Annotated in this window: 54 protein-coding genes (1 of these 54 running past the window's edge); 17 read left to right on the forward strand and 37 right to left on the reverse strand. The window is 66.7% G+C overall.

Annotated features, from left to right (window positions below; translation table 11 throughout):
* Positions 1-115 (forward strand): aldehyde dehydrogenase family protein (locus D3F03_RS13270; protein ID WP_119109919.1); only part of this gene is annotated, 115 nt, incomplete at its 5' end.
* Between the two features lie 105 nt (positions 116-220).
* Here D3F03_RS13270 and glcF read toward each other — a convergent pair.
* The 11 genes from glcF to D3F03_RS13325 form a co-directional block, all read right to left on the reverse strand.
* Complete coding sequence (glcF, locus tag D3F03_RS13275; RefSeq protein ID WP_119109920.1) at positions 221-1447, reverse strand: glycolate oxidase subunit GlcF; 1227 nt, start codon at positions 1445-1447, stop codon at positions 221-223.
* A 19-nt stretch (positions 1448-1466) separates the two neighbouring features.
* Positions 1467-2261 (reverse strand): YoaK family protein, encoded by a 795-nt coding sequence (locus D3F03_RS13280; RefSeq protein WP_245960624.1) that lies wholly within the window; start codon positions 2259-2261, stop codon positions 1467-1469.
* A gap of 4 nt (positions 2262-2265) precedes the next feature.
* Positions 2266-3375, reverse strand: coding sequence for a glycolate oxidase subunit GlcE (glcE, locus tag D3F03_RS13285; RefSeq protein ID WP_119109922.1), 1110 nt, complete (start codon positions 3373-3375; stop codon positions 2266-2268).
* 137 nt (positions 3376-3512) lie between these two features.
* Positions 3513-4238, reverse strand: a complete 726-nt coding sequence (locus D3F03_RS13290; protein WP_119109923.1) for a substrate-binding periplasmic protein — start codon at positions 4236-4238, stop codon at positions 3513-3515.
* 19 nt (positions 4239-4257) lie between these two features.
* Entirely contained in the window at positions 4258-5631 is a 1374-nt protein-coding gene (locus D3F03_RS13295; RefSeq protein WP_119109924.1) for a sensor domain-containing diguanylate cyclase, read from the reverse strand.
* Positions 5628-6410, reverse strand: a complete 783-nt coding sequence (locus D3F03_RS13300) for a substrate-binding periplasmic protein (RefSeq protein WP_119109925.1) — start codon at positions 6408-6410, stop codon at positions 5628-5630. Before D3F03_RS13300 ends, D3F03_RS13295 begins: the two co-directional genes overlap by 4 nt.
* A 147-nt stretch (positions 6411-6557) precedes the next feature.
* Entirely contained in the window at positions 6558-6788 is a 231-nt protein-coding gene (locus D3F03_RS13305; protein ID WP_119109926.1) for a hypothetical protein, read from the reverse strand.
* A gap of 144 nt (positions 6789-6932) precedes the next feature.
* Positions 6933-7901, reverse strand: a complete 969-nt coding sequence (locus D3F03_RS13310) for an SMP-30/gluconolactonase/LRE family protein (RefSeq protein ID WP_119109981.1) — start codon at positions 7899-7901, stop codon at positions 6933-6935.
* A gap of 110 nt (positions 7902-8011) precedes the next feature.
* Positions 8012-9454 (reverse strand): ammonium transporter, encoded by a 1443-nt coding sequence (locus tag D3F03_RS13315; RefSeq protein ID WP_119109927.1) that lies wholly within the window; start codon positions 9452-9454, stop codon positions 8012-8014.
* Positions 9455-9488: 34 nt separating this feature from the next.
* Entirely contained in the window at positions 9489-9827 is a 339-nt protein-coding gene (glnK, locus tag D3F03_RS13320; protein WP_119109928.1) for a P-II family nitrogen regulator, read from the reverse strand.
* A 29-nt stretch (positions 9828-9856) separates the two neighbouring features.
* On the reverse strand, positions 9857-10600 hold the full coding sequence (locus D3F03_RS13325) for a TorF family putative porin (protein ID WP_119109929.1): 744 nt from the start codon (positions 10598-10600) through the stop codon (positions 9857-9859).
* Positions 10601-10769: 169 nt separating this feature from the next.
* Between D3F03_RS13325 and D3F03_RS13330 the strand changes: the two genes are divergently transcribed.
* The 5 genes from D3F03_RS13330 (at position 10770) to D3F03_RS13350 (ending at position 15720) form a co-directional block, all read left to right on the forward strand.
* A complete protein-coding gene (locus tag D3F03_RS13330) occupies positions 10770-12320 on the forward strand; it encodes a YifB family Mg chelatase-like AAA ATPase (RefSeq protein ID WP_119109930.1) in 1551 nt (516 codons plus the stop codon).
* A gap of 59 nt (positions 12321-12379) precedes the next feature.
* Positions 12380-13252: a ProQ/FINO family protein gene (locus tag D3F03_RS13335; protein ID WP_119109931.1), complete on the forward strand. Its 873-nt coding sequence runs from the start codon at positions 12380-12382 to the stop codon at positions 13250-13252.
* 76 nt (positions 13253-13328) lie between these two features.
* The gene (locus D3F03_RS13340; protein ID WP_119109932.1) at positions 13329-14231 is read left to right on the forward strand and encodes a glutamate ABC transporter substrate-binding protein; all 903 of its coding nucleotides are present in this window, start codon (positions 13329-13331) and stop codon (positions 14229-14231) included.
* 29 nt (positions 14232-14260) lie between these two features.
* Entirely contained in the window at positions 14261-14923 is a 663-nt protein-coding gene (locus D3F03_RS13345) for an amino acid ABC transporter permease (RefSeq protein WP_119109933.1), read from the forward strand.
* Positions 14920-15720: an amino acid ABC transporter permease gene (locus tag D3F03_RS13350; protein WP_119109934.1), complete on the forward strand. Its 801-nt coding sequence runs from the start codon at positions 14920-14922 to the stop codon at positions 15718-15720. The genes D3F03_RS13345 and D3F03_RS13350 overlap by 4 nt, the downstream gene beginning before the upstream one ends.
* Positions 15721-15837: 117 nt before the next feature.
* Here D3F03_RS13350 and D3F03_RS17310 read toward each other — a convergent pair whose 3' ends face one another.
* From D3F03_RS17310 to D3F03_RS13435, 17 genes are all read right to left on the reverse strand, one after another.
* Positions 15838-16461 carry a hypothetical protein gene (locus tag D3F03_RS17310; RefSeq protein ID WP_199665471.1) on the reverse strand — a complete coding sequence of 208 codons (624 nt, stop codon included), beginning with the start codon at positions 16459-16461 and terminating at the stop codon, positions 15838-15840.
* 97 nt (positions 16462-16558) lie between these two features.
* Positions 16559-17746 (reverse strand): MFS transporter, encoded by a 1188-nt coding sequence (locus D3F03_RS13360; RefSeq protein ID WP_119109935.1) that lies wholly within the window; start codon positions 17744-17746, stop codon positions 16559-16561.
* Positions 17747-17820: 74 nt separating this feature from the next.
* On the reverse strand, positions 17821-18336 hold the full coding sequence (locus D3F03_RS13365; RefSeq protein WP_119109936.1) for a MarR family winged helix-turn-helix transcriptional regulator: 516 nt from the start codon (positions 18334-18336) through the stop codon (positions 17821-17823).
* Positions 18337-18461: 125 nt separating this feature from the next.
* Complete coding sequence (locus D3F03_RS13370; RefSeq protein ID WP_119109937.1) at positions 18462-19598, reverse strand: NAD(P)/FAD-dependent oxidoreductase; 1137 nt, start codon at positions 19596-19598, stop codon at positions 18462-18464.
* A 186-nt stretch (positions 19599-19784) separates the two neighbouring features.
* Positions 19785-21056, reverse strand: coding sequence for an NAD(P)/FAD-dependent oxidoreductase (locus tag D3F03_RS13375; protein WP_119109982.1), 1272 nt, complete (start codon positions 21054-21056; stop codon positions 19785-19787).
* Positions 21057-21118: 62 nt separating this feature from the next.
* Positions 21119-22534, reverse strand: a complete 1416-nt coding sequence (locus D3F03_RS13380; protein WP_119109938.1) for a TolC family protein — start codon at positions 22532-22534, stop codon at positions 21119-21121.
* Positions 22535-22552: 18 nt separating this feature from the next.
* Positions 22553-22915: a carboxymuconolactone decarboxylase family protein gene (locus D3F03_RS13385; protein ID WP_119109939.1), complete on the reverse strand. Its 363-nt coding sequence runs from the start codon at positions 22913-22915 to the stop codon at positions 22553-22555.
* A 50-nt stretch (positions 22916-22965) separates the two neighbouring features.
* On the reverse strand, positions 22966-26223 hold the full coding sequence (locus D3F03_RS13390) for an efflux RND transporter permease subunit (RefSeq protein WP_119109940.1): 3258 nt from the start codon (positions 26221-26223) through the stop codon (positions 22966-22968).
* A 15-nt stretch (positions 26224-26238) separates the two neighbouring features.
* Complete coding sequence (locus tag D3F03_RS13395; protein WP_119109983.1) at positions 26239-27336, reverse strand: efflux RND transporter periplasmic adaptor subunit; 1098 nt, start codon at positions 27334-27336, stop codon at positions 26239-26241.
* A gap of 141 nt (positions 27337-27477) precedes the next feature.
* The gene (locus tag D3F03_RS13400) at positions 27478-28938 is read right to left on the reverse strand and encodes an efflux transporter outer membrane subunit (RefSeq protein WP_119109941.1); all 1461 of its coding nucleotides are present in this window, start codon (positions 28936-28938) and stop codon (positions 27478-27480) included.
* On the reverse strand, positions 28935-29357 hold the full coding sequence (locus tag D3F03_RS13405; protein ID WP_119109942.1) for a hypothetical protein: 423 nt from the start codon (positions 29355-29357) through the stop codon (positions 28935-28937). Before D3F03_RS13405 ends, D3F03_RS13400 begins: the two co-directional genes overlap by 4 nt.
* Complete coding sequence (locus D3F03_RS13410; protein ID WP_119109984.1) at positions 29354-30094, reverse strand: ABC transporter ATP-binding protein; 741 nt, start codon at positions 30092-30094, stop codon at positions 29354-29356. The genes D3F03_RS13405 and D3F03_RS13410 overlap by 4 nt, the downstream gene beginning before the upstream one ends.
* Before the next feature lie 169 nt (positions 30095-30263).
* Positions 30264-31502 (reverse strand): ABC transporter permease, encoded by a 1239-nt coding sequence (locus D3F03_RS13415; protein ID WP_119109943.1) that lies wholly within the window; start codon positions 31500-31502, stop codon positions 30264-30266.
* On the reverse strand, positions 31499-32650 hold the full coding sequence (locus D3F03_RS13420) for an efflux RND transporter periplasmic adaptor subunit (protein ID WP_119109944.1): 1152 nt from the start codon (positions 32648-32650) through the stop codon (positions 31499-31501). The genes D3F03_RS13415 and D3F03_RS13420 overlap by 4 nt, the downstream gene beginning before the upstream one ends.
* A complete protein-coding gene (locus tag D3F03_RS13425) occupies positions 32647-33255 on the reverse strand; it encodes a TetR/AcrR family transcriptional regulator (RefSeq protein ID WP_119109945.1) in 609 nt (202 codons plus the stop codon). The genes D3F03_RS13420 and D3F03_RS13425 overlap by 4 nt, the downstream gene beginning before the upstream one ends.
* A gap of 289 nt (positions 33256-33544) precedes the next feature.
* Entirely contained in the window at positions 33545-34837 is a 1293-nt protein-coding gene (locus D3F03_RS13430; protein WP_119109946.1) for an acyl-CoA dehydrogenase family protein, read from the reverse strand.
* A 31-nt stretch (positions 34838-34868) separates the two neighbouring features.
* Positions 34869-35828, reverse strand: coding sequence for a COX15/CtaA family protein (locus tag D3F03_RS13435; RefSeq protein ID WP_158606165.1), 960 nt, complete (start codon positions 35826-35828; stop codon positions 34869-34871).
* A 175-nt stretch (positions 35829-36003) separates the two neighbouring features.
* Here D3F03_RS13435 and D3F03_RS17315 point away from each other — a divergent pair, with 175 nt between their 5' ends.
* The 9 genes from D3F03_RS17315 to D3F03_RS13475 are packed head-to-tail and all read left to right on the forward strand — an operon-like array spanning position 36004 to position 45810.
* A complete protein-coding gene (locus D3F03_RS17315) occupies positions 36004-36159 on the forward strand; it encodes a hypothetical protein (protein ID WP_199665472.1) in 156 nt (51 codons plus the stop codon).
* Positions 36160-36172: 13 nt separating this feature from the next.
* Positions 36173-36712 carry a cupredoxin domain-containing protein gene (locus D3F03_RS13440; protein ID WP_119109948.1) on the forward strand — a complete coding sequence of 180 codons (540 nt, stop codon included), beginning with the start codon at positions 36173-36175 and terminating at the stop codon, positions 36710-36712.
* Positions 36713-36727: 15 nt separating this feature from the next.
* Positions 36728-38452 carry a cbb3-type cytochrome c oxidase subunit I gene (locus tag D3F03_RS13445; protein WP_119109949.1) on the forward strand — a complete coding sequence of 575 codons (1725 nt, stop codon included), beginning with the start codon at positions 36728-36730 and terminating at the stop codon, positions 38450-38452.
* Positions 38453-38466: 14 nt separating this feature from the next.
* Positions 38467-39366, forward strand: coding sequence for a heme o synthase (gene cyoE, locus D3F03_RS13450; RefSeq protein WP_119109950.1), 900 nt, complete (start codon positions 38467-38469; stop codon positions 39364-39366).
* Between the two features lie 13 nt (positions 39367-39379).
* Complete coding sequence (locus tag D3F03_RS13455) at positions 39380-40252, forward strand: SCO family protein (RefSeq protein ID WP_245960625.1); 873 nt, start codon at positions 39380-39382, stop codon at positions 40250-40252.
* Positions 40253-40263: 11 nt separating this feature from the next.
* Positions 40264-41913, forward strand: coding sequence for a cytochrome b N-terminal domain-containing protein (locus D3F03_RS13460; RefSeq protein WP_119109952.1), 1650 nt, complete (start codon positions 40264-40266; stop codon positions 41911-41913).
* Positions 41910-42413: a hypothetical protein gene (locus tag D3F03_RS13465; protein WP_119109953.1), complete on the forward strand. Its 504-nt coding sequence runs from the start codon at positions 41910-41912 to the stop codon at positions 42411-42413. Before D3F03_RS13460 ends, D3F03_RS13465 begins: the two co-directional genes overlap by 4 nt.
* Positions 42410-43867 (forward strand): cbb3-type cytochrome c oxidase subunit I, encoded by a 1458-nt coding sequence (locus tag D3F03_RS13470; protein ID WP_119109954.1) that lies wholly within the window; start codon positions 42410-42412, stop codon positions 43865-43867. Before D3F03_RS13465 ends, D3F03_RS13470 begins: the two co-directional genes overlap by 4 nt.
* Positions 43864-45810 (forward strand): FAD-binding oxidoreductase, encoded by a 1947-nt coding sequence (locus tag D3F03_RS13475; protein WP_119109955.1) that lies wholly within the window; start codon positions 43864-43866, stop codon positions 45808-45810. Before D3F03_RS13470 ends, D3F03_RS13475 begins: the two co-directional genes overlap by 4 nt.
* On the opposite strand, the gene ubiD is transcribed toward D3F03_RS13475, so the two are convergent.
* The 6 genes from ubiD to ubiU form a co-directional block, all read right to left on the reverse strand.
* Positions 45792-47276 carry a 4-hydroxy-3-polyprenylbenzoate decarboxylase gene (ubiD, locus tag D3F03_RS13480; RefSeq protein ID WP_119109956.1) on the reverse strand — a complete coding sequence of 495 codons (1485 nt, stop codon included), beginning with the start codon at positions 47274-47276 and terminating at the stop codon, positions 45792-45794. The genes D3F03_RS13475 and ubiD overlap by 19 nt on opposite strands.
* A gap of 133 nt (positions 47277-47409) precedes the next feature.
* A complete protein-coding gene (locus tag D3F03_RS13485; RefSeq protein ID WP_199665473.1) occupies positions 47410-48027 on the reverse strand; it encodes a UbiX family flavin prenyltransferase in 618 nt (205 codons plus the stop codon).
* Between the two features lie 10 nt (positions 48028-48037).
* A complete protein-coding gene (locus D3F03_RS13490; protein ID WP_119109957.1) occupies positions 48038-48481 on the reverse strand; it encodes a putative zinc-binding protein in 444 nt (147 codons plus the stop codon).
* Positions 48478-49008, reverse strand: a complete 531-nt coding sequence (gene ubiT, locus D3F03_RS13495) for a ubiquinone anaerobic biosynthesis accessory factor UbiT (RefSeq protein WP_119109958.1) — start codon at positions 49006-49008, stop codon at positions 48478-48480. The genes D3F03_RS13490 and ubiT overlap by 4 nt, the downstream gene beginning before the upstream one ends.
* A gap of 114 nt (positions 49009-49122) precedes the next feature.
* Positions 49123-50031: a U32 family peptidase gene (locus D3F03_RS13500; RefSeq protein WP_119109986.1), complete on the reverse strand. Its 909-nt coding sequence runs from the start codon at positions 50029-50031 to the stop codon at positions 49123-49125.
* A gap of 14 nt (positions 50032-50045) precedes the next feature.
* Complete coding sequence (gene ubiU / locus D3F03_RS13505) at positions 50046-51107, reverse strand: ubiquinone anaerobic biosynthesis protein UbiU (protein WP_245960626.1); 1062 nt, start codon at positions 51105-51107, stop codon at positions 50046-50048.
* Positions 51108-51441: 334 nt separating this feature from the next.
* On the opposite strand from ubiU, the gene D3F03_RS13510 reads away from it, so the two are divergent.
* Both D3F03_RS13510 and D3F03_RS13515 read left to right on the forward strand, forming a co-directional pair.
* Complete coding sequence (locus D3F03_RS13510; protein WP_119109988.1) at positions 51442-52626, forward strand: MFS transporter; 1185 nt, start codon at positions 51442-51444, stop codon at positions 52624-52626.
* Between the two features lie 70 nt (positions 52627-52696).
* Positions 52697-53170 carry a YidB family protein gene (locus D3F03_RS13515; protein WP_119109959.1) on the forward strand — a complete coding sequence of 158 codons (474 nt, stop codon included), beginning with the start codon at positions 52697-52699 and terminating at the stop codon, positions 53168-53170.
* Between the two features lie 78 nt (positions 53171-53248).
* On the opposite strand, the gene D3F03_RS13520 is transcribed toward D3F03_RS13515, so the two are convergent.
* From D3F03_RS13520 to D3F03_RS13530, 3 genes are all read right to left on the reverse strand, one after another.
* Positions 53249-54100, reverse strand: coding sequence for an alpha/beta hydrolase (locus tag D3F03_RS13520; protein ID WP_119109960.1), 852 nt, complete (start codon positions 54098-54100; stop codon positions 53249-53251).
* A gap of 88 nt (positions 54101-54188) precedes the next feature.
* On the reverse strand, positions 54189-55649 hold the full coding sequence (locus D3F03_RS13525) for a M20 family metallopeptidase (protein ID WP_119109961.1): 1461 nt from the start codon (positions 55647-55649) through the stop codon (positions 54189-54191).
* A gap of 81 nt (positions 55650-55730) precedes the next feature.
* On the reverse strand, positions 55731-56432 hold the 3' portion of the coding sequence (locus D3F03_RS13530; RefSeq protein WP_119109962.1) for a GGDEF domain-containing protein. 501 nt of this gene lie beyond the right edge of the window; the window shows 702 of its 1203 coding nt (coding positions 502-1203); its start codon lies off the right edge, out of view; it ends in the stop codon at positions 55731-55733.

Raw genomic sequence — 56432 nt, forward strand, 5'->3', positions numbered from 1 at the left:
GCATGTGCCCTTTGGCGGCATCAAGCAGTCGGGCCTGGGGCGCGAGGGCTCGCACCACGGCATGGACGACTATGTGGAGATCAAGTACCTGTGTTTGGGGGATATTCAGCAGTGAGGGGCGCCGCGCCGCGCCGCCAGTACTCTTGAATTGATAGCTGCTAGCGCTTGATTGGTAAGCGCTAGAGGGCTATTTTGCTTGAAATTTTGCGCTGTGGGCCCTCTACGCCAGCGCCTCATCCAGCACCTGCACCCAGTGCTTCACCGGCGTGGCCGTGCCGCTTTGCAAATGGGTGATGCAGCCGATGTTGGCCGAGGTGATGACAGTGGGCTCCAGCGCAGCAAGGTGGCCGATCTTGCGCTCCAGCAACTGGTGCGACAGCTCTGCCTGCAGCACCGAGTAGGTGCCGGCGGAGCCGCAGCACAGGTGCGATTCGTTCAGCGTCAGGCGCACGTCAAACCCCAGCGCGCGCAGGTGCTGCTCGACGCCGCCGCGCAGCTGCTGGCCGTGCTGCAGCGTGCAGGGTGGGTGGAAGGCGATCACGCCCTGGGGCACGCGCCGCAGCTTGCCTTGCAGCGCCGGCGCAATCTCGGGCAGCAGTTCCGAGAGGTCGCGTGTCAGCGCGCTGATGCGGGCGGCCTTGTCGGCGTATTGCAGGTCGTGCTGCAGGTGGTGGCCGTATTCCTTCACCGTCACGCCGCAGCCCGAGGCATTCATGACGATGGCCTCCACCGCGCCGCTCTCTACCTGCGGCCACCAGGCGTCGATGTTGGCGCGCATTTCGGCGCGGCCGCCGTCTTGGTCGTTGAGGTGGAACTTGACGGCGCCGCAGCAGCCGGCGTCGGGAGCGATCACGGTCTGGATGCCGATGGCGTCAAGCACGCGCGCCGTGGCGCTGTTGATGCCGGGCATCATGGCCGGCTGCACGCAGCCGGCCAGCAGCAGCACCTTGCGGGCGTGTTCGCGCGTGGGCCACGCGCCGGGGTTTTCGCGCGGCGGCACCTTGGCCCGTAAGGTTTCCGGCAGCAGACCGCGCACCGCCTGGCCCATCTTCATGGCCGGGCCAAACAGCGGTGAGGGCAGGCCTTCCTTGAGTGCCCAGCGCACACCGCGCTCAATCACGGGGCGGCCCACTTTGTCTTCCACGATCTTGCGGCCGATATCCACCAGCTTGCCGTATTCCACGCCGCTGGGGCAGGTGGACTCGCAGTTGCGGCAGGTGAGGCACCGGTCCAGGTGCAACTGCGTGGCGCGCGTGGGCGTGGTGCCTTCCAGCACCTGTTTCATCAGGTAGATGCGGCCGCGTGGGCTGTCGAGCTCGTCGCCCAGCAGCTGGTAGGTCGGGCAGGTGGCAAGGCAAAAGCCGCAGTGCACGCATTTGCGCAGAATGGCTTCGGCCTCAGCGCCTTCGGGCGTGCCTTGGAATTCGGGAGCGAGCTGGGTTTGCATGGCGGTAGGGGTACGGGGGTCAGGAGCTGTGACCGGGCTGCGTGGCACTCGATTTGTCTGTGCGCCTCAGCATGACGCGCAGGTGGGCGCGGTCAATCCACAGCGGCGGCAGGGCGAGCGTGAAAAGCACCAATGCCAGCGGCACCACAAACACAAAGCCCACGTGCTTGAAGCCCGCCGCGCCGGCCACGCCGCCCAGCAAGAATATGCTCACCAGACTGGCGTACAAGCCGAGGCGCCGGCGATTGGCGCGCACCTGTTGCTCGGGCGGCTTGCCGCTGCGGTTCCAGTACAGGAGCTTGCCCAGTTCAATGCCCAGGTCGGTTGCATTGCCCGTCATGTGCGTGGTGCGGATCTCGGACGACGACATCTTGCTGATCGTGGCGTTCTGCAGCCCCATCATGAAGGACAGCAGCAGCACCGTGGCGGGCACGGCAAACGGGGTGTGCCAGTTGAGCGTCATGGCGCCCAGCAGGCCAAATACCAGCATCAGCAGCGCGACCAGCAGCAGCGGCAGGGCGTAGGTCCCGTGCAACCGGTGCTGGCGCGCCCAGTTCACCAGAATGGCCGTAGTGGCCGCTCCGCTGATGAAGGCCAGCAAGGCGCCCAAGGCGCCCAGCACCAGCACCATGTTGCCCAGCACCAGGTTGTCGGCCAGCATGGAGACAAAGCCCGTCATGTGCGAGGTGTACAGGTGCACGACCAGAAAGCCCCCGGCATTGATGGCACCGGCGTTGAAGGCCAGCAGCAGGCCCAGGCGCCGGTTGTGGGTGCCTGTGCGGTGCTGGTCGGTCAGGTGGCGAAACCGGCGCACGGCGCTAGCACCCGCCCATGCGGCCAGGGTTGAAGATGCCCGCCGGGTCAAACGCCTGGCGCAGTTGGGCGTGAATCTTCTGCAAGGCTGGAGAAGCAGCATCAAAACCGGCTTTAGCGCTTGATTCATCTACGCTTGCAGCTACAAATAACGAAGCGCTTCCGCCCACGCTGCGGGCCAACTGCCGAAGTGCCGGGCCGTGCTCGTGGCCGGCCTGCACCCAGCGCAGGCCGCCGTGCCATTCGACCAGCGGGGGGGCGACGCCGGCGGGCAAGGCCAGCACCGGGGCGGTTTGCGGCACCGACAGGCGCCACAGGCCTTGCTGCGGCACGCGCTGTGCAAACCAGGGCAGGTGCTGCTCGCGGCAGGCCTGCCAGTCGCCAGCGACCTCGGCATGAGTCTTGCGCTCGCCGCCCATGCTGCGGCAGGCCGCCTCGATGGCAGCGACGGCGCCGCGCAGGCGCACGTACAGGCGCCCCGAGCCTTCGTCCTCGACCCAGCAGCTGGCATTGAGCGGTAGCGGCTGGCCGCCCCAGGCATTCAGGCGGTCAAGCGCTTCGGCCTGGCTGCCTTCAAAGACCAGCGTTGCCTCAGCAGGCGCCAGCGGCAATACCTTCAGGCTGACGTCGGTGATGACGCCCAGCGTCCCCCAGCTCCCCGCCATCAGGCGCGAGACGTCGTAGCCGGCGACATTCTTCATGACCTGGCCGCCAAAGGTCAGCGGCTCGCCCCGGCCGTTAATGATCGACACGCCCAGCATGTAGTCGCGCACCGCGCCCACGCTGGCGCGCGCCGGGCCCGAGAGGCCTGCCGCCACCATGCCGCCCACGGTGGCGCCGGGGCCAAAGTGCGGCGGTTCAAACGGCAAGCATTGGTTCTGTTCGGCCAGAGCCGCTTCCAGCTCAGCCAGCGGCGTGCCGGCGCGTGCGGTGACGACCAGTTCGCTCGGCTCGTAGCTGGTGACGCCGGCCCATCCCCGGGTGTCGAGTGGCTCGCCTGGCGATGCCGGGCTGGCCAGATGCCCCTTGCTGCGGCCGCCGTGAATCTGCAACGGCGTGGCCTGTGCGGCAGCAGCGCGCACGCGGTCGATAAGGTCTGAGAAAGCGCTTTCCATGGGAGGCTATGGTACGCCCAGGCCCCTCTGCAGCCGCGTGAATTTTCTGCACGCAACGTGTGAGGGCCGCCTGCTCCGGGGTATTTCGGGGTCTGACCCCCATTATCGTTTTTCCGGGGGTGGCGCCAACGACGCGATTACGGTGTGCGCTCCATGGTGCGCTGCACCTGTCCTTGGGACTTGAGCTGGTCAAAAGCGGCCTGTGTGCGGTGGACCACATCCAGGGGCGTCTGCAGGCTGTAGGCCATGTAGAGGCCGGTGGAGGCTTCGTCCAGTGTGAGCACGCGCACCAGGTTGGCGCAGTCGAAGCCCGTCTGCTGGCACAAGGAGGCGGCGTCGTCCGTGGTCAGGGGAACCAGGTCGACCTGGCCGCGCAGCAGCTTGCGGAAATTGTCCAGCGACTGTGCCGACACCACCAGGCGCTCGAACCCCTTGGCGCGCAGGTACTGTTGGCGCACATCGTCACGCATCACGCCGATGGTATAGGCCTTGGCGGCTTCCAGAGTGCCGATGTCCAGCGGGTGCGACTTGAGCCGGTAGAGGTGGTACTGGATCTTCATGATTTCGCCGGCCCATTGGAACTGGCGTTCGCGTGCCGGCGTGCGGGCTATCAAAAAGATGAGCACGTTGGCTTCCTTGAGCGCCATGTCGTAGGCCCGCGCCCAGGGGTACAGGTGCACGCTGTATTCGGTCAGGCCCGCGCGTTGCAGGGTCTGCTCCACCACCTCGGTCGCGGTGCCCACCACCTTGCCATTGGCCACGTAGGTGTAGGGGGTGGTCTCGGTCACGGCCTCGATGGTCTGGGCCTGCACGGCTGCCGTGCCGACGATGAGCATCCAGAACAACAAAACGCAGTGGGGCATGGTGCTTCTCCTGTGGCCTTCAGGCGGCTGACCCGAGCGGCCCGGCGACCTGGTTGCGCCCGGCAGTCTTGGCTCTGTACAAGGCTTCGTCGGCGCGCTGGAACAAGGCGTCGAAGTTGTCGTGGGCGTCTGGTGACAGTACCGCCAGGCCAACGCTGATCGTCACCACCCGCGCCGCAGGGGAATACAGGTGTTCGATGCCGCACTCGGCTACCGCCTCCACCAGGCGCTGGGCCAGCAGGTAGGCGCCGGTTGCGTCGGTGCCTGGCAGGATGACGCCAAACTCTTCGCCGCCGATGCGCGCGGCGACGTCTCCGGCGCGCGCCAGGCGGGCCTGCAGCGTGTGTGCCACCGCGCTGAGGCACCGATCGCCCATGGCATGGCCGTAGTGGTCGTTGTAGTCTTTGAAGCAGTCGATGTCGCAGATGAGCAAAGCCAGGCCCTGGCCGGTGCGCAGGGCGCGGCGCATCTCCACGGTTTTGGCTTCGTCGAACTGCCGGCGGTTGGGCAGGCCCGTCAGGGGGTCGGTGCGGGCCAGGCTTTGCAAACGTGCATTGGCGGTTTGTAGTTCTGCCGTGCGCTCGGCCACCAGGCGTGCCAGATGGTCGCGGTGATCGGCAAGCTCCTGTTCATAGCGTTGCTGGCGTTCCAGATGGTTGGCCAGGTTGGCCTGCAAGTGGTTGACGCCGGATTCAAGCTGCGTGAGCTCATCTTGCGCATGGCCTGCGCGGTCCAGATGCAACTGCGCCCCCAGGTTCGCTGGGCCCACGCCAGCCAAGTGCGCTGCAATGCGCTGCACGTGTACCGTCACCATGCGGTTGAACATGAGCATGATGAGCCCGGCGAGCACCAGCGACTGCATCAGCTGTGCCAGCACGATGGTGGCGAGCTGCCTGCGCAGTTGCTGCCACAGCAACTGCTCGTTGCCCTGCAGCACCAGCGTGCCGACCGTTTCGTGCGCGCCCGGGTAGGGTTCATAGGTCAAGGCCAGGCGGCGTGTGGGTGCGCGCCCCGGCCCGGCCCAGCCGTCACGGGTACTTTCGAAGACTTCTGCCGGCCGGTTGGCCAGGGCCACCTGCACCACAATGCGGCCCACCGCCGGGACGTCCCGCACGCTGTGTACATGGGCTAGCAGTGCTTCGCGATCGAGTTCCCAGATGGCCTTGGACAAGGTGCCGCTGTAAATCTGCTCAATCTGCGCCAACTCGGCGTCCATGCGGGCGAGGCCCGTGTTCCAAGCCAGCCAGGTCAGTGTTGCTACCGACGCGAGAATGAACAGGCTGCAAAAAGCCAGTGTGGTCCACACCAGGCGCCAGCCGAGCGAGCGCTGGCGTCCAGAGCGTTCGAGCACTGCCGGCTGCGCACCTGAGCCAGCACCTGACGGTGCGCTCATTGCCACTTGCGCTGGAGCTGCTCGTAGCCGCCGCTGCGCTTGAGGTGTTGGAGGGCCTGGCGGAAGCGCTCCACGGTGGCGTCGGGCGTCTGCTTGCCAAAGGCCATGTAGTAGCCCTCGCCGCTCAGTTCGGGAATGCGGTACACCCGAGCCAGCGTCCTGGCCGGGTTGTCGCCCGCCTGGCGTGCCAGATAACTGGCGGTCAGTTCGTTCATGATCCAGAGGTCCACACGGCCAAGTTTGAGCTTTTCGTAGTTGAGCTCGTACTTCACGCTGGGCTGGAGGTTCTGGCCTTTGACGAACCCATGGGCCACCAGAAACTGCTCGCCCACATCCTCATTCACCGTGGCGATGCGGTACTTCTTTGCGGCCTCCAGCGAGTCGATGCCGTAGGCCCTGCCGGGTTGGCCAAACAGGTAGTAGTTGGTGGGGGCGATGACGCCTACCCATTTGAACAACTTGTCTCTCTCGGGCGTACGTCCAATGCTGTAGATCAGAACGCCGGGTGTGCCGTGCGCCGTTTCATAGGCACGTGCCCAGGGCATGGACTGGAATTCGCCATGCAGTTTGAGTTCTTTGAGCACGGCCTCGACCACTTGCGTGCTCAGACCCGTGAGCTTGCCGCCATCGGTGTAGTTGTAGGGCGGATATTCCTCGGTGAGGACGCGCACCGCACCATCGGCGGCCACCGCGCAGCCCGCGCCCCAGCACCACAGCGCCGCCAGGCATGCAAAGCGGCGCCAGATGCCCGTGGCACTGAAGGAAGTCGGTACGGCCATGCGGTCGAAGAATGGATTGAAGGGCGGTGTGTGGGCTTGTTGCCAGCCCTTGTTCAGTATCCGATGCCCCGCCCGCGAGGTCAATGCGGGCCTGCTCGCGTGTGATTCTGGTGGGCTTTGGGGTCTGCCACCAATTAATTGCCCCAATTAACCTTCGAGCAGGCCCTCGGTGATGCTGGCCTCGTCCAGGGTGGCGAAGCAGCGGTTGTGCTGGTGGGTGAGCGGCCCACCGCCTGGCACCAGGCTGCCGTCCTCGTAGCCCATGGCCTTGAACTTCCACACGCCGCCAATGCGTTTGAGGTGGCCGACAGGTTCGCCGCTGGCCAGGTGGACGGCCACCACGCCCTCGTTCACGGCGTGTAGCGTCAGGCGTGGCATGGTCTGCCCTGTGGCGACGTGCAGGCGCCAAGAGGCGATGCGGAGCGCATCGGGAACGGGGAGCGCAATCTGAGGGGAAATTTCAAAAAAAATAGCCTCTAGCGCTTATGGGGTGTGCGTATACAGCTATTATTTTAGATGGTTTCAATCGCCCTCCCGCGGCAGGAGCGCAGCCTCCTGAAATGCATTCACCGGCAGCCCGGCAACCGCGACCGGCTCTTGCAACGCCAGTACCTGGCCCGCCAGCGGCGTGCGTTCCAGTTCCTGCGCCGGTCGGCCGTGGCGCGCGCTGGTGACGAACAGCGTGCGCAGCTCTGGCCCGCCCAGACAGACCATGGTCGGGCAGGCGAACGGCGTGGCGATCTCGCGCAGCACCGCGCCAGTGGGCGAAAGCTGCAATACGCGGCCGCCTTCGTACATCGCGCACCAGTAGTTGCCGCCAGCGTCCATCGCCGCGCCGTCGGGGCGGCCGCCGTAGCCTGCGGTGCCGGGGGTCCATCCGGGTGGCTTGGGTGAGAACTGGCGCAGTGCGCGCGCCGGGCCCAGGGTATTGGCAGCCGCTTCCCAGCCGCGCACCTCGATGCGGTGTGTCGGCGTGTCGGCAACGTACAGCGTGCGCTGGTCGGGCGACCAGGCCAGGCCGTTGAGCGTGCCCGCGCCGCCCCACATTTCTTGCACCTGCGCCGTGCCAGAGCGCGCGTCAATGCAGTACATGGCCGCCTGGCCGTGCCCCGCGCTGGCGCCGGGCCGCTCGTCGCGCGTGCCGACCCAGAAGCGCCCCAGCGGGTCGCACTTGCCGTCGTTGGCGCGCTCGTGCGCCGGGTCGTAAGGGAGCCGTGCAATGCGCACCAGCTCGCCGCCCCAGTGCCGTGCGCGGTAGATGCCGCTGCGCAAGGCCAGCACCCAGCCGCTGGCCGCGCCCGCCGTGCGCGCGGGGGCCATGCAGCCGGGTTCCTCCGGCAGGGGCCAGCGCTCGGTGGCGCCGGTCGCGGGGTCGGCGCGCAGGGCTGCGCGGCCGGCGATGTCCACCCAATACAGACGACCGTCGCCCGCCTGCCAGAACGGCGATTCGCCCAGTTCGCAGCTGGGGCTGCCCAATGCGCGCCATGCCATGGCTTGACTCTCGAAGCTTGTGGAGTCGGTCATTATTCCTGCAGCGAAGGGCCCATAAAAAAACCCCGCCTCGAAAGGCGGGCTCTTGCACAGCGGCGATGCGCCTGCGTTCAGCGGCTGTAGGCCGTCTCGCCGTGCGAGGTGATGTCCAGGCCCTCGCGCTCGGCTTCTTCCGGTACGCGCAGCCCCACCAGGAGATCGGCAATCTTGTAGCTGATGAAGGCGGCCACACCCGACCACACCAGCGTCATCAAAACACTCTTGCACTGGATCCACACTTGCGCGCCCATGGCGAAGGTGTCGGGGGTGAGCCCGCCGGTGCCGCCCAGGCTTTGCGAGGCAAACACGCCCGTCAGAATGGCACCCAGAATGCCGCCCACGCCGTGCACGCCAAACACGTCAAACGCGTCGTCGGCGCCCAGCATCTTCTTCAGGCCGCCCACGCCCCACAAGCAGACCAGACCGGCCAGCAGACCCAGTACGATGGAGCCCATGGGGCCGACGAAGCCCGCGGCTGGGGTGACGGCCACCAGGCCGGCCACTGCGCCCGAGGCCGCGCCCAGCATCGACGCCTTGCCTTTGTGCAGCGCCTCGCCGGCCAGCCACGACAATGTGGCGGCGCCGGTCGCCAACGTGGTGTTGATGAAGGCCAGACCGGCCGAACCATTGGCCGCGCCAGCAGAACCCGCGTTGAAACCAAACCAGCCCACCCACAGCAGCGAGGCGCCCACCATGGTCAGCGTCAGGCTGTGCGGCGTGAACGCCTCCTTGCCGAAGCCAACGCGCTTGCCGACCATGTAGGCGCCCACCAGGCCGGCCATACCGGCGTTGATGTGCACCACGGTGCCGCCCGCAAAATCCAGCGCGCCATCCTTGCCCAACAGGCCGCCACCCCAGACCATATGCGCGATCGGGATGTAGCTCAGGGTGAACCACAGCACGGCGAAGACCAGCACCGCCGTGAATTTCATGCGCTCGGCGAACGAGCCGACGATCAGCGCCACCGTGATGGCGGCAAAGGTGGACTGGAAGGCGACGAACACGTATTCGGGGATGGTCGGCAACATGCCCGAGAGCGTGTCCGGCGCAATGCCCTTGAGGAACAGCTTGTCGAATCCGCCGAAGAACCGCCCATCGCCGCCAAACGCCAGGCTGTAGCCGTAGATGGCCCAGAGCACGGTGATGAGCGCGAAGATCACGAACACCTGCACCAGCACTGAGAGCATGTTCTTCGAGCGCCCCAGGCCCCCGTAGAACAGCGCCAGGCCCGGAATCACCATCAGGATGACGAGCAGGGTCGAGGTCAGCATCCAGGCGGTGTCGCCCGAGTCGAGCTTGGGCGCGGGCGCAGCGGCGGGCGCGGCGGTGGGTGCAGCTTCGGTCGCCATCGCCGCGGCAGGGGCCGCAGGAGCAGTCGCAGCCGGCGTGGCGTCAGGGGCGGCGACAGGCGCGCTGGACACCGCTTCGGTGGCCGCAGTAGCCTGGGCCAGGGCCAGCGGACCCAGCGTCAGCGCGCCAAGCCCCAGCAAGAGAGAAGCAAGCAATTTTTTCATGGTGGTGTTCTCGGTTGGATGGAAGGGCGGCGCTCTACAGCGCTTCCTGGCCGGTCTCGCCGGTGCGGATGCGCACCACCTGTTCCAGCGCGGCGACAAAGACCTTGCCGTCGCCGATCTTTCCGGTGCGGGCCGCGCCTTCGATGGCTTCGATGACGCGCTCCACCAGATCGTCGGCGACAGCCGCCTCGATCTTGACCTTGGGCAGGAAATCGACCACGTACTCGGCACCCCGGTACAGCTCGGTGTGCCCCTTCTGGCGGCCAAAGCCCTTGACTTCGGTGACCGTGATGCCCTGCACGCCGATGTCCGAGAGGGCTTCGCGCACCTCGTCGAGCTTGAAGGGTTTGATGATGGCGGTGACCATTTTCATAGCATGTTTCCTTTCAGATACGGGCGCGTTCAGAGCGTCTTGGTCAGGGTCAGCAGCAGGCGAGGTTTGTTCACGTCGCCGAAGTAGGACTTCTTGTTGGCCCCCGCAATGGCCGCCGCCAGGCTCAGGCCGCTGCCAAAGTCGTAGGCGCCACCGACGCTGTAATCCATGTAGTCGGGCACACCGCTGTTCTTGATATCGCCGGCAAAGCGCGTGAAGCCCACCGAGGCCTTGAGCGTGGTGCTGGGCGCCACTTCCTGGGCGAAGGCAAAGTTCAAATAGCCGGTGTTGCGCCCGCGCAGGCCCGAGCCAGCCTTGGCGCCAGCCCAGCCGAAATAGTCATCCGACACCGTGTGCGAATACTTGGCCGTCAGCGGGCCCCAGGTGGCTGCGCCATACAGTTCCGTGGTGTTGCCGCTGGTGGCGCCGGGGTAGGCGTAGAGCAGGCCGCCCAGGTCAATGTCGAACGCGCCGGCCTTGAATTTGTAACCACCGTAGACATCCATCTCGATGGAGTTGTGGGGCAGCCAGTTCACGCTGGAGTTCCAGTTGCCAACGTACCAGCCCGACTCGCCGAAGGCGTAGTCGAAACCGCCCTGGATGGCGGGTTTGACGGCGGTGCTCTTGTGCGTGTCCTGGTCTTGCCCGCGGAACTTGTAGTTCGTGGTGAGCGCGATATTGCCGCTCAGTTGCGCGCTGGCCAGCACGGGCAAGGCGGCCGCCAAGGCCACAACAAGTGGGAGTGCAAAGGTCTTGAGGGATGCGTGGGTCATGGGTCCTCCGGGAGCGGAACGTTGGGGATAGTCCCTTTAAGCAGGGAGCGTGCCAGCGTGGCTTCTTCCTGTGGCATGCTCCGCTGCAACACGCCGTCACGCTCGGACAGCGGCCCGCAGGCCGCCGCCGTAGCGCAGAGCGTGCACCGCAATGGGGAGATCACCGCTCATGAGTCTTGCTTTGGTGCAAAGCCGCGCCCTGCTGGGGCTGCGCGCGCCGCCGGTCACGGTTGAGGTGCATCTGGCCAATGGCCTGCCCAGCTTCACGCTGGTGGGCTTGGCCGAGGTCGAAGTGAAAGAGGCCCGCGAGCGCGTGCGCTCGGCGCTGCAGAACGCGGGGCTGGAGTTTCCGCACAACAAGCGCATCACGGTGAACCTGGCGCCAGCCGATTTGCCCAAGGATTCCGGCCGTTTCGATTTGCCCATTGCGCTCGGCATCCTGGCTGCCAGCGGGCAGATCGACGCCGCGCGGCTGGCGGGCTGGGAATTTGCCGGCGAGCTTTCGCTCTCGGGCGAGTTGCGCGCGGTGCGCGGCGCCCTGGCCACCAGCCTGGCGCTGCACACCGCCGGCGCGCAAGGCGAGAGCGAAAGCAGCATGCGCCTGGTGCTGCCGCCGGGCAGCGCCGAAGAGGCCGCGCTGGTGCCCGGCAGTGCCGTGTGGCGCGCCCGCCATCTGCTGGATGTGGTGCGCGCCTTTCTGCCCACCCCGCCGGACGCCGAGCCGTCAGCCGATGCCGGCTGGGAGCGCATGGCGCACCAGGCGCCACAGGCGCATGCGCACTACCCCGACCTGGCCGACGTGAAAGGCCAGGCCACGGCCCGGCGCGCGCTGGAGATCGCGGCGGCCGGCGGCCACAGCCTGCTGCTGATGGGGCCGCCGGGCTCGGGCAAATCCATGCTGGCGCAGCGCTTTGCCGGCATCCTGCCAGACATGACGGTACAGGAAGCGCTGGAGAGCGCCGCCGTGGCCAGCCTGGCCGGGCGCTTTGCCATTGAGCGCTGGGCCGAGCGGCCTACATCGAGCCCGCACCATACGGCCAGCGCCGTGGCGCTGGTGGGCGGTGGCTCGCCGCCAAGGCCAGGCGAAATTTCGCTCGCGCACCACGGCGTTTTGTTTCTTGACGAGCTTCCTGAATTTCCCCGTGCTGCCTTGGAGGCCCTGCGCGAGCCCCTGGAGACCGGCCACATCACCATCGCCCGCGCGGCGCAGCGCGCCGAGTTCCCGGCGAGCTTTCAGCTCATCGCGGCCATGAACCCTTGTCCCTGCGGGTTTCTGGGCTCGGCGCAGCGCGCCTGCCGCTGCTCACCCGACCAGGTTTCGCGCTACCAGGCGCGCCTCTCCGGCCCGCTGCTCGACCGCATCGATCTGCACATTGAAGTGCCGGCCCTGCCCGCTACCGATTTGCTTGGCGCAGCGCCTGGCGAAGCCAGCAGCTTGGTTCGCGAGCGGGTGGTGCTGGCCCGCGAGCGCGCCCTGGCGCGCCAGGGCTGCGCCAACCAGGCGCTGCAGGGGCAGAAGATCGACACGCAGGTCGTGCTCGACGCTGCGGCCGCGCAATTCCTGCAAACCGCCGCCGCGCGCCTGGGCTGGTCCGCCCGGGCCACGCACCGCGCCCTGAAAGTGGCGCGCACCATTGCCGACCTGGCCGGCGCACAGGCCACGCAGATGGCCCATGTGGCCGAAGCCATGCAGTACCGGCGCGCCCTGCGCGGGGCTTGAAAACGCAAAGGCCATGCGCACACTGGCATGATCGGGGGTTTTTCCCAACGCCGACTGCCATGACCGAGAACGCTGCTCCCGCTGAGTCCCAAGACCTGACGCCCGTTGCCGAGCCAGTGCCGCAGGCGCAGAACGCCGGGGACGGCGCTCCTGCCACGCAACCCCCAGCCCGCAAAGCACGCGGCGGCCGGGGCCGTGGCAACCGCGCTGGCGGCAATGCACCGGCCCCTGGCGCCGACGCGCCCCAGCGCCGCGCGCCGCGCCCGGTGCCGCCCGCGCTGGAGCAGCTTGCCGCGCTCTACCCGCAGCTTTTTGGCGCGGTGTTCCGCCCGCTCAAGCGCGGCATCTTCCAGGACCTGATGGCCGCGCACCCCGAGGCGTTTGAGAAAGACGCGCTCAAGCAGGCGCTGGCCATCCACACCCGCTCCACGCGCTACCTGCAGGCCGTGGCCGCAGGCCAGCAGCGCCACGATTTGCAGGGCCAGCCCGTGGAAGCCATGGCGCCCGAGCATGTGCACCATGCGCTGGTCGAGGTGTACAAGCGCCGCCAGGGCCGTGGCCAGGACGACCTGCTGCCGCGCCTGCGCGCGCGCATCGTGGACAACATTGAGGCCAGCGGCCTCACCCGCGAGGCGTATGCCGAGCGCGTGCGCACGCGCGATGAAGCTGCGAATGCGGTGCTGGATGAAGCCTTCGCCGAACTGGCTGAGCGCGCCGCCAAGGACGAAGCACTGCTGCGCACTTACGAGGCCAGCGGCCAGAGCGTGGAAGCCTTTGCCGACATGTACGGCATGGACGTGCGGGCGGTGACGCGTTCGGTGGTCAGTGCGCGTTCGCGGCTGGCGGCGGCGAAAGCTGCCGCTGAAGCGCCGGAAGCGCCCGCCGTGACGTCGGCACCAGAGGCGCCGGAAGCGGCGGGTGACGCTGGCTAGAGCAGCGTCAGGCTGGCACCGCGCATTTCACAACTGCTATATATTGGTTCGGTCACACACCCTCCGAGAGGCATGCATGTCCATCCAATCTCTTCTGAAGTCCACCGTGGTGGCACTGGCGATCGTGAGCGCTGGGCCGCTTTTCGCACAGGGCACGCCCATTGATGCCGCGGCGTTTGACGCGCTGATCGCCCAGGGCCCCGTCGCCGATGCGCAGGCCATTGCATCAAGCACCTGGGCCAGCAAGATCAAGCAGGCCGGCACGCTGCGCCTGGGCGCCACGCAAACCTCGAATCTTTTCTCGCTGCTCAACGAGAAAGACGGGAAGATCCGCGGCTTCGACGCAGGTCTGGCCCAACTCATCACGCGCTACATCCTGGGCGATGGGAGCAAATACAAGTTCACGCAGGTGACCTCATCCACGCGCGAGCCGGTGCTCCTCAATGACCAGGTGGACATGGTGTTCGCCACCTATTCCATCACCCCCGCCCGCGCCGAGAAGATCTCGTTCGCCGGCCCTTACTACACCTCGCAGGCCGGGGTGCTGGTCAAGGCGGGCAACAAGGCGATCCAGTCGTACAACGACCTGGCCGGCAAGAAGGTCGCCACGCAGGCAGGCTCTACGGGGCCCGCGATCCTGGCGCAGGTCGCGCCCAAGGCGGTCGTGCAGGAGTTCCAGACGCACCAGGAGGCCCTCGACGCCCTGCGCCAGGGACGCGTGGACGCCTACGTGACCGATTACACGCTGCTGCTCAACGCCTTGAGCCTCGGGACCGGTGACACGAAGCTGGCGGGCGCGCCCTTCGGTGCGCAAGACCCCTACGGCGTCGGACTGCCCAAGGGCTCGGACGGCGTGGCCTTCGTCAATGCCTTTCTGAAGAAGGTGGAAGCCGACGGCACCTGGGCCAAGCTCTGGACGATATCTATCGGACAGCGCACCGGCAGTACCGCCGTTCCAACACCGCCCGCCCTGCCATAACCCGTTTCAATAGCGGGTTTCAATAGCGGATGGGCGAGGTTTCCAAGCTTCTGGCCGACTATGGGCCTGCCTTCGGGCAGGCCCTTTTGCTGACATGGAAGCTCACAGCGCTGTCGTTCGTGCCCGGCTTCCTGCTGGGCATGGTCGTCACGGTGCTTCGGCTCCTGCCGCTGCCGCCGCTGCGCTTCGTCCTGACTGTCTACGTCGAGATCTTTCGCAACATTCCCAGCGTTGCGCTCTTGATCTTCATCGTGTTCGCGCTGCCCGATCTCAACGTCCTGATCGACTACGAGCCCAGCGTGATCCTGACCTTGATGCTGGTCTGCTCCGCGTTCACGGCGGACTACCTGCGCGTGGGCATCAACACCATCCCGGGCGGCCAGATGGAGGCGGCGCTCAGCCTGGGCATGCGCCCGATACGCGTCATCTATTCGATAGTGTTGCCGCAAGCGCTGCGCGCCGTGGTGCAGCCGCTGACCTCGCTCCTGATCGCACTGATGCTATCGACCTCGCTAGCGTCGCAGGTGCCGTTTCCGGGCCGGGAGCTGACCGCGCTCGTGTCCAAGATCGCCAACGACTCCGCCGCCGGCATTCCCGCCTTCGCGGTGGCCGCTGCGATGTACGTGGCGACGGGCTTGCTCATCGCCTGGGCGGGCGCCACCCTGGAAAAGAAGGTGCGGATACTGCGATGAGCCGCCCTCTGGAAGAGATTCTGTTCGGCAATCCGCGCCCCCAGGCCCAGGCCGCCATGCAGGCGGTGAGTGTGGCTGTAGCGGCCTTGCTGCTCCTGCTGGCTGCGGGTGTCGCGTTCCGGTTCCATACCGCAGGGCAGCTCGACGCCCGGTTCTGGGAATTCTTCGCCTGGCCGACGACCTGGGCCTTTCTGGCCACAGGCCTGCTCGGCACGCTGGCATCGGCGGCGATGGCCGCCGCCATCGCGCTGGCCCTCGGGCTGGTGCTGCTATTGGGGCGCCTGGCGCCGTTGCGGCTGGTGCGCTGGCCGAGCATCGCGGTCATCGAGTTCCTGCGTGGCACGCCGACGCTGCTGCTCATCTATGTGTGTTTTCTGGTGCTGCCGCAGGCCGGGATCAAGCTGAGCACCTACTGGATGCTGACCTTGCCCGTCGGCCTCTCCACCGCCGCCGTGGTGGCCGAGGTCTACCGCGCGGGCGTGCTCGCCGTTCCCCGCGGCCAGACCGATGCCGCGCGCAGCCTGGGGATGACCGAGGCCCAGGTGTTCTTCCTCATCGTCTTCCCCCAGGCCCTGCGCTACATCGTCCCGGCTCTGGTCGCGCAACTGGTCATCGTGGTCAAGGACACCACCTTCGGCTACGTCGTCACCTACGGTGAGCTCATGCAGAACGCCAAGGTGCTCATCGCCAACTACCACGCGCTGGTGCCTGTGTACCTCGTGGTGGCGCTGCTGTACTGCCTGGTGAATTACGCGATATCAAGGGCGAGCAAACAGCTTGGCGGGCCGATGCATTGACCCTCACCAGACGGCTTACGGGTCTTTGCCGACACGTACGGCATGTGCAAGGCAGAGCAGCGGGTAGTGCGTAGCGTGTCACCAAAACCCCGGCCGCTTCGCACACGAGACGCATGGTCAATGAAGCCCATCGCAGTCGTTTTGATTCGATGACAGCGAATCGCGGCGCTTCGTATGCAATTCCATGTTGCCACCGTTTTCGCGCAGCCACCCATCGTGAAGCCACTTCTCGGTCTTGCGGTGCCCCGGAAACGTCACCCACACGATGTCTCGCTCGAAAACCATCGGCTTGCCGTCCCCTCCGACAATGACCCAGAACCACCGACCATCGGCGAGATTGCGTGCCTTCACCTTCATGCCAGTGAGGGTCGCCGTCGTGCGGGTCCCGTCCCCGGAGTGGATTGCAACGACTTCGTTATGCGGTTCGATCCAACTGATCTTCATCCGGGGAAGCAAGTCAGGAGCGGACTCTTGAAGAAACGCACGGGCGATCTGCTCCGTACGTTCACGCGAAGGAAGTTCCATTCCGACCAGTTCCATGGAAATGTTTGCAAAACCTTTGAGTCGTCCGCAGCGGTCAACCACTGTGCTGTAGTGCTCGCCGCCAAGACCCGCATTGCGCTGGTCTTGGCGTTCGTAACGCGTCAGCGTGGCGGTTTCGCCATCCACGGTAACTGGCCGGCGTGTGATCTCGACATGGGTGGCAGGGGGCTGGACAGGTGTGACGATGGTGCTGGTCATGAGGATGTTTCCTTGTGTGAGGGCTTGCCTGCTGCATAGGCCGCAGCTATTGCCATGGCGGTAGCGGCGAGAAAGGAGGTGGATGGCTTGGTCTGTTTCATGATGTGCGAAGACCCGTCGCCGTGCCCGCGCTATACCCCGCAGCGGCCGCCATGAGTGCAGCAAGTACAAGCAGGAACGCTTCTTCGGACAATCCCGAACTGCGGAGGGCTACCCACGGTCCAATGCTGGCGCCGATAAACAGGACAAAGGTATAGAAGGAAACCGCCAGTCCGCGTACTGGAGCGGCGGCTATTCCAGCGATCCGGGCGATGAGTGCGGGCACGCCGATGCCGATGCCTGCGACGAAAACCACACTGGCGCCCAGTAAGGCATACAGGTGATCCGCACCTGCCAAGGCGCTAAGCACGAGGCCCGCTGCGGCGACGACAAGGCCCGCCGTCGCGATCCGGTGCGCGCCCCAACGAGGGATGTAGGAAGCAACAGCGAGCGGGGCAAAGAAAGCGGGAAGCGCAAGCGCGCGAGCCAGCAAAGGACTGATGTGCTGCTGGGCCATGGCGGCGCCGAGGTGCGCATCCAGTTCGACATAGAAGGCGACGAAGCACAGCAGCAGCAAGAACGCGGGGACATAGACGCGCCGGAGTGCTGCGTTGGCCAGGAGACCGCCGAGCGGTCGATAGTTGCTCCATAGCGACGTGACCGGGCTTTTGGCGCGATGGGCTGTGTCTTTCACGATGCCAATGCGGATGGCAGTCAGCACGTAGATGCAGGAAAGCGGCAGCAGTGCCACGCCGAAACCCCATCGGTTCGCCACGGAGCCGCCATAAATTTGCCCTAACAGGCCAGCAGAGAGGAAGGCGGTGCTCATCCAGGCCACTCCCCAGGCCCGCTGGCGCGGGGTTCCACGCTCTGCGAGGTAGGCCAGCGCGACGGGCGGAAACGACGCCGCAGCGAAACCCTGCAGAGCCCTTCCCATCAGGAAGGTACCCGGCGTACTCACCATGGTGAGCACCACGGTGACGAGCGCCAATGCCAGCAACCCCCCTGCCATCACCGGTTGGCGACCAACGCGATCTGAAAGCGGTCCAAACACCAAGAATCCACACGCGTACGCGACACCAAAGGCCGCCAATGTGAAGCCAGATTCCCCCGGGTTGAGTCGATAGGTCTGTGCCAACAGCGGCAAGATGGGCAACGGAAGGTAGAGAAGCGAGACGACTGCCAACGCGCACGCCACGAGTTGCGCCGTTAAAGAGTTCGAATGGTTGGACAGGGGTGAGTTCATAAAATATCCTACGCTGTTATGTAGTCAACTACATATAAAACTAAAAAAGGAGCAATGCGCAGACGACTTCGGGTTTACCCGGCGCCCGGCTCTGGCGATAGAGCACTTGGCCCGTTGAGCTTCATCATCAGCTTCTGCAGCGACTCGCGCTCCTTCGCATCGAAACGGCTCATGAGGCGCGTGACCCATTCGTAATGGCTGGGAAGTGCCGTAGAAAGAAGCTCTTCACCAACGGAAGCCAACTGAATGATCCATGCGCGGCGGTCGCCTGGGTTCGCAAGCTTGGTACACATTCCTGCCGCCTCCATGCGGTCAAGAACGCGTGTCATCGTCTGAGAGGTCACCGCCACCCCGTCTGCCAGAGTGCCAACACTCAACCCGCCGGGATTGCGTTTCAGCAGCAGGAGAACGAAGAACTGCGTTTGTGAAAGGCCGTCGCGCGCAAGATTGCGCTCGAACGCAGACAGCATCTCACTGGTCGCCGAGGCCAAAATCAGCCAAGTCTGCAGCCCATCGATGTCCTGGTTGCCGTAGCGCTGGGCAAATTCGGCCAAAGTTTCATAGTTCGGGAGATCCCTCAGCTCAAACATAATTTATTAAGTTGCCTGATATGTAGTTGGCTGCATTATAGCGCCGATCACATCACCCGCCAATGATGGGCTTTCTTGTCTTGGTGCAGCAATGTCTGTCGAGGGCTTTCGGGCCGGCGCAAAGACTACCGATACCGCCCCAAATACCGCCGCTCAAACCCCCGCTTGGCCCAGTGCATCAATCGCATCGGCGGTAGCAGCAAATTGCGCTCCTCGGTGCGCCACACCAGCGTGCCGGTGCCCAGCGCGTCGATGATGCAGGTCAATTCCACCTTGAAGCCCGTGGTCTGCGGGCGCCCGGCCAAGCCGTCGATCAGGTTTTGCGCGGCAGCGGCGGCCTGCAGGTCGGCCATGTGGGCCTGCTTGGGCATCCAGTCGGGGCCGGGAAAGCTGCCGGAGTCGCCCACCACATAGACATGCTCGAAGCCCGGTACGCGGCACTGGGCGTCGGCCTGCAGCAGGCCGCCGGGCGAGCGCGGCAGGGCGGTTGCGTCGAACCAGGCGTTGCCGGTCATGCCGGGCATGAACAAGATCAGGTCGGCGGCAAATTCGCCGCCTTCGGTCACCACCTTGTCCACCTCGAACCGGACCATCTTGTGGCCCAGGTGCGTGGTGACGTTGCGCCGCGCCATCTCGGCCAGCAGGTGCGCCACGGCCTTGGCGCCCAGGCGGGCGCCGGGTTCCTTGGAGGGGTTGAAGAACACCAGCGTGAACCGCTCGCGCCGGCCCTCGCGGCGCAACTGCGCGTCGATGCCGAACAGGAACTCGAACATCGGCCCGCCGCGCACCGCTGTGGGTTCCTTGGGGTTGCCGGCAAAACCCACGGCAATGGTGCCGCCCTGCATGGCCTTCAATCTATCGCGAATCTTTTCGGCTGCCGCAATGCCTTCGCAGGGTGTGATGGCGTGTTCTATGCCGGGTAGCTTTTTGATGAAGCGCCCGCCGGTGGCAATCACCAGCGCGTCGTTCGCCACCTCGCCCGCCGTGGTCTGCACGCTGCGGCCATCGGGGGAGAGGCCGGTGACTTCGGCGCCAACGTGGCGCACCTTCATGCGGGCGAAGAAGGGCGCCAGCGGCACGATGAGCTGCTCGCGCGTGCGCAGGCCGCTGGGGATCCAGATGGTGCCCGGCAGGTAGTGCAGTTCGGCGCGCGGCGAAATAAGGGTGATCTCGTCCTGGAAGCCGCGCGCGCGCAGTTCGCGCACGGCGGACAAGGCGCCAAAGCCGCTGCCCAGGACAGCAATGCGTACGCCGGTAGTCATTCAGCTCCCCTGGCCGGCCAGCGCCGCGCGCAGCGTCTCCACTGCCTGCGCAAGGGGCTGGGCAATGGTGATGGCGAAGGCGTAGGGTGGGTTCATGGGGACTCCAGTTTTAGGGTAAAAATAGCCTCTAGCGCTTATGCAGCAAGCGCTAGCAGCTATTGATTTAAGAGTGTGCGCGGGTGTGCGTCATTTCTCCAGCCGCTCGATGCCCAGCGCCTTGAGCACATGCTTCTCGTACAGCGGCTCGGAGGTGCCGTTTTTCATTTTGTACATGAAGTACTTTTCAAACGCCACCTTGGCCAGGTGCACCCACTTGCCCTTCTTGAACCAGTTGACGTTGCGCGGTGGAATCTGCGGCAGGGCCACGAAGGCGGCGCCGGTGTCGCCCATGTCGGCCAGGCAGATGGCGTTCCAGGTGCCCTTGGCGTCGGCGGGCTGGCCCTGCAGCTCGGCGGCGATGTTGTGCACGATGGCGGTGATCATGCTTTCGATCATGTAGCCCGTCTTGGGCGCGCCGGTGGGCACGGGCGTCACTTCGACGGGCGGAATCGCCACGCAGACGCCGGCCGAGTAGATGTTGCGGTACTTCTTGCTGCGTTGGAATTCGTCGATCAGCACAAAGCCGCGCGGGTTGCACAGGCCTTCGACCTGGGCCACGGCGTCCACGCCCTTGAAGGCGGGCAGCATCATGCTGAATTTGAAGGGCAGCTCGTGCTCTTTCTTGACCTGGCCGTCTTCGCCCAGCTCGGTGACGAACATCTTGCCCGCCTCCACCTTGGTCACCTTGGCGTTGCAGATCCACTTGATGTCGTTGTTGCGCAGGTCGCTTTCCAGCATGCCCTTGGAGTCGCCCACGCCGCCCAGACCCATGTGGCCGATGTAGGGCTCGGGGGTGATGTAGGTCATCGGTACCTTGTTGCGCAGTTTGCGGCGCTGCAGGTCCTTGTTGAAGATGAAAGCGAATTCATAGGCCGGGCCAAAACACGAGGCCGCCGGCATGGCGCCGATGATGGCCGGGCCCGGGTCCTTGATGAATTCCTGGTAATCGGCCCAGGTCTGCTCGGCGTGGTCGACGGCGCAGATGGAATGGGTGAAACCGCCGGGGCCTGCGCCGGGGACTTCATCGAAGGCCAGCTTGGGGCCGGTGGTGATGATGAGGTAGTCGTAGTCCACCGCCTCGCCGTTGGCCAGTGTCAACTGGTTGCCCGCCGCGTCGATGCGGTCCACGCGCTCGCCGATGAAATCAATGCCTTTCTTTTCCAGATAGGGGCGGATCGGAATGGTGGTCTCGCTGCGCTCGCGCCAGCCCACGGCCACCCAGGGGTTCGACGGCACGAACTGGAAGTAATCGACCGCGTTGATCACGGTGATCTTGTGCGACTTGTCGATTTTGGCGCGCAGCTCATAGGCCGCCGGCATGCCGCCGGTGCCTGCTCCAAGAATCACGATATGGGCCATCTTCGTCTCCTCTGTGTGCCGGTGCACCGGCTGTGGGTGGTTGAAACGGGGGGCGTGGGCGGTCAGTCGGCAGACTTCGCGCCGGGATTGGTCGTGGTGGTCATGGCGGCGCTCAGGGCCTGCAGCGCGGCCTCGCCGGGGCGGCCGCTGAGCGTGGCCAGTTGCAGGCGGGCGAGCAGCCAGTCGGTGCGCGCCTGGGTCAGTTGCAGGCGTGCTGCCGCCTGGTCGTTTTCGGCGGAGAGCACATCCAGCAAGGTGCGGTCGCCCACCTCCTGGCCAAGTTGGGTGGCGGCCAGGCGCTCGTTGCTGGCGGCGAGCGCTTCGCCCAGCGCGCGCACGCGCTCGGCGCCGGTGGCCAGTTGCAGCCAGGCGCTGTGCACGTTCTGCGCCACCTGTTCGCGCACGGCGTCGAGGGTGGCGCGTTCTTTTTCCAGCAGCGCAATGGCCTCGCGCTCGCGGGCGTCCTGCATGCCGCCGGTCCACAGCGGGACAGTGAGCTGCACGCCCACCAGGGCGTTGGTGGCATTGCTCCGCGCACTGCCGTAGTCGCCGCTGCCGTGAATGCGGTCCTGCCCCACCTGGGCCACCAGGTCCACGCTGGCGCTGCTGGCGGCGCGCAGCCGGTCGGCGGCGGCCTGGGCGTTGTCGACGGCGAGTTGTTGCAGTTGCAGTTGCAGGTTGTGGGCCTCGGCCTCGGCCTGCCAGGCGGGCAGCGGCGTCGTGTCGGCCGCCACGTGGGTGGGCGCTTGTGCTTCGAGGGCCGCCACGGGCAGGCCCGTCAGGTCGGTCAGCACGCGCTCTTTCACGGCCACGTCGTTTTGTTCGGCCAGGCGCTGGGCGCGCAGCAGCGCCAGGCGGGCGCGCGCTTCGTGGGTGGCGGTGATGGGGGCGTCGCCCAGGTCGTAGCGGTCCTGGGCCTCCTGGCTGATGCGCTGCACGGCGGCCAGTTGCGCATCAAGCACGGCCAGCGATTCGCGCGACAGCGCCAGGCCAAACCAGGCCTGGGCCACGCGCTGTGCCAATTGCTGGCCCGCGACCTGCCAACTGCGCTCGGCCACTTCGGCTGCGGTGTTGAGCTGGCGCTGCTGGGCGCGGCGCTGCGGGTTGTAGAGCGGCTGGCTGGCCTGCAGCGCCCAGCGGGTGCTGGCGCCGCCGGTCACCGAGGTGGAAAAATCCACGCCCTGTGACGTGCCGAAGCCGGGCGCGGAAAACTGCGCGCCGCGCGTGTCGGTCTCGCTGCTGCCCAGCCCGGCCGTTGCCTGGAATTGCACCCCTGGCCGCCACAGTGCGGCGGCCTGGTCGCGCCGGGGTTGCGCCGTGTCGTGCGCGGCGCGTTCGGCGGCGTAGCTGCGGTCGTGCTGCTCGGCGGCGGCAAACGCGGCCGCCAGGTCGGCCGCCTGCGCCTGCGGTGCTGCGCACAAAAGGCTGGCAGCAAGGAGGATCGCGTAGGCGGGGGCGGTGAGGCGCTGGCGGGGCATGAAAGGTCTCCGTTCAGGTCAAGCCGTGGCCTTTGCGGCCAGGGCGGCAAATTCGTCGAAAGCAGCCGACGCCTTGGCGGCGACCATCAGCGAAGGCCCGCCGCCCATGTAGACCGCCATGCCCAGCATCTCGGCCAGCTCGGCGCGGCTGGCGCCGAACTTCACCAGGGCCTGGGCGTGGTAGCCAATGCAGGGGTCGCAGCGCGAGGAAACCGACAGCGCCATGGCGATCAGCTCCTTGGTTTTGGCGTCCAGTACGCCGGGCTTGCCGGCCGCCTGCGCCATGGCGGAGAAGCCGCGCAGGGTGTCGGGGATCTCGGTGCGCAGTTGCTGGATTCCTGCCGATATGTCGCGGGTCAGGTCGAGGTAGCTTTCGGTCATTTTTTAATGAAATTGGCCTCTAACGCTTATTGCATATGCGCTAGCTGCTATTAATTGGATAGCGTTTCCGCCTCTGCAGGCGGCATGAGCCGGTGCAGGCGATTGCGGTACGCCGCGTAGTACAGGGTGGGAATGACCACCAGCGTGAGCACGGTGGAGACGGCGATGCCGAAAATCAGCGAGATGGCCAGGCCATTGAAGATCGGGTCGTCCAGGATGAAGAAGGCCCCTAGCATGGCGGCCAGCCCGGTGAGCACGATGGGCTGGGCGCGGGTGATCGCCGAGTGGAGGATGGCCTGCCGGAATTCGACGCCGCTTCGCACCTGCAGGTTGATGAAGTCCACCAGCAGAATGGAGTTGCGCACGATGATGCCGGCCAGCGCAATCATGCCGATCATGCTGGTCGCGGTGTACTGCGCGCCCAGCAGCGCGTGGCCCGGCATGACGCCAATGATGGTCAGCGGAATCGGCGCCATGATGACCAGCGGCGTGAGGTAGCTGCCAAACTGCGCCACCACCAGCAGGTAGATCAGGATCAGGCCCACGGCGTAGGCAGCGCCCATGTCGCGGAAGGTTTCGTAGGTGATCTGCCACTCGCCGTCCCACTTGAGGGCGTAGCCACGCCAGGCGTCGCTCGGCTGGTGGATGAAGTACTCCGCAAGCTTGCCGCCACCGGGAATCGGCAGCTTGGCGATGCTGCTGCGCATCCCGAACATGCCGTAGAGCGGGCTGTCCACCTTGCCGGCCATGTCGGCGAGTACGTAGTTCACCGGCAGCAGGTCCTTGTGGTGCACGGGCTGCTCGCGCAAGGTGTCGCTCACGGTGACGAGTTCGCGGATCGGCACCAGCGCGCCGCTGGCCGAGCGCACCGTAAGCTGGAGCAGCGCGGCCAGGTTGCCCTGTTGCTCGGGTGGGAGCTGCAGCGTGGCGGCGGCCGGGTACTTGCTCTGGTCGTGCAGATAGGTCGTGGCTTCACCCGCCAGCCCGGCGCGCAGCGTGCTCACGATCGCTTGCTGCGGCACGCCCAGCAGGGCCGCTTTGCGGCGGTCCACCAGCAGGAGCTGGCGCGGTGCATCGGCAATGCTGGTGTCGTCCACATCCACCAGGCCGGCGGTCGTCTCAAACACGCCGCGCACGGCTTTGGCCACTTCGCGCCGGCCTTGCGCGTCCGGCCCGTAGATTTCGGCGACGATGGGCGAGAGCACGGGCGGGCCGGGCGGCACTTCCACGACTTTGACGTTGGCGCCAAAGCGCTTCGCAATCTCCTGCAGCGGCGGGCGCACGCGGGTGGCGATGGCGTGGCTTTGCGCGTCGCGCGCGTGCTTGCCCACCAGGTTGACCTGGATGTCGCCCACCTCGCCGCCGGCGCGCAGGTAGTACTGGCGCACCAGGCCGTTGAAGTTGATCGGTGCGGCGGTGCCGGCGTAGGCCTGGTAGTCGGTCACCTCGGGCACGGTGGCCAGGTAGGCCCCCAGCTCGTGCATCACGGCGGCAGTGCGCTCCACCGGCGTGCCGGCGGGCATATCGACGACCACCTGGAACTCCGACTTGTTGTCAAACGGCAGCATCTTGAGCAGCACCAGCCCGGTGGCGGGCAGCGCAACCGAGATGGCGATCAGCAATGCCACGCCCAGGCCCAGCAGGGCGCGGTTGCGTCCGCCACGTTTTTCATCCAGCAACGGCGTGAAGATGCGCGTGAACAGCGGCGTGATGCGCCGCGCCATGCCCGAGGGCTGGGCATGGCCTTCCTCGGCCTGGCCGGCGTGCTGCTTCATCCACAGCCGCGCCAGCCAGGGCGTGACGACAAAGGCAATCGCCAGCGACAGCACCATGCCCATGCTGGCGTTGATGGGGATGGGGCTCATGTACGGGCCCATCAGCCCGGATACGAATGCCATGGGCAGCAGCGCCGCAATCACGGTGAGCGTGGCGAGGATGGTGGGGCCGCCCACTTCGTCCACCGCGCCGGGGATGATCTGCGCCAGCGTTTTGCCCGGCTCAAGCTGCTGGTGGCGGTGGATGTTCTCGACCACCACGATGGCGTCGTCCACCAGGATGCCGATGGAAAAGATCAGCGCAAACAGCGACACCCGGTTCAGTGTGAAGCCCCAGGCCCAGGACGCAAACAGCGTGGCGGTAAGCGTCAGCACCACGGCGGTGCCGACGATGGCGGCCTCGCGCCGGCCCAGGGCGATGAACACCAGCGCCACCACCGAGGCCGTGGCAAACAGCAGTTTCTGGATCAGTTTTTTCGCCTTGTCGTTCGCGGTGGCGCCGTAGTTGCGCGTCTCGGCCACTTGCACGTCGGCCGGAATCACGGTGTTCTTCAATTGCTCGGCGCGCGCCATCACGGCGTTGGCCACGTCGATGGCGTTTTCGCCCGGCTTCTTGGTGATGGCGATGGTGACGGCGGGGTGTTCCGCGGCGTGCTCGCCGGCCGTTCCGTACCAGGCGTAGTGCGCGGCTGGCGGCGGCCCATCGCGTACCTTTGCTACGTCGCGCAGAAACACCGGCTTGCCGGTTTGCACGCCGACGACGAGGTCGGCCACCTCGGCGGCGCTGGCCAGCAGCGGCCCGGCCTCGATGGCGACGGCCTGGTTGGCGCGAAGCAGATCGCCCACCGGCAGCCCCAGGTTGGCCGACTGCAAGGCGCGGCGCAGGTCGGCCACGGTGACGCCCGCGCCGGCCATGCGCGCCGGGTCCATCTCGACCATCACCGTGCGGCCGGGGCCGCCGATGGTGGTGACCTCACGCGTGCCGGGCACGCGCTTCAAGTCGGCCTCAATGCTGTGCGCCACGCGCTCCAGTTCAAAGGCGTCGGTTTGCGGGTTGTTGGAGTAGAGCGTCAGCGCGACGATGGGCACGTCGTCGATGCCCTTGGGTTTGATGATGGGCGGCAGCACGCCCAGGCCCTGGGGCAGCCAGTCGGCGTTGGAGTTCACCGTGTCGTACAGCCGCACCAGCGCCTCGGTGCGCGGCACCCCCACCTTGAACTGCACCGTGATGACGGCCATGCCGGGGCGCGAAACCGACATCACATGCTCGGCCCCGGTGATCTGCGAGAGCACCTGCTCGGCCGGGATGGCCACCATCTGCTCCACGTCGCGCACGCTGGCGCCAGGGAACGGGATCAGCACGTTGGCCATGGTCACATTGATCTGCGGCTCTTCCTCGCGCGGCGTGACCAGCACGGCAAAGGCGCCGAGCAAAAAGGCCACCAGCGCCAGCAGCGGCGTGATCTGCGCACTCTGGAAGAAAGCTGCGATGCGGCCGGAGATGCCGAGGCGGGAGGGTGTGCTGGCGCTCATGAATGCCCCTCGCCTTTACTGCGCGCTGCCGACGGCGAGCGGGTCCAGCACCACGGCTTCGCCGGGCGCCACACCGCTCAAAATTTCCACGCGATCGCCAGCCACCGGCCCGAGGCGCACCTGGCGCAGCAGCGGGCGGCCCTGGGCGTCGGGCACGTACACACCCGTCATTTCGCCGCGGCGCAGGACCGATGTGAGGGGCACGGTGACGCTCGCCTTGGCCGCATCGGCTGCTGTGGAATCGGCCGGCACCGCTGCAAGCCAGAGGCGCGCAAACATCCCGGGCACGGCGAGGGCGAACTGGGCGGGCAACTCGGCGCGCAACTGCTGGGTGTGCGTGCCTGCGTCCACGGTGGGCAGCACCTGCACCCGGGTGGTCTGGGGTTGCTGGTCAGCGGGTACGCCGGGCAGTTCGATGCGCACCTGGGCGGCGCCCAGTGTGCCGCCGGCAAGCTTGGCCAGAGCCGACTGCGGCACCGATGCCGTCACGCGCAGGGCAGACGGGTCGTAGAGCGTGAGCAGCGGGCGGCCCGGCATGGCCATGTCGCCGAGCTGCACCGGCACCTCGGCCACCACGCCGGCGTAGGGCGCGCGCACGGTGTGCAGGCCCGCCCCCGTGCGCGCCGCGCCTGCTTGTGCGCTTTGGGCATCCACTTGCGCGCGCGCCGCTTTGAGCTGGCCCTCGGCGCGCTCCAGTGCGGCCGCGCTGATGTATTTCTTGGCGTGCAGTTGTTGCTGGCGCTCGAATTCGCGCTGCGCCACGGCCAGGTTGGCTCGCCCGGCTTGCACTTGCGCTGCGCTGGCGGCGGCGTCCTGGTCGGCTGTGCGTGCATCGATGCGCACCAGCAACTGGCCGGCGGTGACGCGGTCGCCCGCGTGCACGGCCAGCTCCACCACCGCGCCGGGCACCTGGGCGGCAATTTGCGTCTGGCGCACGGCCTCTACGACGCCGTCGTAGCTGACAGCACGGGTGCTGCCTGCGGCCTGGGCCGGGGCAGTCGCCAGGGGCGCATCGGTGGCGGCAAAGGCGGGCGCAGTCCAGACGCAGGACAGCGCCAAGGCGATGGCACTGATCCGGGCGAGAGCGGAAGAGAGAGCGGAAGAAGGCGTCATGGGCATTCTCTTGAGAGCAGTCGCGGGGTCGCGGGAGGAAGATGTTAATGTATTATTTGCGCAAATAGTTAAATAGTCAATTAGCGACGATTGCCAATGTCTTCAAGGGGCGCGTGAGGGGTGGTTCAGGCGGTCGCCGGCCTAGCCCGCGCCCACGGCCTGGAACAGCGCCGCGCTGTCGGCCAGGCGCTGGGCCTGGGCGACCACCAGGCTGCTGCGCAATTGCAGGGCCTGTTGTTGGGCCACCAGCCATTGCAGGTGGCTGGCGGCGCCCAGCGCCAGCTGTTGCTGCGTGGTCTGCAGGCTGGCCTGCGCGGCGGCATCGGCGCGCTCCAGCGTGGCGAGCACTTGCGCATCGGTCTCGGTGGCGCGCAGGGCATCGGCCACGTTGCGCAGCGCGTCCAGCACCACGCCCTGGTATTGGGCGGCTGCGGCGTCCAGACCTGCCAGCGCGGCGCGCTGCTGCGCCGGCAGGGCCGGGTCGAACAAAGGCTGCGTCAGTTGGGCAATCAGTCCCCACACGGCCGAGCCGCCACCGAACAGGGCGCCCGTGGTCAGCGCCTGGCTGCCCAGGCTGGCGCTGAGCCGAACTTGCGGGTACAGGCGTGCCACGGCCACCCCATGCTCGGCGCTGGCCACGCGCACCAGCGCTTCGGCTGCCTGAATATCCGGGCGGTGGCGCACCAGTTCAGAGGGCAGCACCTGCGGTAGCGCGGCGGGCAGTGTGAAGTCCTGCAGCGTGAATGCGGGCGGCGGCTCGGCTCCCGGTGTGCGTCCGGCCAGCAGGGCGAGCAGATGGGCGCTTTGCAGCGCCTGTTTGCGCAGCAGCAGCGCGGAGGCGTGGGTCTGCTCCAGCGCTGCCTGCAAGGCCTGCACGTCGGCCGGCATGGCCTGGCCCAGGCGCAGGCGCTCCTGGGCAATATCGGTTTGGGCTGCCTGGTTGCTGGCAATGGCTTCCAGGGCTTCGGCCTGAGCGGTGATCCGTGCCTGCGTGATGGCCGTGCTGGCGATGCGCGCGGCCAGGTCCAGGCGGGCGCCTGCCAATTGGTAGCGGCGGTAGTCGGTGCGCGCCGCCAGGGCCTGGAGCGCCCGGCGGTTGCCACCCGACACATCGAGTTGGTACTGCACGCTGACGCTGGCGCTGTGCAGGCTAAACGTGCGCCCATCGCCGGGCAGGCCCTGCGCACTGGGGGAGATGTGCTGGCGCGCGCTGCCCGCGCCGAGGTCTGCACGCGGTAATTGGTTGGTGCCCTCCTGCGCCGCCTGCAGTTCTTCGGCCTGGCGCAATTGCGCTTGGGCGGCCGCCAGCGTCGGGCTGGCCTTCAGGGCCTCGGCGATCAGCGTGTCCAGGCCGGGGGAGCCGAGCTGCTGCCACCAGGGCGCCTCCAGGTCCATGTCGGCGCGCCACGCCTGCGCCGTACCAAAGGCGGTTTTGCTGGCGCTGTTCTGTACGGCTGGGGCCGGGTGCGGCAGGGCGTTGTCTGCCAGGGGCGCAGGGGCTTGGTAATCCGGACCCGCCGCGCAGCCCGCGAGCAGGGTGGCCAGCAGCATGGCGAGGGCAGGGCGCCTGCTTGGCCGCGCGTGCAACGAAAGAGGGTTCATGGTGCGGTTTCCAGTGGGGCAGCGCGGCCGGGCCGCAGGCGCCAGGCCAGGGTGGCGATGCCCAGCCATACGGCCGTGCGCAGCGCCATGGCCGCCACGGTGCGCACCTCAAAGGCGCCGCCCGTCAGCACATGGATTCCGAAGGCCGCAAACACCAGGGCGGTCGCCAGGCCAATGCAGAGCGCCAGCCACGCCGCCCAGCCCAGGCGCCGCCACAGCGCAAGGCCTGCGGCCACGTACGCAAAACCGGCCAGGAAGTTGAACCAGAGCACAAACGGCACATAGGCCCCGGCGGCACTGCGCGCGGCTTCGTTGCCGAACAACACCGTGCCGCCCTCCTTGAGGGTGAGCAGGCCAAAGAGCACAGCGAACACGCTGGCACCGCGCAGCCAGGGATTGCGTTGCAGCAAGGGGTTCATGGAGTGGTTTCCTCTGGGATGGGTGGCGCCCACGGTGTGAGCCCTTCGCCCACTTCTTCATGCGTGACGCCGTCGCGGATGTGGTAAATCCGCTTGAAGGTTGGAATGATTTTTTCGTCGTGCGTGACCACGATCACGGCGGTCTCGAAGCGCTGCGCCATATCGTTCAAGATGCGGATCACGGCCAGCGCGCGCGTGCTGTCGAGGGGCGCCGTGGGTTCGTCGGCCAGCACCACTGGCGGGCGGTTGACCAGCCCGCGCGCAATGGCCACTCGCTGCTGTTCGCCGCCCGACAGTTGCGCGGGCATGGCGCGTGCACGGTGCCCCACGTCCAGCGCATCCAGCAACTCGCGGGCCTGCGCTCGCGCCTGCTTGTTCGGCACGCCGGCCAGCATGGGCAGCAGGGCGACGTTGTCGGTCACGTCGAGAAAGGGAATCAGGTAGGGCGCCTGGAAGACGAAGCCGATGCGGTCGCGCCGCAGCGCGCGCAGGTCGCGGATCTTCCAGCCGTTGTCGTAGATGACTTCGTCGCCCAGCGTCATGCGCCCGGCGCTGGGTTCAATGACGGCACCCAGGCATTTGAGCAGCGTGCTCTTGCCCGAACCGGAAGGCCCAATGAGCCCGACCACCTCGCCCGGCGCCACCACCATGTTGACGTCTTTCAGTGCGTCCACGGCGGTGTCGCCCTGCCCGTAGCGCTTGCGCACGCCTTCAATGCGTATTCCTGCGTGTTCCATGTCAGCCATCCAAGGCGCCTCGCGCCAGCCACAACGTATCAAACTGGCACGGCCCAAAACCAGCGGACGCCGCGCAAGGGCCGCCCCGCCGCGCTGGTGTCGTCCCCCTTCCCGGCGTAGCCGAGAGAAGGGGGAAGGCGCGCAGCGCCTCAGGGGGATGTCGTCGCATCTAACCTCCCACCGCTTCGGCTGGGTCGACGCGCAGCGCGGCGCGGATCGCCACCCCGCTGGCCAGCACGCAGATGGCCAGGATGGCCGCAAGCCCCATCGCCGTGTCTTGCGGCACCAGCAGCACGTATTTGGGAAAGGCGGGCGCCATCAGCGTGGCAGAGATCTTGCCCACCACGAAGCCGATGAGCCCCAGGCCCAGCGCTTGCTGCACGATCATGCCGGCGATGGTGCGGTTCTTGGTGCCGATGAGCTTGAGCACCGCGATTTCGCGGATCTTGCCCAGCGTGAGCGTGTAGATGATGAAGGCCACGATGGCCGCGCTGACCAGCGCCAGAATGGCCAGGAACATGCCGATCTGCTTGGCCGACGTGGCAATGAGCTTGCCGACCAGGATGCCGTCCATCTGCGCGCGCGTGGTGGCGGTGAAGCGCTGCCAGCGGCGAATCGCCTGCGCCACATCCTCAGCGTCGTGGCCTGGGCGCACGCGCACCAGCACGGCGTTGACCGAAGGGTTGCTGCTTTGCGAGGCAATCACCGCGTCGAGCAGGCCGGGCACGCCGGGCCGGTTGAAGGCGGGGTTGGCAGCCGTGCGGTGGCGGCTTTCCCAGAGCGCGTCGTTGTCGCGCAGGAACTGCGCGGCTTGCGCATCCTTGAGCGGGATGAACACCATGGGGTCGCCGCCCGAGGACACCATGCGCCGCGTGAGTCCCACCACGGTGTACACATTGCGCCGAATCTGGATGCGCTCGCCCAGCACCATGCCGCTGGCGATGTCGGCCACCGCCTCGTAGTGGCTGCGCGTGAGCTGCCGCCCGGCCACCAGATAGGGCGGCCAGCCGGGTGTGCCGCTGCCGCCGGGGGCGATGCCGACGACCATGGCGCGCACGTCGCTGGTGGCCCCGGCGGCGCCCGCAGCGCCAGTGTTGCCCGCCAGGCGCTGCACCTGCATGGTGAGGTAGGTCACGTTGGCGGCATCCTGCACGCCGGGCAGCGCGCGCAGGCTGCGCCAGGTGCTGTCGTTCAGGCTCGAGGGTTCGGCGTACGGCCCCAGCGTGCCTTGCTGCACCACCCAGATGTCGGCGCCGCTGTTGTCCAGCAGCGCGCGCCCGTCGTCCACCATGCCGCGGTACACCCCGGCCATGGTGAGCGTGACACCGATCAGCAGTCCCAGGCCAATGCCGGTGAAGACAAACTTGCCCCAGGCATGCAGGATGTCGCGGCCTGCCAGGCTGATCACGGCGCCCCCTTGGTGATGCGGTCCACCACGTGGGTGTTGCTGCGGGCGCTCAGTTCTTTCTCGCTGTAGACAACGATGCGCGCGCCTTCTTTGAGGCCGCTCTGCACCTGCACCTGGCCGTCCAGGTCGGCCTGCCCCAGCACCAGAGGGGCAAAGCGCAGGCCGTCCGCGCCCAGTTCCCACACACCCATCTTGCCGCCCACGCGCCTCAGGGCGGCGTTGGGAATGGTGGGCGCGGCGGCGAGTTCGGGCAGGGTAATGGTGACTTCCGCCAGCGTGCCCAGCGGTGGCAAGGGCGTGGGCAGGGTGGCCAGCACCACCTTGGCCAGCGTCTCTTCGGTCACGGCATCGGCCAGGGGCTCGACGCGCAGCACGCGTGCGGCCAGTGGCGCCGTGGTGTCCGAGCGCAGCAGCACCTGCGCGGGCAGGTTGGCGCGCAGGCCCGCAGAACTGGTCTGGTCAAAGCGCACGTTGACCCACAGGCTGGCCGGGTCCACCAAATCCACGACGGCCTGCCCGGGCACCACGGTGCTGCCGGGCTCGGCCAGGCGGGCGGTGACCAGGGCGTCCGCCGGGGCGCGCAGGCGCAGCTGGCCGCGCTGCGTGCGCAGGGCTTCCAGCTCGGCGCGCAGGCGCGCCACCTCGGCCTGGCTGCCCGCCAGAGCGGCGTTGGCGCTGGCCAAGTCTTGCTGGCGCGCGGTGGCGGTCTCTTCGCTGGCGGCGCGCACGGCCAGCAACTGGCTGTAGCGCGTGGCCTGGGTCTGTGCTTGCTGCTGGCGGGCCAGCGCATCCTTCAGGCTGGCCTGGGCGCGTTGCACGGCGGCGGCCTGGGCGCGCAGGCGCTCGTCAAAATCCACCGCATCCATTTCACCCAGCACCTGGCCTGCGCTAACGCGCTCGCCCACTTCCACCGACAGGCGCAGCACGCGCCCGGCCACCGTGGGACCCACGTGGTAGGTGGTGCGCGCTTCCACCGTGCCAATGCCGAACAGGGCGGGCGTGATGGCGCGCTGCTTCACCGTGGCCACGGTGACGGCCACCGGGGCGAGCGGCCCCGAGCGCAGCACGACATAAATGAACAAGGCCAGGAGCGGCACCACCACGGCCAGCAGGGCCAGGGTGCGGCGTTGCAGGGGAAGTCGGCTCATGGCGCGCTCCGGATGCCACGCTGGTAAATGGCAAACACGCGCGGCGCATCGCGGCGGATGCGTTCGACGTCGCCCGACAGCATGGATTGCATGACCAGGCCCTGGATGCTGCCGATGAACAGCGTGGCGGCGGCTTCGGGGTCCAGGGAGGGGTCGATCTCGCCGCCCGCCTTGCCCTGCGCGAACAGCTCCTGCAAGCGCTCGCCGTAGCGCGCCAGCAGCGTGCGCACCATGCGCCGTGGCAGGCTGTCGCCGGCGCGCTGGAGCTCGCCAAACATCATGCGCGGCACGCCGGGGTGCTCGGCGACGAAGCCCGCGTGCGCCAGAAACATGGCTTCCAGCGCGACCAGGGGCGAGGGGGCCTCTTGTGCGGCCTGCTCCACACGGGCCAACAATTGCTCGGCGACCCACTCCATCACGGCCTGCAGGATTGCGTCCTTGGAGGGGAAGTGCCGGAACAGCGCCCCCTGCGTCAGCTGCATGTGGCCGGCAATCGCTGCAGTGGTGATGTCGCTGGGGTTTTGCGTGGCGGCGAGCTGCACCACCGCCTCCACGGTGGCGGCGCGGCGCTCGTCCGCAGGCAAGGGTTTGGCGCGTGGGTTCACAGGGGCATTCTGTAAGCGAGTAATTGATTACTATCTTACGGTACCGTCGATTTTTTGGCAAGACAGGAAAAAATCCACAGGGTGGTTAAGGTCGGTGGCAGCTTGATCCGCAAGGAAATTCCTGCACGCGGCATCCCACGGTACCCCTGAAATGACCCGGCTGAGCGCACCCTCAAGTCGCTGCTGCGCAAGCGAGCCGCAAGCGGCTCGCTCAACCGATAAAAGTTTAGGTGTTTTTGGCCTCTAGCGCTTATGCAGTAAGCGCTGCAAGCTATCAAAATTAGAGTATTCAGCGCACACGCGGCGCCGCCCGCATCTGCTCGGGCGTGGTGAACCAGGCACTGCCCTCGCCCATGCGGCTGCGTGCCTGTGCCAGTTCGTGGCGCGCCACGGTGCGCAGGTGCACTTCGTCCGGCCCGTCCATCAGGTGCAGGGCGCGGCCCCAGGTCCAGAACTGTGCCAGCGGCGTGTCAGGCGAGAGGCCCATGGCGCCAAACACCTGCATGGCACGGTCCACCACCCGGCTTTGCAGGCGCGCGGCCACCACCTTGATGGCGGATATCTGTGACCGCAGTTGCGCCTCCTGCGCAGCGTCTGCCTGGTCCAGCCGCCACGCGGTGTGCAGCACCAGCAGGCGGGCCTGGTCGATTTCGATGCGCGACTCGGCCAGCCAGTCCTGCACGTTGGCAAAGCCCGATTCGTAGCTGCCAAACATCTTGCGCTCCAGCGCGCGTTCGGCCGCCAGTTGCAAGGCGAGTTCGCACTGCCCAATCGTGCGCATGCAGTGGTGAACCCGCCCAGGCCCCAGGCGCGCCTGCGCCATGGCAAAGCCTGCGCCCCACTCGCCGAGCAGCGCGCTGCGGGGCACGCGCACGTCTTGCAAAAGGAGCTCGCAATGCCCCTCGGGTGCGTGGTGGTGCAGCACGGGGATATTGCGCACCATGTGCACGCCTGGCGCATCCAGCGGCACCAGCACCATGCTGTGGCGGCGGTGCGTGCCGGCCTCCTCGGCTGCGTCGTCGGCGTTGCGGCACATGACGATCAGCAAGCGGCAGTTCGGGTGTGCTGCGCCGGTGATGAACCACTTGCGCCCGCTCACGAGCAGCGCATCGCCATCGCGGCGCACGGTGGTCTGCAGGTTTGTCGGGTCGGACGACGCCACGTCAGGCTCGCTCATCGCAAAGGCCGAGCGAATGCGTCCGCCCAGCAGCGGCTCCAGCCATTGCGTGCGCTGCTCGGGCGAAGCAAAGCGGTGCAGCAATTCGATGTTGCCGGTATCCGGCGCGCTGCAGTTGAAAACCTCGGCCGCCCAGGGCAGGCGCCCCATGGATTCGGCCAGCGGTGCGTAATCCAGGTTGGCAAGGCGGGTGCCGGGTTCATCCTCCTGCAAGCCGGGCAGGAACAAATTCCACAAACCTTCTTCGCGCGCCAGCGCCTTCAGGTCGTCCAAAAATGGCGGGGGGAACTGACCGGCCTGCGCCGCCGCGTGCCAGGCAGCGTTGTGCGGCAGCAGGTAGCGCTCCAGAAAAGCATTCAAGCGCTGCAGCATTTCCTGCGCGCGGGGAGAAGGGGCGAAGTCCATGCGCGATTGTGGGCAACGCGGCAGCGCCGCGTCACAACCGAGGCGACAGCGGCGCGCTGCGGGCGGCCAGCGCTGCCACGGTTCCCAGCAGCAGGGCGGCCAGCAGGTTGTGCGCCAGGGCGGCGGCCAGGGGCAATTGGGCGAGCACCAGCGTCACGCCAAGCTCCACTTGCAGCGCTGCCAGAGCCATGAGCAAAGCCGCCTCGCGCCGTCGCTTGGCCTGCCAGGCCGAGAGCGCCAGCATCCCCAGCGCGGTCAGCGTGGCCAGCGTGGCCAAGCGGTGCAGCAGATGCACGCCCATCCCCGCGGCGTATTCCGGCATTCCAGCCCCTTCACCGGGAGGCAGCCAAAGCTTGAGTGCCGCCCAGCCATCCGCGCCGGGGCGGCAACTGGAGAGCTGCGGGCAACTCAGGCCTGCGTAGCCTGCGCTCACCAGCGCGCCCAGGCCGATCTGCAGCAGCAGGACAAGCCCTGCCACCACGGACCAAAGGTGCAGGCGTTGGCGCTGCTGCTCGCCCATGGCGCCTGGTGGCACCGCCAATCGCACACACGCAGCAAACAGCAGCAGGCCGCCCAACAGGTTGCCCAGCGTCACCGCCGGCGCACGCGTGTTGGCGGTGAAGGGGCCGAGTACGGCAAGAAACAGAACCAAGCCAAGCGCAACCAGGACGACGCGCCCCTCGGCGGCCAGGCGCAAGCTGCGCCGCCAGGCGAAGGCTGCCATGGCCGCCAACAGAAGCAGCAGCGACGAGGCCACGGCGCGGTGCACGGCGCGTGCCGTGTGCTCGGCAGCGCTGGGCGGTGCGCGCGCCGCCTCGGCGCGGGCTGCGCGGGCATGGCATGCCGGCCATGGCGTGCAGTCCAACCCGGCACTGCTATGGCGCAAAAAGGCGCTCAAACCCGTCACCACCAGCACGAGCAGCGCGCACAGCCAGGCGGCGCGCTGCAAAAGCGTGCGCCGGCGCCCAAAGGGATCGGTAGAAGGGGGCAAGGGAGGTAGGAGCATCGCTTTTGGCAGCACCGATTTTGTTCAAAACCACGCAGCTTGCGCGGACTTCCAGGTGTTTACCACTAGTGCTGGCGCCTATGGACCTTGTTGCAAATCAAGCCTATGCGGATTTCAAACCGGAAAATGGTTTGCACCTTTTGGTAACCGAGGAGACAACATGGAACACCATGACGACGAGAACGAGAAGGTGCCGATGCTTCAGCAACTGCTCGATAACCCCTTTCTGCTTCTGTTCATCGGGGTGATGGTCCCGATGATCGTGTACTCACTCTGGGGGGTGATCGATATCTTGACCATCCCCGTGGCCAAGTGAGGGAGAACCGCATATGAGTGCCATTCTTCCCCCCGCAGAGCGGCTTTGGTGGAAACACCCGCTTGATCGCGTTGAAGCCGTCTGGATCGCCATTGCCTTTGCCTGGTGCATGGTCATGTTCCTCATGATGGTGTTCTGGCATGTCTACGGCAAGCAGAACCTCTCCACGGAAACCTACAAAACCACGCCGGACAAATTCGCCGCCAAGGCACAGGCCATGGTGGACAAATACACCGTGCGCACCGAAACCGACGAGAAGATTCCGGTGGTGCATCCGCCCGTGGGCAGCGACATCTACCTCACCGCGCGCCTCTGGGCCTGGAGGCCCATTCTGGAGCTTGAGAAAGACAAAACCTACAAGCTGCACCTGACTTCCATGGACTACAACCACGGCTTCTCGCTGCAGCCCACCAACATCAATATCCAGGTGGTGCCTGGGTACGAGCACGTGGTCAAGATCACGCCCAACCAGTCGGGCCAGTTCTCGATTGTGTGCAACGAATATTGCGGCATCAACCACCACACGATGGTGGGACGCCTCTACGTGAAATAGCAGGAGCACAACACCATGGCTGCAACTTCTGCCGCGCTGTCTGCCAGCGCCACTACCTACCGCACCTGCCCGCGCTCGGGCCTGCAATTCGAACGCAATGCCGAGCTTTTGATGAAGTTCAACGCGGTGACGGCTGTCGTCGCGCTGCTCGTTGGCGGCATCCTCGCCATTGGCGTGGTGCTGACCCGCTGGCCTGCTGTGCACTGGCTGGCTGCCGACACCTTCTACACGGTGCTTACCGCGCACGGCATCAACATGCTCATCTTCTGGATGATCTTCTTTGAAGTCGCTGTGCTGTACTTTTGCTCGTCGACGCTGCTGCGATGCCGGATCGCCACGCCAAGAATCGCCTGGCTGGCCTACGCGCTGATGCTGATCGGCGCCGTCATGAACAACATCGATGTGTTCCGTGGCAACTCCAGCGTGATGATGACGTCCTACGTGCCGATGATGGCCACGCCCTGGTTCTACCTGGGCCTGATCCTCTTTGCCGTCGGCGCGCTGATTGCCTGCTTCGTGTTCTTTGGCACCCTGGTGGTCGCCAAGCGCGACAAGACCTACCAGGGCTCGGTGCCCCTGGTGACCTTTGGCGCCATCGTCGCGGCCATCATTGCGGTGTTCACCATCGTCTCCGGCGCCATCATCCTGATCCCGACGTTCTTCCTGTCCATCGGGCTCATCAAGGAAGTCGATCCGCTGATCTACCGCACCATCTGGTGGGCCTTTGGCCACTCGTCGCAGCAGATCAACGTGGCGGCGCATATCTCGATCTGGTACATGGTGGCCGCCGTGGTGTTCGGCGCCAAGCCGATGTCCGAGCGGGTGAGCCGTGGCGCTTTTCTGCTCTACATCTTCTTCCTGCAGCTTGCCAGTGCCCACCACTTGCTGGCCGACCCCGGTGTGAGCACCGAGTGGAAAGTGGTCAACACCAGCTACTTCATGTACTTTGCCGTGCTGGCTTCGATGATCCACGGCTTGACGGTTCCCGGGGCCATGGAAGTGGCGCAGCGCGCCAAGGGCTACAACAAGGGCTTGTTCGAGTGGCTGCGCAAGGCGCCGTGGGGCAACCCGACTTTCTCCGGGGTGTTCATCTCCATCATTGGCTTTGGCTTCCTGGGTGGTATTTCGGGGGTCATGATGGGTACCGAGCAGCTCAACCTCCTCATCCACAACACCATCTACGTGCCGGGCCACTTCCACGCGACGGTGGTGATTGGCACCACGCTGTCGTTCATGGCGCTGACGTACTTCCTGATCCCGGTGTTGTTCAGGCGCGAGACGATTGCGCCGGGTTTGGCCAAGATTCAGCCTTACCTGTTCGGTTTCTCGATGTACTTCTTCTGCCTGGTGATGATGGGCGCCGGCACCCTGGGCGTCTCGCGGCGGCACTGGGACATGGCGTTCTCTGGCGCTGCGCTGGCCTACGAATGGCCGGGAGCGGCCTACCTGATGATGGGTCTGGTCGGCATTGGCGGCATTGCGGCCATCACGGGCGGGGCGCTGTTCATCTACATCACGGTCGGTTCGCTGCTGTGGGGCAAGAAGCTTGACCAGGGCGTGGTCAGCCCTCGCTTTACGCCGATTCCGCCCACTGCACCGACGGCAACTGCGCAGACCTACGGCTCGGCCGGTTTCACGGCGCCCGGCACCTTTGTGCTGGCGATGGTGTTCCTGGTGGCCTTTGTCCTGTACTACTTCATCAACTGGAAGTACCTCGCACAGCTGTGGGGCCTGTCCTGAAACGGAGGCAAGCCATGCACACCGACACGCTCCACCCCGCGCGCAGCCTGGCTGTGCAACGCACCCGCGACGTGATCTCGCTGTTCAAGCTGCGTATCGGCTCGCTCATCATGGTCACCGCCTTGGTGGGCATGGTGGTGACGCCAGGCCCGGCGCCGAGCTGGCTGCAAGTCCTGGTGCTGGCCCTGTCGGTGCTGGTCGCGTCGGCCAGCGCCGGCGCTTTCAACCAGTACGTCGAGCACGAGAGCGACCAGCTCATGGCGCGCACGCGCCGGCGGGCCTTTGTCACCGGCGCACTGCCGCACCACCCGGCCTGGCTGGTGCTGATGGGCGCCATGCTGGTGGGTGCGGTGGCCGCTGCCTGGCTGGTGCTCAATGGCGCGGCGGCGGTGTATGTGTTCCTGGGCGCCTTCTTCTACGCCTTTGTCTATACCGTGTGGCTCAAGCGCCGAAGTGCCCTGAACATTGTCGTCGGCGGCCTGGCTGGCAGCTTCGCCGTGCTGGCGGGCGCAGCGGCCGTCAATCCCACGCTCGGGCCGCTTCCCTTGCTGCTGGCCCTGGTGCTCTTTTTGTGGACCCCGCCGCATTTCTGGTCTTTGGCTATTGCCAATCGGGCGGACTATGCGCAGGCGGGCGTTCCCATGCTGCCGGTGGTGGTCGGCAACGAGCGCGCTGCGCGCATCGTGCTGGCCAGTACGGTGGCGCTCCTGGTGGCCTCTCTTCTGCCCGTGTTCTGGGGTGCGGGGCCAGTGTATGCCGTCGGGGCGTTGGGTGGTGGACTGCACTTCGTGCACAAGGCCTGGGTGCTGGCGCGTGAAGTGACGCGGCCCCATGCGATGTCGGCATTTTTTGCCTCCCTGATCCAACTGAGCACCCTGCTGGTGGCAGCTTGCATCGACGGCCTGGTCCGCTGAACGAGAGTTGCCCATGCGCTGTCGTCCCTCACTTGCTGCGCTGCTGCTGGCGTGGGCGATGGGGTGCGGCGCGGCGCTGTCGCTTCCTGTGCAGGCGCAAGAGGCCGTGCCGCCCGGGTCGGCGCACGGTTTCGATGTCCGCCTCGCCTTGCGCGCCAGCCAGGACGCTGTCGGACGAGAGCTGGGCGAGCACCTGTTTCGCGACCGCAATGGCCGCACGGTTGCTCTCTCGGGCTACCGGGGCAAGCCACTCCTGGTGAGCTTTATCTATACCGGATGCTTTCAGATCTGCCCCGGCACGACGCGTGCGCTGCAACAGGCGGTACAGGCGCTGGAAAAGAGCGTGGGCCCCGGGCAGTTCAATGTCGTGAGCATTGGCTTTAACCAGCCTGAGGATTCGCCCCAGGCGCTCAAGGCCTTTGCCGCAAAGTTCAACATCGGTTCCGGCAATTGGGAGTTTCTGAGCCCGCGTGCTGCCGATGTTCCGGCGCTGGCGCGCGATTTCGGGTTTTTGTTCCAGCCCACCACGGCGGGTTTTGACCATGTGCTCCAGCTGAGTCTGGTGGACGCACAAGGACGCATCGTGCGGCAGATCTATGGCGAGCAGTTGAATGCGGCCGATCTCGGCGAGCCGCTGCGGCTGCTGCTGGCAGGTGCGCCAGTAGCGCGAGAGCGCGTGCTGGAGGGGCTGTGGGAGCGCGTTCGCCTGGTGTGTACGGTGTACGACGCGAAAACTGGCAACTACCGCGTGGACTACACCTTGCCGATACAGATTGCCGGCGGCCTGACGTTCTTTGTCGTCATGATGGTGTTCTTCTTCAACGAGTGGCGCGCGAGCCGCCGCAGTGCCCGCCAGCGCCCGCCTGCGCGCCCGCGCCGCGCTTGAGATACGGGCGAATGACCGTTTCATCCAGCCTGCTCCCTATCGTGCCGGTCCCCAGCGCGCCGGCGCGGCTGTGGCGCGCACTGGAGCACGGCTTCGACGCGCTGGCAGGCACCAGCGGCAATCCGCTCAAGCACCTGGGGGCTCTGGGGTTCTGGTTGCTGTGGCTGCTCGTGGGCAGTGGCGCCGTGCTCTATGCGGTGCTCGACACTTCGGCCAGTGGCGCCTACCCGTCCATCAACATGCTCTCGCGCGAACCCCGGCAATGGGGGAGTCTTCTGCGTGGCTTGCACCGCTACAGCGCAGATGCCATGGTGGTCGTGGTGCTGGCCCACGTTGTGCGGGAATGGATGCTGGGGCGGTTCCGCAGCTTTCGCGCGCCTTCCTGGTTGACGGGCGTGCCACTGCTGCCGCTGATGTTTGTCTGTGCCATCGGCGGTTTCTGGCTCAATTGGGACCGCCTGGGCCAGTTTTCCGCGACCGCGACGGCCGAGTGGCTGGACGCGTTGCCGGGTCTGGCCTCGCCACTTTCGCGTAACTTTCTGGGCGGCACCCAGTTGAACGACCGACTGTTCTCGCTGTTTGTCTTCGTGCACCTGGGTGTGCCGTTGCTGCTGGTGTTTGGCCTGTGGTTCCATGTCCAGCGCATCAGCCGCCCGGCGGTCTTTCCGCCGCGTGCGCTGGCCATTGGGAGCGCGCTTGCCCTGCTGGTGCTGGCCGCCGTTGTGCCCGTGCGCAGCCAGGGGCCTGCCGATCTGGGTACGGTGCCTGCAGGGCTGGCCTACGACTGGTTGCTGCTGTTCATCCATCCGCTCACCGCCGCCACCTCCGCCGCGCTGGTCTGGGGCCTGCTGGGCGCCACGCTGGCTTTGTTGCTGGCGCTGCCCTGGCTCGGCTTTCGGCGGCGCGTTGCGGTGCCTGAGGGCCGTGCGCAGGAGGCGCAGGTGCGCTCGCCCGCAACGTCACACACCGGTTGGCGCCCGATCGCGCTGGCGCAATTGGTGGCCGAGGTAGACCCAGCCCACTGCAGTGGGTGCCGCCGCTGCGTGGAAGACTGCCCCTACGCCGCCATCACCATGGTGCCGCACCCCAGCGGCCGCGTGGGGATGGAGCTGGCGCAGGTGCGCAGCGACCTGTGCGCCAGCTGCGGTATTTGCGTGGGTTCCTGCCCTTCGTCCACACCGTTTCGCAGCGCACAAGTGCTGCACACAGGCATCGACATGCCGCAATGGCCCATCGATGCGCTGCGCCAGCAGATGCTCGCCGGCCTGGCCGCCTTGCCCGGACCCGAGCGCTACGTGGTGTTTGGCTGTGCGCAGGGTGCGCAGCTTGATGCGCTTGCTGCGCAGGGCGTGCTGGTGCTGCCGCTGGTGTGCACCGGCCTGCTGCCGCCGTCTTTCGTTGAGTACGCGTTGCGCGCTGGAGCCAATGGCGTCCTGATTGCGACGTGTCGCGAGGGTGGCTGCGCTTTCCGTCTGGGCGAGCGCTGGACGCGCGAACGCCTGCTCGGCCAGCGCGAGCCGCGCCTGCGTGCCGGTGTGCCGCGGCAGGCGTGGTCGCTGGTTGCGGCCGATGCCGGTGATGAGGCGGCACTCGCGGCGGCATTGACAGCCCTGCGCGCGCGTGCGGCAGAACCTTTCGTTCCCTTGGAGTTTTTTGCATGAATCGCGTTTTCGTCCTGGCAGGCCAGGCGCTGCTGTACGGCGGTTTTGCGCTGTTGATCGGCGTTTTTTCGCACTGGCCGGCGTATGCCCCGCTTGCCGCGGATGAGGCGCTGATCAAGCTCAGTTTCGTCCACCACGGCAAGCGCATCGCAGAGTGCCGCCCTTACACGGCGGCGGAGCTCGCCAAATTGGCGCCCAACATGCGTGCGCCGCTCAAGTGCGAGCGCGAGCGCGCGCCCGTGACGGTGGAGCTCGACATCGACGGCGCAACCGCCTACCGCTACACGGCTGCGCCGTCCGGGCTCTCGCGCGACGGCGCCTCTACCGTGTACAAGCGCCTGGAAGTGCGCTCGGGCACGCACCGCATCACCGTGCGTCTGCGCGATACCACGGCAACCAGTGGATTCAACTACCAGCACGAAGCCACCGTTGACCTCAAGCCCGCCCAGGTGCTGGTGATCGACTTCGATCCTGAGCGTGGAGGCATCGTCCTGCTATGAGCGCCTTGGCCCCTTCTTCTTTGGTGTCCACTGGGGCGCCTTCTGCGCGCCCTGTACCAGCTCGTGTGGCGGCCGACTATTCGCTGGCTGTCCCACAAGACGCGCGCCGCGCTCTGGCGCGCAGTTGGCTCTGGCTCGGCGTGTCGGCCTTGGTGGGCTCGGGCCTGTTCTCCATCTTGCTGGTCCTCTCGCGCACGCCGGGGGTGAACCGACTGCTGCCAGCGGCAGACTTCTTTCATACCTCGCTGGTGCTGCACGTGGATCTCTCGGTGCTGGTGTGGTTCATGGCCATGGCGGGCCTGCTCTGGAGCCTGCACGGCAGCCCGCGCGGGTTGCGCTGGGGCTGGGCCGCGCTGTGGACCTGTGCGGCCGGCACCTTGGCGATGGCGGTCGCGCCCTTCCTGAATGGGGGCGAGCCCATCATGGCCAATTACATCCCGGTGCTGCACTCGCCGCTGTTCCTGGTCGGTCTCGTGGTGTTTGGCCTGGGCGTGGGGGTGCTCGCGCTGCGCAGCATTCTGGTGGCGCCGCGCCTCGGGGTGGCGTTTGGCGGGCACGGCGCACTCGGCTTTGGCCTGGACGCTGCCGCTGTGGCAACGGTGGTGGCGTTGCTGGCCTTTGGCTGGTCGTTGGCCAAATTGCCCTTGGTGCTGCCCGGCAAGGCGTATTACGAAATCCTGTTCTGGGGTGGCGGCCATGTGCTCCAGTTCACCTGGACGCTGCTCATGCTGGTGGGATGGTTGTGGCTGGCGAACGCCTGCGGCGCGCGGCTGCTGCTGAGCCCGCGTGTCACGGTTTTCATGTTCGCACTCGCGCTGGCAGGGGTGTTCGTCACGCCCTGGGCCTACCTGGCCTATGACATCAGTTCGGTCGAGCACCGGGCGCTGCTCACCTGGGCGATGCGCGCCGGCGGCGGCACGGCCATCGTCCCGGTCGCGCTGGCGGTGGTGGTGGCCTTGTACCGCCAGCCGCTCTCGCACGCCACGCAGAACCCGCTGCGTGCGGCGGTGCTGGCGTCCATCCTGCTGTTTGGCGCTGGGGGGGTGATCGGCATCTTCATCAGCGGCAGCAACGTGCGCATCCCGGCGCACTACCACGGCTGCATCGTCGGCGTGACGCTGGCGCTGATGGGGCTGGTCTACCACTTGCTGCCGGCGCTCGGCTATGCAGCGCCGCAAGGGCGGCTCGCAGTGGCGCAGCCCTGGGTTTACGGCCTGGGGCAGCTGATGCACATCATCGGTCTGGTGTGGTCCGGTGGCTACGGCGTGCAGCGCAAGGTGGCGGGCGCCGAGCAAGTGCTGCGCTCTAGCGGCGAGGTGGCCGGCATGGCGCTGATGGGGCTGGGTGGGCTGGTGGCCATCGTGGGTGGGGTGTTGTTCATTGTGGTGGCCGTCCGGGCGATGCGTGCAGGCGCCGCGCAGGCGGATGGCAGCGAAATGGTGGTCTCTTCATGAAAGTGTTCCAGGCAGCCCTGCAGTGGCTCTTCATGCGCGTCGAGGCGCTGTTCAACCGTGCCTTTGGCGACCGTATCAACCCGCTGTACCACCTAGGGTCCATCACCTTCTTCCTGTTCTGGGTTGTGGGCGGCAGCGGCTTGTACCTGTACGCGTTCTTCGAGACCGGCGTTTCGGGCGCCCACGACTCGGTGCTGTCGATCACGCACGGGCAGTGGTGGCTGGGCGGCATCCTGCGCAGCGTGCACCGCTACGCGTCGGACGCCATGGTGCTGACCATGGTGCTGCACATGCTGCGCTACTTTGCGTTCAACCTGTTCCACGGCTTCCGCTGGTTTTCCTGGGTCACCGGGGTGGCGCTGATCTGGCTGGTCTACGCCTCGGGTGCCAACGGCTACATGCTGCCCTGGGACACGCTGGCGCAGTACGTGACCGTCTCCAGCTTCGAGTGGCTTGACTGGCTGCCGCCCTTCAGCGGCACGCTGATGCGCAATTTCGTCTACGCCGACAGCGTCAGCGACCGCTTTTTCTCGCTGCTGTCCTTTCTGCATATCGGCTTGCCGCTGGTGGTGCTGCTGCTGATGTGGATCCACGTGCAGCGCGTGCCCAAGGCGCGCACCACGCCGCCACGCCCGATCGTCATTGGCCTGGTGCTGACCTTCCTGGTCATGGCACTGGTGGCGCCGGTGGACAGCCAGGGCGGCGCAGCCGATCTGGCCAGGGCGGTCATGAGCGTCAAGCTCGACTGGTTCCTGCTGGCGATCTACCCCTTGATCAGCCAATGGCCGCTAGGCAAGGTGTGGGCGCTGGTGTCGGGCGTCACGCTGGTGCTGCTGCTACTGCCGCTGTGGCCCCAGCCGCGCCGCAAAGGCCAGGGCACCTTGCATGCCACGGTGCGCGGCGAAGATGGCAGCGCCGCCGAGTTCACCTTGCGCCCTGGGGAGACGCTGCTGGACGCCGGCCTGCGCGACGGTCTCGCTCTGCCTTACGAGTGCCGCAATGGCGCTTGCGGCCTGTGCCTGTGCAGCATGGAGCAGGGCACGGTGGAGCACCGCCCCTACCAGAAGACGGCGCTGTCGGACGCCCAACTGGCGCGTGGACTGGCGCTGATGTGCTGCGCCGTGCCCAATGGCGATGTGGTGATCGCGGTCGATGGCTTCACCGGCGCCAGTGCGGCCGAAGTGCCACAGTACGAGGCACGCGTTGTGCACATGGAGCATCTGGCCGACGATGTGATGCGCCTTCGGCTGGAGCTGCCCGGCGCCGAGCGATTGCCCTTCGAGGCGGGCCAGTACATCGACATCGTGCTGGAAGATGGCCAGCGCCGCGCCTTCTCGTTTGCCAATCCCCCCCAGAACAATGCGCTCATCGAACTGCACGTGCGCCTGGTGCCGGGCGGGCGTTTCACCACCCATGTGTTCGACGGTATGCAGGTGGGCGATACCGTCACCTTTGAAGGCCCGCGCGGCCAGTTCACGCTGCGGGACGGCACCGAGCCCATACTGTTTATCGCCGGCGCCACGGGTTTTGCGCCCATCAAGAGCATTCTGGAAGACGCCTTTGCGCGCGGTATCACCCGGCCCATGCGCCTGTACTGGGGTGTGCGCGACCGCAAGGATCTGTACATGCTCTCGCTGTGCGAAGCGTGGCAGCGCGAGCACAGCAACTTCAGTGTCGTGCCCGTGGTGTCGGAACCTGTGCCGGGCGACGGCTGGGAGGGGCGCATTGGCCTGGTCCACGAAGCCATGCTGGACGATTTCCCCGACCTCAGCGGCCACGAGGTCTACCTGTGTGGCTCGGTGCGCATGGTGGAGGCCGCGGTGCCGGCCTTCCTGGCGCAGGGGCTCGCCGAGGGGGCATGCTTCTCGGATGCGTTCGTGCCAGCGGCGCGGCCGGTATCGGCTGCCGTTTCAGAGCCTGGCGCTCAAAGCCCCAGCGTTTGAGCCAGCGCGTCCATGCGCGCCGCCACATCGGCGTCCATGGCGATGGTGCGGCCCCATTCGCGCTGCGTCTCGCCCGGCCATTTGTTCGTGGCGTCCATCCCCATCTTGCTGCCCAGGCCGCTGACCGGCGAGGCGAAGTCGAGGTAGTCGATGGGCGTGTGCTCGATGAGCATGGTGTCGCGTACCGGGTCCATGCGCGTGGTCATGGCCCACACCACGTCCTTCCAATGGCGCACGTCCACATCGTCGTCCACCACCACGATGAACTTGGTGTACATGAACTGGCGCAGATGGCTCCACACGCCCATCATCACGCGCCGCGCGTGGCCGGGGTAGGCCTTTTTGATGCGCACCAGCGCCATGCGGTAACTGCAGCCCTCGGGTGGCAAATAGAAATCGACGATCTCCGGGAACTGGCGCTGCAACAGCGGGATGAACAGCTCGTTGAGCGCCACGCCCAGCACCGCCGGTTCGTCCGGTGGCTTGCCGGTGTAGGTGGAGTGGTAGAGCGCGTCCTTGCGCAAGGTGATGCGGTCCACGGTGAACACCGGGAACTCGGCGCGCTCGTTGTAGTAGCCGGTGTGGTCGCCGTACGGGCCTTCGAGCGCGTGCTGCCAGCCGCTGGCGTGTGCGGCATCGGGGTAGATATGGCCTTCAAGCACGATTTCGGCATGCGCTGGTACCGAGAGTGGCACGCCGAGTGCCTTTGCCACCTCGGTGCGCGCGCCGCGCAGCAGGCCGGCAAACTGGTATTCGGACAGGCTGTCGGGCACGGGCGTCACGGCGCCCAGGATGGTCGCCGGGTCGGCGCCAATGGCGACGGCCACCGGGTAGGGCTCGCCGGGGTGCAGGCGGCAGTGCTCGGCAAAATCGAGCGCGCCGCCGCGGTGTGCCAGCCAGCGCATGATGAGCTGGTTGCGCGACAGCACCTGCTGGCGGTAGATGCCCAGGTTTTGCCGTGTCTTGTGCGGCCCGCGCGTGATGACCAGGCCCCAGGTGATGAGCGGCGCCACGTCGTCTGGCCAGCAGTGCTGAATGGGCAGGCGCGCCAGGTCCACGTCCTGTCCTTCCCACACCAGCTCCTGGCAGGGTGGGTTGCTGCGCTCCTTGGGCGCCATGTTCCACAGGGTTTTGAGCAGGCTGCCCATGCCCACCATCTCCTTGAAACCCTTGGGCGCCTCGGGCTCCTTGAGCGACGCCAGCAGCTCGCCAAACGGGCGCAGGCCGGCGATGCTGTCCACGCCCATGGCGCGCGCCACGCGCTCGGGCGTACCAAACAGGTTGGCCAGCACGGGCATGCTGTGGCCCGTGGGGTTTTCAAACAGCAGGGCCGGGCCGCCCGCGCGCAGCACCCGGTCGCACAGGGCCGTCATCTCCAGGTGCGGCGAGACGGGCTCGGTGATGCGGCGCAGCTCGCCGGTCTGTTCGAGCTGGGTGAGGAAGCTGCGGAGGTCGTGGCTGGGCATGGCGCTGAATTTTGAATGAAAACAGGCTCTACCGCTTATGGGTATTGCGCTGCAAGCTACTAGTTTAATAGCGTTTCTGGGCCTGGCTACGTGTGCCAAGGCCCATCGGTGTGCCGGGCCGCGATCGCCGCCCTTATTGTGGCCCTACCGGGGCATCGGCTTCCCATGCCGTCTCCCCGTTCCACCGGGTCGCCAGCGCATGCGGCACCCCCAGCAGATCCAGCACCCGCGCCACGCTGGCATCCACGATGTCGGCCACGCTGTGCGGACGCAGGTAGAAGGCGGGCATGGGCGGGCAGACGATGGCGCCCATTTCGGTCACGCTGACCATGTTGCGCAGATGGCCCAGGTGCAGGGGGGTCTCGCGCGCCATCAGGATCAGGCGGCGGCGTTCTTTCAGCACCACGTCGGCGGCGCGTGTGAGCAGGTTGTCCGACAGGCTGTGCGCCACCGAGGCCAGCGTGCGCATCGAGCAGGGCGCCACCACCATGCCGGCGCACTGAAACGAGCCACTGGCAATGCTGGCGCCCACGTCGCGTGCGTCGTGCGCCTGGTGTGCCAGGGCTTCAACGGCGGGGCGCTCCAGGCCCAGCTCATGGCGCAGTGTGCGCCAGCCGGCGTCGGATACCACCAGGTGCGATTCGGCGCCGGGGTATTCGCGCAGCGCCTGCAGCAGGCGCACGCCATACACCGCGCCGCTGGCGCCCGAGATGCCGACGATGATGCGTTGCGGTGCGCTGGGAATGTCCATGGTGGCAAGCTTATGCCAATCGCAGGGCTTGGCCGCCTCCGGCGGCCTGGTTCGCCGCGTCGGTGTTGCGCGGGGTGGCCGCCAGCGGGTGCGCCAGCAGGTCGGCCTGCACCTGTGCCAGCACGGCGCTCGCCTGTGCGGGGTCGAAATCTTCGTGGCGGCGCTTTTTCACGCCGTACTGCTGCAATTGGTAATGCCGTTCGGCGGTGATGCCATGGCGCGCCAGGCACCCTTGCACGCAGTTGAGCGGGCAGCCGTCGAGCGCGATGATGGGGCGGCCCGAGTGCGCGGTGCGTACCAGGTTGGGTACGTCGCCGCCGACACCGGCAATGCACGACATCTCGGCCACGCCGGCACGGTCCAGGCGCAGGGCGACGTGGTTGGCCAGCTGCGCGGCGCTGGAACACCCCGAGCAGGAATAGACCAGGGGCAACACAGTGTGGTCGCTGTTCATGGCTGGGTACTGGGGGTGAGCGGGTCGGCAGGGCGTGCGCCGGGGCGCAGGGCGGCGAGGCGCGAGAGCACCTGGCGCGGCGCCCACTGCTGCAGGTCGAGCACCGGCAGGTCCAGCGCGTCGAGCGTGTTTTTCACCACTAGGCCCAGTTCGGTGTCGCCTTCCATGACCAGGCGGCGGTTGAAGAACAGCGTGTCCGGGTCTTGCTGGCGCTGTGCCAGCAGCAGAAAGTCGTGCGCGGAGGCCGCGATGCACAGGTCGGTCTCGCGCTGGCGCGGCCGGGCGGCGAAGGCGTTGCCGGTCCAGGTGAAATCCAAAGTGACACGGGCATCGCGCACCTGGATGCGCAGGCGCTTGCCGCGCAGCATCTCGCCCACATCGCTTGGAATTTGGCGCGCGACGCCCAGGTTGAGCGCCGTCACCAGCAAGAGCGAGCCCGGGTACGCGGGCAGCCGCCCGGTGAGCGCCGCCAGGGGCGTGGGCAGGGTGAAGGGGCGCGAGGTGGTGGTGGAGGCGGAGGCGTTCATGGCGTTCCTTGTGGGGTGGTGTTCTCTGCTTCTATCTTGATAGCTGTTAGCGCTTATCCAATAAGCGTCAGAGGCACTTTTGAATCGTATTTTTCGAGTCGCATCGCTTGGGTGTCAGGCAGGAGCCAGCGCTGGCGTTTCCACCAGATCCAGGCCGGGCTGGCCGTGCCAGTAGCCGTTGCAGCTCTGGTCGGGCACCAGGGGCTGCAGTTGGGCGCGGGCGTCGCGCGGTGCCAGCGTGCCGCGGCGCACGGCGTCGAACAGGGCGACGATCTCGCCCGTGTGCTGGGCCTGCGGGCTGATGCGGGCCACGGCGACACCCATGCGCTGCATGCGCGGCAGTTCGTCGACCAGGTTGTGCACGCGGGCCGATTGCGTCTGGATGCCGTTGAGCACCAGAAAATCCTGGCTCTCGCGCGTCTTGAGCATCAGGCCGTCGGGGTGGTCCATGCAGCTGAACTGGCAATCGTCCTTGGGCAAATTGCGCTGGCGCGCGGTGAAACACCGTGCCGAGAAGGCCAGCGGCATGCGGCCATAGGCAAACACCTCGGTCTGCAGGTTCTGCGGGCCGGCCTCGATCAGGGCGGAAAGGTCCTGGTGCTTCATCTCCAGCGGCGCCACCCAGCGCGTGGCGCCCAGCGAAGCCAGCCAGGTGAGCGAGGGTTGGTTGTAGATATTCAGGTGCAGACCGCCAACAAAGGGGCGCTGGCCCGCCAGGCGCTGCACCGCGCCCATGTCGTTGGCTTCGATGAGGTAGTCCAGGTTGCTGGTGACCTTGTGCATGGCACTCACCTCGACGCCCGATTCGAGCAGCACCTGGGTGGACAGCACGGCCTCCTTGCCCGAATCGCGCATCAGGTCGGCAATGTCGATCCAGTCGGACAGGCGCAGCTCATGGCGGCGCGAGCACACGGTCTCGCCCAGGTAGACGATGTCCACCGGCGAGGCGGCGATGGCCTCGTAGAAATCAAAAATGGTCTGGCGCGGCCAGTAGTACTGCAGCGCACCGAGGGAGAGTTTCAAAGCGGGCATCGTCATTATTTCCAGGGGCGGTGGTAAGCGCCCAGGGTGTGTTGCTGGCCCTCGGCCACCTGGTCGAGACTGGCCATCCAGGCGGTTTTTGGGGCGTAGCGCAAGGGGTCGGCCAGGCAGTTGTCGATGGCCTCGCGCCAGACCTTGGTGACCTGGGCGGTGTAGGCGGGGCTGCGCTGGCGCCCCTCGATCTTGACGGCGCGCACGCCGATCTTCATGAGCTCGGGCAGGAGTTCGAGCGTGTTCAGGCTGGTGGGCTCTTCGATGGCGTAGTAGTTTTTGTCTTCGGCCACGTCAAAACGCCCCTTGCACAGCGTCGGGTAGCCCGCGTTCTCGCCGGGGGCGTAGCGGTCTATCAGCACGCCATTCAGGCGCGATTCGAGGCCCTTGGGCGTCTCTTGCCAGCGCACGGATTTGGCCGGCGAGCACACGCCGTGCGTGTTGGGCGATTCGCCGGTCACATAGGACGACAGGGCGCAACGCCCCTCCACCATCACGCACAGGCTGCCAAAACCGAAGACTTCGATTTCCACCGGGGTACGGTCGATGACGCGCTGCACCTGCTCCATCGACAGCACCCGCGGCAGCACGGCGCGCACCACGCCGAACTGTTCGCGGTAGAAGTTGATGGCGTCGGCACTGGTGGCCGAGCCCTGTACTGACAGGTGCAGGCGCAGCTTGGGGTGGTGCTGCGCGGCGTACTGCATGAGCCCCGGGTCGGCCAGGATGACGGCGTCCACGCCCAGATCCACGGCCTTGTCCACCGCGGCACACCAGGGTGCGGGGTTGGCGGCCTGCGGGTAGGTGTTGAGCGCCATGAACACCTTGCAGCCGCGTGCGTGGGCATAGGCAATGCCGCTGGCAATGGCGGCCTCGTCGAAGTTCAGGCCGGCGAAGTTGCGGGCGTTGGTGGCGTCGCGCAGGCCCAGGTAGACGCAGCTGGCGCCGTTGTCGACCGCCGCCTTGAGGGCTGGCAGGCTGCCTGCGGGGCAGACCAGTTCAAACGGGAGCGGCGCGCTTGCGGGCGCCGTGGCTTCGGGTGTGGGGGTGGGTGTGGGGGCGTGCATGCGGAGACCAGGAGAAAAGCGCGAGCGCCGCAGGGCCGGGCGACTGCGCAATAGCGCGCAACCATACGCGCGACCGGCACGCTGTGCGCTGACCTTTGTCAAGACTGCGCCACAATCGAAGCCGCCCCTCGGCGCCCACACGACGGACAAAGACAGCCGCGGCCCCGCAGAATGGTTCTAGAAACGCCGCATGGTGCGGCCAGCGTGGTGCTGGTGGGTGCCTAGCGCTGTCTGCCCCAGAGGGGCGCGCCAACGAAGCCAACCATGCCGGTCGCCATGCGACTTTTCAGACGATAACGAGCGATCAACGGCCGGTTCCAGGATGACGACCCCCATGAAGAAAAATCTTTGGCTGCTCGCCCTGTGCCAGGGCCTCCTGATGACCAACAACGTGGTCTTCATCGCCATCAATGGGCTCGTGGGCCTGCAACTGGCGCCGTTTGGCTGGATGGCGACACTGCCGGTCATGGGTTATGTGGTGGGCGGCGCGCTCTCGACGCCGCTGGTCGCGGCCAGCCAGGCGCGCTGGGGGCGGCGCGGCTCGTTCCAGCTCGGGCTGGCGGTCGCCTTTTTATCGGCAGCGCTGTGCGCCTGGGCGGCTTTTAGTGCCAACTTCTGGCTGCTGTGCGCCGCGACGGTCATTGCTGGCTATTACAACGCCAATGGCCAGTTGTACCGCTTTGCCGCAGCCGAGCTGACCGCATCGGCGTTTCGTGAAAAGGCCGTTTCGCTGGTGCTGGCCGGCGGTTTGCTGGGCGCCGTGGCAGGGCCGAACCTGGCGAGCGGCACGCGCAACCTGTTTCCCGTGCCGTTTGCCGGCGCCTACATGGCGCTGATGCTGGTGGCCTTGCTCGCCATGGTCTGCATGGCCGGCGTGCGGTTCGAAGCCCTGCCCAAGCCCACGCCTGGCGCTACGCCGTTGCCCGCCGGTCGCCCGCTCAGCGAATTGCTGCGCCAGCCGGTCTTTGCGGTGGCGGTGCTGGGCGCGGCGCTGGGCTACGGCGTGATGAACCTGCTGATGGCGGCCACGCCGCTGGCCATGCAGGTCTGCGGCTTTGGCTTTGACTCGGCTGCCCTGGTGCTCGAATGGCACGTGATCGGCATGTTTGCGCCGGGGTTTTTCACCGGCCACCTCATCAAACGGGTGGGCACGCTGCCGGTCATGTTTCTGGGTGTGTTGCTCAATCTGGTGTGTGTGGGCATCGCGCTGTCGGGGCAGGAGATCGCCCATTTCACCGCAGCGCTGTTCCTGCTCGGCGTGGGCTGGAATTTTCTCTTCACCGGCAGCACCACCCTGGCGCTGACCGCCTACCGGAAGGAGGAAAAAGACCGGGCGCAGGGCGCCATCAACTTCTTCGTCTTTGCCACCATGGCCGTCACCTCGCTGGCTTCTGGGGCCCTGGTGACCACCAGCGGCTGGAACTGGCTGAATCTGGCATCTCTGCCGCCCTTGTGCCTTACCGGCGGGGCGCTCCTGTGGTTGATGGCGCGCCAGCGGCGCCTGCAGCCGTCGGTCTAGGAGCGGACAAGCGGCGGCTCCCTCATCGGGGCACACTTGGCGCTTGTTCGCTTGTTTTAAGGAGTCCGTTATGGGTTTGCTTGATTCGGTCTTGGGTTCGGTGATGAACGCGCAGTCGCAAGGCGAGCGTACGGAAGGTGCCTTGGGCGCGCTGAGCGGTCTGGTGGCTCTGGCGGCCAACAATCCCCAGGTGGTGCACGCCGTCATGGGCATGCTGGCCGACGATGGCGGGCACGGTGGCCTGGGCGGCCTGGTGGCAAAATTTCAGCAAGCGGGGCTGGGCGATGTGGTGGCCTCGTGGTTGGGCACGGGCGCCAACCAGCCCGTGACGGGCGACCAAGTCACGCAGGCACTGGGGCCCGATGCCGTATCGCAACTCGGTGCCCGGATGGGGCTGAACCCTGGCGAAGCGGCTTCCAGCCTGGCGCAGGTGCTGCCCGGCCTGGTTGACCATCTCACGCCCCAGGGCCAGGCCCCTGCAGGCGGCCTGGGCAATGCCAGTGATTTGATGGGAATGTTGGGTGGTTTGCTTCAAAGAGCATAGCTGTTGGCGCTTACCACATAAGCGCTAGAGCCGAATTTCGCCGCAAAATATTTGCCTGGAGCGGCTTTGAACAGGCTCTTAGCGGCAGTGCACATCCAGCCATTGGCGCAGTACGGCAAATACCGGCGCTGCATCGCGCTCATTGAACAGCTCGTGGTACAGCCCCGCAAAGCATTGCGACTGCACCACGGCCACTGGCGCTGCAGCCACAAAGGCGGCGCTGCCTGCAGGCCGCACCAGGCGGTCGGCGCCGGCCCAGAGCAGCAGGGTGGGCACGCTCCAGTGCGGCGCGCGTGCCAGCGTCGCTGGGCCAGCTTCGGCAATGAAGCGGCCCAGGCGCGCGCTGATGCGGTCGTGGCACAGCGGGTCGGCCTGGTAGGCGGCCACCACGGCAGGGTCGTGCGACAGCGCCTGCACATCAAGCCCGTTGCCCACGCGCAAATTCGGCGCCAGGCGCGGCAGGGTTGCCAACAGCAGCTTTTGAAACCCCGACAGCCCCGTATCGAGCGCCGGGGAAGAGAGCACCAGCGCGTCCACGGATCGCAGGTGCAGCGAGACAAAGCGTGCCGCCACCAGGCCGCCCAGGCTGTGGCCGAGCAGCACCAGCGGCTCGCCCGGTGCCATGCGCTTGCGCGTCGCGTCCACCAAATCGGCCAGATCGTCGAGCAGGCGGCTGTCGTGGTTCAGCCCGCCGCGCGGGCCGCTCGAGCGGCCATGGCCGTACTGGTCGTAGGCGCGTACGGCAAAGCCCCAGGCATTGAGGTGTTGCGCGACATGGCCGTAGCGGCCGGCGTGCTCACCAAGGCCGTGCACCAGCAGCACGGTGCCGCGGCGCGGGCTGCCTTCGGGCAGCGGCCAGTCGTAGAGCGCGAGGTTTTCGCCGTCGCTGGCGGTGAAGGGAAGCATCGTGGCGGCGGGAAAGTCGAACATGGGGGTCTTGCAAGCAGCGCAGGCTGGTCGTGTCGGCGACAGGGTTTCCGCATGATAGGGGTTCTCGCCAATGCTGGCGCAGGCCCAATCAGGGCATGGCGGCGATGACCTGCGCCACTGCAGCGGTGAGCCGCTTGGCGTAGGGCACATGCAGGAATTCGTTTGGGCCGTGCGCATTGCTGCGCGGCCCGAGTACGCCGCAGACCATCATCTGCGCCTTGGGGAAGCCTTTGCTCAGCATGCCCATCAGCGGAATCGTGCCGCCCTGGCCGATGTGGCCGCACGGTGCGCCGAAATGTGCCTGGCTGGCAGCGTTGAGCGCGTCTTCGAACCAGGGAGAGGTCTCGGGTGCGTTCCAGCCATTGGCGCCGCTGGCGCCCTGCCAGGTCACTTTGGCCTGGTAGGGGGCGTTGTCTTCCAGCAGGGCTTTCATGTCCTGCACGCACTGCGCGGCATCCACCAGCGGGGGCAGACGCAGGCTGAGCTTGAAGGCCGTGTAGGGGCGCAGCACGTTGCCGGCGTCCTGCAAGGCGGGAAAGCCCTCGGCGCCGGTGACGCTCAGCGTGGGCTCCCAGGTGCGCTTGAGCAGGGCCTGCACCGGGTCCTGCGTGGTCGGCAGGGCAAAGGCGGTGCTGCCGCCGCAGTCGTAGTGCGCCCAGGGAAAGCGCTGCGTGATCTCCTGGCCCAGAATGGCCGCCGTGGCGCGTGCCTGCGCCAGGCGCTCTGCGGGAACTTCGCAGTGAAAGCTCGCCGGCAGCAGCCGGCCGGTGGCGCTGTCTTCCAGCCGGTCAAGCACCTGGCGCATGACGCGAAACGAGGAGGGCACCAGACCCGAAGCGTCGCCCGAGTGCACGCCTTCGGTGAGGATCTCGACCTTGAGCGTGCCGGCCACCATGCCGCGCAGGCTGGTGGTGAGCCAGAGCTGGTCGTAATTGCCCGCGCCGGAGTCGAGGCAGACCACCAGGGCGATGTCGCCAAGACGGGTTTTGAGGGCGTCGATGGTGGGCAGCAGGTCGCGCGAGCCGCTTTCTTCGCTGGTTTCTATCAAACCGACAATACGCGGGTGCGGCACACCCTGGCGTTTGAGCTCCTGCACAGCCGCAATGCTGGCGTACACCGCGTAGCCGTCGTCTGCGCCGCCGCGCCCGTAGAGCTTGCCGTCCTCGTACTTGGGCGTCCAGGGGCCGAGGTCTGCACGCCAGCCGGAAAATTCGGGCTGCTTGTCCAGGTGGCCGTACATCAGCACGCTCTGGCCGGATGGCGCTTGCGTCGCCGCTACTTCAAAGAACAGCACCGGGGTACGCCCGGGCAGGCGCACGATTTCAAGCGCGAGTCCGTCGATTTTTTGCGCCAGCACCCAATCGGCGGCATTGCGGACCACGGCATCGAGTAGGCCCTGCTGCTCCCAGTCGGGCGCGAACATGGGCGACTTGGCGGGAATGCGGATGTAGTCGGTGAGCTGGGGCAGGATGTGTTCGTCCCAGACCTGGCTGATGCGTTCCAGGGCCTGGGCGGGTTGCAGCTGGGCGGGGGCAATGCGGGCGTTCATGGCGGACTCCTTCGGGGCGAGACAAGTCGCCCATTGCACCACAGGCGGGGCTCGCACGCTGCCGCGCGGCGTGCCGGCGTGCTATTGCAAGGTAGCGGGGAAGGTTTCCGGGTGGGGGCTGGCCGTGCCTGCGCGCGGCAGGACTGGGGTCGTTTCGACCCGGTTGCGTCCGGCATCTTTGGCGCGGTAGAGCGCGCGGTCGGCTGCGTGAATCAGCAAATCCCAGCTGTCGCCCGGCTCCAGGCGGCCGCCGAACACGCCAATGCTGATGGTCACGGTGATTCGCTGGCCGGAGTACGACGTGGCATGCGCCGCGGCGGCGTTGCAAAGGTCTTGGGCCAGGCGCTGGACGCCGGCCAGCGAGGTGTCGGGGAGCACCACGAGGAACTCTTCACCGCCGTAGCGGCCGACGATATCCTGCGTGCGGATGCGTTGGCGAATCAGGCTCACAAGGCTGCGCAACACGGCGTCGCCTGCCAGATGGCCATGAATATCGTTGACGCGCTTGAAATGGTCGATATCGATCATCATCAGGGCCAAGGGCTCGCGCGTGCGGATGGCGCGGCCGATATCACGGTCCAGGGCTTCTATGATGGCGCGGCGATTGGCGGCCCCTGTCAGGGGGTCGGCCGCCGCCAGAAGGCGATTGGCCTCATCGGCGCGCTCTTTTGTCATGAAGATAAAACCGAGCGATGTCACCAGCAGCACGATAAAGGTGCCAAAAAAAGTGAGTGTCTGGAGGGCTCCGGTTTGCAGCAGGCGATCCGCTCCCTGAGCGCCTGC

The organism is Simplicispira hankyongi (assembly GCF_003570885.1).
GTDB classification, from domain to species: domain Bacteria; phylum Pseudomonadota; class Gammaproteobacteria; order Burkholderiales; family Burkholderiaceae_C; genus Simplicispira; species Simplicispira hankyongi.

Bases quoted from the DNA above. Each gene is read 5' to 3' on its own strand.
- glcF (WP_119109920.1), bottom strand. From the start codon at position 1,447: ATGCAAACCCAGCTCGCTCCCGAATTCCAAGGCACGCCCGAAGGCGCT.
- glcE (WP_119109922.1), bottom strand. From the start codon at position 3,375: ATGGAAAGCGCTTTCTCAGACCTTATCGACCGCGTGCGCGCTGCTGCC.
- D3F03_RS13290 (WP_119109923.1), bottom strand. From the start codon at position 4,238: ATGCCCCACTGCGTTTTGTTGTTCTGGATGCTCATCGTCGGCACGGCA.
- D3F03_RS13295 (WP_119109924.1), bottom strand. From the start codon at position 5,631: ATGAGCGCACCGTCAGGTGCTGGCTCAGGTGCGCAGCCGGCAGTGCTC.
- D3F03_RS13300 (WP_119109925.1), bottom strand. From the start codon at position 6,410: ATGGCCGTACCGACTTCCTTCAGTGCCACGGGCATCTGGCGCCGCTTT.
- D3F03_RS13305 (WP_119109926.1), bottom strand. From the start codon at position 6,788: ATGCCACGCCTGACGCTACACGCCGTGAACGAGGGCGTGGTGGCCGTC.
- D3F03_RS13310 (WP_119109981.1), bottom strand. From the start codon at position 7,901: ATGGCATGGCGCGCATTGGGCAGCCCCAGCTGCGAACTGGGCGAATCG.
- D3F03_RS13315 (WP_119109927.1), bottom strand. From the start codon at position 9,454: ATGAAAAAATTGCTTGCTTCTCTCTTGCTGGGGCTTGGCGCGCTGACG.
- glnK (WP_119109928.1), bottom strand. From the start codon at position 9,827: ATGAAAATGGTCACCGCCATCATCAAACCCTTCAAGCTCGACGAGGTG.
- D3F03_RS13325 (WP_119109929.1), bottom strand. From the start codon at position 10,600: ATGACCCACGCATCCCTCAAGACCTTTGCACTCCCACTTGTTGTGGCC.
- D3F03_RS13330 (WP_119109930.1), top strand. From the start codon at position 10,770: ATGAGTCTTGCTTTGGTGCAAAGCCGCGCCCTGCTGGGGCTGCGCGCG.
- D3F03_RS13335 (WP_119109931.1), top strand. From the start codon at position 12,380: ATGACCGAGAACGCTGCTCCCGCTGAGTCCCAAGACCTGACGCCCGTT.
- D3F03_RS13340 (WP_119109932.1), top strand. From the start codon at position 13,329: ATGTCCATCCAATCTCTTCTGAAGTCCACCGTGGTGGCACTGGCGATC.
- D3F03_RS13345 (WP_119109933.1), top strand. From the start codon at position 14,261: ATGGGCGAGGTTTCCAAGCTTCTGGCCGACTATGGGCCTGCCTTCGGG.
- D3F03_RS13350 (WP_119109934.1), top strand. From the start codon at position 14,920: ATGAGCCGCCCTCTGGAAGAGATTCTGTTCGGCAATCCGCGCCCCCAG.
- D3F03_RS17310 (WP_199665471.1), bottom strand. From the start codon at position 16,461: ATGACCAGCACCATCGTCACACCTGTCCAGCCCCCTGCCACCCATGTC.
- D3F03_RS13360 (WP_119109935.1), bottom strand. From the start codon at position 17,746: ATGAACTCACCCCTGTCCAACCATTCGAACTCTTTAACGGCGCAACTC.
- D3F03_RS13365 (WP_119109936.1), bottom strand. From the start codon at position 18,336: ATGTTTGAGCTGAGGGATCTCCCGAACTATGAAACTTTGGCCGAATTT.
- D3F03_RS13370 (WP_119109937.1), bottom strand. From the start codon at position 19,598: ATGACTACCGGCGTACGCATTGCTGTCCTGGGCAGCGGCTTTGGCGCC.
- D3F03_RS13375 (WP_119109982.1), bottom strand. From the start codon at position 21,056: ATGGCCCATATCGTGATTCTTGGAGCAGGCACCGGCGGCATGCCGGCG.
- D3F03_RS13380 (WP_119109938.1), bottom strand. From the start codon at position 22,534: ATGCCCCGCCAGCGCCTCACCGCCCCCGCCTACGCGATCCTCCTTGCT.
- D3F03_RS13385 (WP_119109939.1), bottom strand. From the start codon at position 22,915: ATGACCGAAAGCTACCTCGACCTGACCCGCGACATATCGGCAGGAATC.
- D3F03_RS13390 (WP_119109940.1), bottom strand. From the start codon at position 26,223: ATGAGCGCCAGCACACCCTCCCGCCTCGGCATCTCCGGCCGCATCGCA.
- D3F03_RS13395 (WP_119109983.1), bottom strand. From the start codon at position 27,336: ATGACGCCTTCTTCCGCTCTCTCTTCCGCTCTCGCCCGGATCAGTGCC.
- D3F03_RS13400 (WP_119109941.1), bottom strand. From the start codon at position 28,938: ATGAACCCTCTTTCGTTGCACGCGCGGCCAAGCAGGCGCCCTGCCCTC.
- D3F03_RS13405 (WP_119109942.1), bottom strand. From the start codon at position 29,357: ATGAACCCCTTGCTGCAACGCAATCCCTGGCTGCGCGGTGCCAGCGTG.
- D3F03_RS13410 (WP_119109984.1), bottom strand. From the start codon at position 30,094: ATGGAACACGCAGGAATACGCATTGAAGGCGTGCGCAAGCGCTACGGG.
- D3F03_RS13420 (WP_119109944.1), bottom strand. From the start codon at position 32,650: ATGAGCCGACTTCCCCTGCAACGCCGCACCCTGGCCCTGCTGGCCGTG.
- D3F03_RS13430 (WP_119109946.1), bottom strand. From the start codon at position 34,837: ATGGACTTCGCCCCTTCTCCCCGCGCGCAGGAAATGCTGCAGCGCTTG.
- D3F03_RS17315 (WP_199665472.1), top strand. From the start codon at position 36,004: ATGGAACACCATGACGACGAGAACGAGAAGGTGCCGATGCTTCAGCAA.
- D3F03_RS13440 (WP_119109948.1), top strand. From the start codon at position 36,173: ATGAGTGCCATTCTTCCCCCCGCAGAGCGGCTTTGGTGGAAACACCCG.
- D3F03_RS13445 (WP_119109949.1), top strand. From the start codon at position 36,728: ATGGCTGCAACTTCTGCCGCGCTGTCTGCCAGCGCCACTACCTACCGC.
- cyoE (WP_119109950.1), top strand. From the start codon at position 38,467: ATGCACACCGACACGCTCCACCCCGCGCGCAGCCTGGCTGTGCAACGC.
- D3F03_RS13455 (WP_245960625.1), top strand. From the start codon at position 39,380: ATGCGCTGTCGTCCCTCACTTGCTGCGCTGCTGCTGGCGTGGGCGATG.
- D3F03_RS13460 (WP_119109952.1), top strand. From the start codon at position 40,264: ATGACCGTTTCATCCAGCCTGCTCCCTATCGTGCCGGTCCCCAGCGCG.
- D3F03_RS13465 (WP_119109953.1), top strand. From the start codon at position 41,910: ATGAATCGCGTTTTCGTCCTGGCAGGCCAGGCGCTGCTGTACGGCGGT.
- D3F03_RS13470 (WP_119109954.1), top strand. From the start codon at position 42,410: ATGAGCGCCTTGGCCCCTTCTTCTTTGGTGTCCACTGGGGCGCCTTCT.
- D3F03_RS13475 (WP_119109955.1), top strand. From the start codon at position 43,864: ATGAAAGTGTTCCAGGCAGCCCTGCAGTGGCTCTTCATGCGCGTCGAG.
- ubiD (WP_119109956.1), bottom strand. From the start codon at position 47,276: ATGCCCAGCCACGACCTCCGCAGCTTCCTCACCCAGCTCGAACAGACC.
- D3F03_RS13485 (WP_199665473.1), bottom strand. From the start codon at position 48,027: ATGGACATTCCCAGCGCACCGCAACGCATCATCGTCGGCATCTCGGGC.
- D3F03_RS13490 (WP_119109957.1), bottom strand. From the start codon at position 48,481: ATGAACAGCGACCACACTGTGTTGCCCCTGGTCTATTCCTGCTCGGGG.
- ubiT (WP_119109958.1), bottom strand. From the start codon at position 49,008: ATGAACGCCTCCGCCTCCACCACCACCTCGCGCCCCTTCACCCTGCCC.
- ubiU (WP_245960626.1), bottom strand. From the start codon at position 51,107: ATGCACGCCCCCACACCCACCCCCACACCCGAAGCCACGGCGCCCGCA.
- D3F03_RS13510 (WP_119109988.1), top strand. From the start codon at position 51,442: ATGAAGAAAAATCTTTGGCTGCTCGCCCTGTGCCAGGGCCTCCTGATG.
- D3F03_RS13515 (WP_119109959.1), top strand. From the start codon at position 52,697: ATGGGTTTGCTTGATTCGGTCTTGGGTTCGGTGATGAACGCGCAGTCG.
- D3F03_RS13520 (WP_119109960.1), bottom strand. From the start codon at position 54,100: ATGTTCGACTTTCCCGCCGCCACGATGCTTCCCTTCACCGCCAGCGAC.
- D3F03_RS13525 (WP_119109961.1), bottom strand. From the start codon at position 55,649: ATGAACGCCCGCATTGCCCCCGCCCAGCTGCAACCCGCCCAGGCCCTG.